We start from the raw sequence: 57,671 nt of genomic DNA, 5'->3' as shown, positions 1-57,671 counted from the left end.
AATACGATGAAAAAAATAACTTCTTTTTTTGTCTCACTTGTATGTGTTTCAATGCTGTTTTTATTAACGGGCTGCCCCAAACCTGCGGACCCCGATTATAAAGCAGCAATTAAAGCTAAATATCAACAATTGGGCTGGATGCCAGATGCTGATAATGGTGGCGAACCAGTTAAAACCGCAAGTGGTAACGGCTGGGTGCAATATTATGGCAACAAAGACCGGGCAATTTATTACATTGACGGAAAGGCATTTGGTTTCTTAAACTATGAAATGAAGAAATATGAAGCCCTCGGTCAAGATAAGTTTACCGCATTGGGTACGCCTACTTCGGATTGGCAGCAATTTTTGACGGGAATTACGGGTAATGAGTTCACTAAAGGAGTTATTGTTTCTACTCCAAAAGGTGTATTTGCCGTTTATGGCTCTATTTACGAAAAATACAAAGCTATCGGTCGTTGGAATAGTCCACTGGGATACCCTATTGGGGACGAAGGTACCATGACTACTCGAAAAGAGGGACGCTTTCAGCATTTTACTAAAACTGGCGCGCTTGGGCAAATTTATTGGAGCCAAACCACAGGTGCTCAGGCATTTTGGGGAAAAGTAGAAACTATGTATGGGAGAGCTGGTGTCGGATATGATGGCAGTTGGTTAGGCTTACCAAAGTCCAGTTGTGATCCAAATAAAGCAGATAATCAACAAACGGTTGATTTTGAGAAAGGAAAGATTATAACTGGACCTACTTGCGGAGCTTACTTAAACCAAGCGAATGAAACGGTGTATCAAAACGGCACCAAAACAGCTAATGTAAATTCTATTCCTTGCTATAATTATTAACCACCAATGAAAATACTGTTTTTTACCTCTTTATTTTTCTTAGTTAGGCTTTTGAGTATCGCCCAAGAAACTACGTGGCGAGACGTACCTGTCAACGAGCTCAATGGCGTAGCTATCAATGATTTACAGGGACGTATGCGCGAAAGCATGGCTTATGCCACCTGCTATGGGTTTGGGGCGGGAGTGCCTACCTTTGAAAATGGCACTCAAAACGGCCAAATCGTCTATGGAACAGTGCTTATCCCCAAAAAATATGTAGAGTTTAAAGATATTCCTCAATCAGAATTGGGAAATGTGGATTTAAACAACTTTCAAGAGCGTGTGCGTCAATCAATGACTTGGGCAGCCAACCACGGCTATTCTGCAGGAATTCCTACTTTTCATCATGCCGACCACGGTAGGGGAATCGTATGCGGAACGATACTCTTTAAACCCGATGCCGTTACATTCCGAGACGTTCAACAAGGTCGCATGGAGATGATTAGTCGCGATGAGGCGGGTACGGCAGGTTGGGTGAGGTCTGTGGTAAGGTATGCTTCTAAAATAGGTCAAGTAGGAGCTTTCCCTACCTTTCACCAAGCTACTTATGGCGATAAGGGGTTGGTTTACGGGGTCATTTTTTTTAAAAAATAAGAAAAATGAAGGCGAGCTCATTCTTTTGACTTCTACTTGTATGAAATATCTTTTAGTGTGTATTTTTTTTTCGATGAGTTATGGAGCAGTGGCTGTCACTCACCAAAACCTCAATACAATAGCTCAAAAAAGAAACGAACTCCACCCTACAGACGAGAGAAAACAACCACGCCCCATTGAGCCCTTAGCTATAGTTGCGTTTGGATGCCTGATTTTTGCGGGGGCTTCATGGTTTGGATTATTGGGAGCTGTGGGACTTTTGTTTGCGTTTGGCAGTTTAATGCTCAGTATTATTAGCCTTGTGCGAATCAAACGCGGAAAGAAGAAAAAGAGGGGAAAAGGGTTGGCCTTGTTGTCATTATTTTTTAGCTTAATTCTGACGGGTTTCGCTCTAATGATTGTGATTGCCTTCATGTCTATATAAATAGTATGAGCTATTATTAAAGAATGAAAAACCTGCCTGAGACGGAATGGGGTAGAGCATTGTATGGTATGTTTTAAAAATGGAATGACCCTAAAATTATTAATCCTAATGAAGAAAGGACTGCTATACCTATTGCCTTTGCTGCTGCTTTGGACGTTGGGCTTATACCCTGTATTAGCCCAAGACCTCAGTCAGTTTTCTACCAAAAATCCTGTGAAAGTATCGGGAAGTGTAAGCGCCCGAAGCTACTACAGCGCAGGGAGCCGAAGTCCGCTGTACCGCGCTAATCCGTTTGGGTATGGGTTGTCGGGAAGTGTCACGGTGACGTTGCTGAATGGTGTCAGTTTTCCGTTTTCGATTAGTTATTCCAATCGTCAAACGAGTTTTGCCCAACCTTTTAATCAATTTGGGATGAGCCCTACCTACAAGGGGTTTACCCTTCACGCTGGCTACCGAAACCTACGTTTTTCAGATTATACCCTCAACGGTTTTACGATGCTAGGTGGAGGCTTAGAAGTGCAAAAAGGACTATTGAGAGTGGGTTTTATGATGGGGCGGCTCAACAAAGCGATTACCTCGGCCGAAAACCGCCCCACTACGTTTCGGCGTATGGGCTATGCGGCAAGGCTGGGCATAGGAAAAGGCCAAAACTACCTTGACCTCATTATAATGCAGGGCTACGACAACGCCAACTCTTTGGTAGATTATGAAAAGTTTGGGTTGAGTCCTGCCAAAAATACTGTAGTCGGAGTGGTGATAAATAAGAGTTTTGGGGCGCGACTGATTTTTAATGCTGATGCAGCCTTCAGTATCTATACGGGTGATGTCAACGCCGCCAAAATAGACCCAACTTTGCTCGAAGCACAAGTATCACCTATTCTCTACAAAACGGTAGATGCCAATATCTCTTCGCGGGGGGTGATGGCCGTTAGTAGTAGCTTAGCGTATAGTGGAAAAGGTTATGGGATTCGGGCAGGTTATCAGCGTATTGATCCAGGTTTTACGACCATGGGAATGTATAATGTGAATAACGATTTGGAAATTATCTCAATCGCTCCGCGTTTTAATCTTTTGAAGAATAAAGTGGTTTTTAATGGCAATTTGCGTCTTCAACGCGACAATCTCTACAGCGATAAGCTACGAAGTACGCGGCGATTTTTGCCTTCTGCTACGCTATCAATCAATCCTTCGGCGATGTTTGGCTTTATGGTCAATGCCAATTACAGCACGCTCAATCAAGCACCGGGTATCAAGCAGACCGTTACACAAGCAGTACAGCTTATGAATCAGGCCAATTATACCCTGATGCTCATGCCAAGGATTACATTTGTAAATGAAGTGTTTAGCCACAATCTGATGCTATCTGTTGGGACTAACCAGCTCATTGATAATAGTACAGATACTACCTTTAAACATAACACCGAATACAGTGGCCTTAATGCTAATTTTAATTATGGCCTTTCGCTGGATAAGCAGTTTTTAAGTGCTGATTTTGGGGTGAGTTATTTTTCCCTTACAAACATTGGCGGTACTACCGATAACTTGGGTATGACAGCTGGGGTAAGCAAAGGTTTCCTGAAAAATAAACTCACTACCAATTTCAGTGCCAACTACAACCTATCTAAAGAGAGCAGTGCCATGAGTTTCTCAGCGTCGGCGCGTATGAAACCTGCAAAACATCATCGGGTAGGACTGACAGCTTACCAAGTGATGAGTCAAGATAAAACCGCTGCGAATCGCAATTTTAATGAATTCAGAGGCACACTCGACTACACTTATACTTTCTGAAAACTATGAAAAAAGTATTTATTTTTTTGATTATCAGTTTGTTAATGGCTGGTATTTGTGTAGCCCAGCAGCAAACGGTGACAGGTACACTCAACATTGTAGGCCCTTATACTAATCTATTTTCTGATTATCTTACGGTCAGTAAAACACAGCTGCGTTTGTCAGGCAAGGCCAATGTCCGCCTCACGGGAGTTTTAAAACACAATAATCAGCCATTACTAACTTTGCCTGTTAACCCTGAATATTATAAAAGCAAAGGTGGCATCTGGAATATAAGTCTTAATGGGGCTAATCAACTTATCACGGAAGCTGACTTAAAACAGTCCTTTTCGCCCGATGTAACCATCAATAACAATACCCAAGAGTTGAGAATAGATGCTCTTGGCCAATACATATTGCCTGAGGGAGACTATGAACTCTGTATTACCATTTATGGTGCCAATGAAGATGGTAGCGCTACCGACAACTCATACCGTTCACTTTCGGTACCTATCTGTTATAGCTTTACTATCTCTAATATTGAAGCACCATTTTTACAACAACCTCAAAACAAAGAACCCATACCCAACGCAAGCGCCAGTTATCAACCTTTACAATTTTCATGGACAAGCACGGCAGGTGTACTACCAAGTCGTATCAAATACAATCTGCAAATAGCCGAACTGATTCCTAACCAAAACGAATACGATGCTTTTCGGTCGGGGCCGTTGTTTGCGGACATTCAAATAGAAAATGGTAGCCCCACCTACTTATACAAGGCAAGTGATCCGAAGTTTGAAGTGGGTAAAAGCTACGCTTGGCGCGTGGTAGTGGCTGAAAAAGAGCCGATTTCTAAGTATTACTCTTTCCAAAATCAAGGACTTAGTGAGGTGTTTACGTTTAATTATGGAGGAGACGGCTCTTCCAGCCCCTTTACTATTTCGGCGGCTTATCCCAAAAACAACCGAGCGATGCCTTTTAGAGGAATGCCTTTGGTCATCCAATATGCTCCCTATAAAGAAAGCTATCAAGGTTTTGATTTTAAGTTAAAAGTATGGGATGAAAAGAATATTGAAATAGGCTCAAATGAAGCTTACAATAACTGGTCTAATTTTTCCTCGCCCGCCAAAGCGCAGGAGTATGCTTTAGGGGGGATACCCGTCGATGATATTCGCGCCACGTTTTTGCCACTGAGTCTGCCTGAGAGTACAGCGGGGGCTGACTTGTTGGCCAAATTTGAAAAACATCGTATCGTAAAATGGGGAGTCAATGCCATTATGACCGATAAGCCTGACAAAAAGTTGAGTGGCAGTTGCAATGCGCAATTTATCGCAGGCATGGACCAGCCAATTTTAAAAACTCCCGCTGCCGATGCTAAAATAAACTACGCAGGAGAATTGACTTTTGAGTTTGAAACGAGCAAACGACCTGCTGATGAAGATTTATTCCCGTTTGACATCACCCAGGCACAAAATGGAGCCATAGGAAAATACAAACTAAGTGTCAATGAAAAATACGTCTTGGAAGTGGCTACTTCAAGAGATTTTAAACCGTCTGATATCCAAGCTTTTGGCGTCGGACAGTTGATTGTCAATTCGGTGGATATCAAAAATGCTACTCAATTAGCAGACTTGACGTATGCTACACTTTCTCAAAAAATAACTATTTCTACTGAAGGTATTTACTATTGGCGTGTAAAATGGCTCACTGACCCTGCTGCCGACGAAAAAAGCGCTCATTACGCTGCCAGCGAAATTCGCACTTTTTGTGTTGGCAAATGCGGCTCACCACCCAATCCTGTGGTAACTATGGCAGAATGCGGCGGTTGTAAATTCCCTGATATTCAAGATAAAATAGAAGTAAAGGACAATCTGGCCGAAAACAAAGTCATTTTTGCGGGTGGTACTAAGGGGTATAAAGTGGCCATTAATAAAATAACCGACGCCAACAGCGGCAAAGGGGAAGGTATTGCCACAATTTTGGGCTTGCCTATGCAGGTGACTTTTGAAGGAGTGAAAGTAAATAAGGCCGGTGCAATGTTTGCGGGCAAAATCATGTCTAAGAAAAACAGCAGTGGCACGCCAAGCCTCATGCCCGATGCCACCCTGCCCAACAAACTGCCCGATTTTGATCAGCTTACTAGTACCAGTGGCTTTGCGCCTAACCTCACAGACCCTACCCAGTTGCAAGCACAAGCCCAACAACTGCAAACTGAAGTCAAAAACCGTTGGTCAAAAATAACCAACTACATCAGTACCAACACGGCTACCCTCAAAAATGCTCCTAATACCATAGGTTGGCAAACGCCCATGGGTTTTAGTCAAAACGTGAGTGGTGTGGACATTACTACTGCCTTTGAGAATTTCCTGATTACGCCCATCAATGCCCAATTTGATGTAATGACAGTAGTGGAAGTAAAAGAAGAAAATATCGTGATTCCGTTTGGTTTCAAAGGGGCGTGTATTGGTATTGAAGGTGCTTGTCAGGAGTATACCTTATATCTTTACAAAGATGTGCCTATCAGTAACTTAACCCTCAAAGGCGGGGCCGACTTGACCAAAGCTACGCACTTGGTTTACAGTACCAAAGACGGATTTAAACAGATTAATATCTATGCTGAATACGAATTTAAAAAAGACATTATTCGACGAAAAGACAATGGCGAAAAAGTAATAGCTACCCTCAAAGCCCAAACTCCCAATGGGTTTTCGGACTGGGTGGCGAAAGTAAGTATGCCAGCATTTAAAGTACATGGCTTAGAAGACTTAGATTTTGAACTTATAGGCGAAGCTACCTACGACCACAGCGATAAAGAAAACCCTGCGGGAATGGACAAAATGCTGTCAGCACTTGAACCCAAACTCCCCGACAACGACAAAGGTGATATCGCATTGTTGAAAGAAAGTATGTGGAAAGGTTTTTACTTCCCCCAACTCAAAGTCACACTTCCTGAGATATTTAAAGCTGACCAGAAAGACCGAGTAAATGTAACTGTTGAGAATTTTGTCATTGATAAACGGGGGGTGTCGGGTAGTTTAGCGGCCGAAAATGCTATTGGCATTGGCGACGGCAATCTGGCGGGTTGGTATTTTTCATTAGATAAATTCAACATTACTTTTTTCAACAATGTATTTATCGAAGCTGCTGCCAATGGAAAAGTGGTGTTGCCTATTTCGGGTGAAGACAAAAGCACCCCGCTCACTTATACCACTACCCTCACCAAAAATAAAGAAGACAGCAAGCTAAAGTATCAGTTTGTAATTAAGCCAGATAAGGACATAAACGCTTCTATCTGGAAAGCCCAAATGAGTTTATTGGCCACCTCCAACATTACTGTAACCACAGGCGATAAATCAGTGAATGAAGGCAAGTTTTTGGCAAAGGCCGACTTGAATGGCGGCCTTACTTTCAATACCCCCGAAGTAGGTGGATTTTTGCCTTCGTATGATTTGAAATTAATGAGCTTTGAGCATTTTAAAATCCAGTCTGTGGCTCCTTATATTGATTTTGGAAATATTCAGTCGGATGCCTATAAAAAAGGTTCTGATATTTACCAAAAGGCCTCCAATTTTATTGGCGCATTGGCGAGTCCGCAACACGAAGTTTCGGGTTTACCGGTGAGCATTGACGAGTTTGTACCTATCATAAAACAAAGGGGAGACGTCACAGTTGCGGGGTTTTATCTACATGGTAGCCTCAATTTATCCAAAGACCTGCCCCTTTCGCCCAGTGCGGGTTTGGGTGTTGCCATTTTGGCAAATGTAAAGTTGGACGGCTTACGCCCTAAATTTAGTTTTGAGGGAATTGAGTTAGAAGATGTTCAGGTAAAAGGACAACTAGGCCCGGTAAGCGTGGACGGTAGTTTGAAGTTTTTTAGAAGCGATAAAACTTTTGGCGACGGTTTCCGTGGTAGCGTATCGGCCACTTTTCCGATGAATATAGCTGTATCGGCCACGGCTCAGTTTGGTGGGGTCAAAAACATAAACTACTGGTACGTGTATGCCAGCGGCAAACTATCCGTTCCCATTCCCATTGGGCCGCCCTTGTTGAACATTACTGGTTTTGGCGGCGGGGCTTACCACAACATGGCTTCCACCTACAAGCCTGACCCTAATAAGTTGCCCGATGCCAACGCTCCTGCCTATACACCAAGTGCAAATAGTAATGGTTGTCTGGCCACAGTTTATCTGTCGTTGGCCGAGGAAAGCCTGTTGAAAGCCCAAACGACCTTTAAAGTTGAATGGGACGGCGACGGCATCAAATCGGTAGGCTTGGACGGTACAGTGGATGTATTTAACAAAGACAATAGTCCTGCTACTCAGGGCGTAGCCCACGGCGAACTGACAGTAAAGTATGACATCAGAGAATCTATTTTTGACTTGACGGGCGGCTTAGACGCTAAATTGGCGGGCGACTTGGTGGTGATAGAAGCTAAAAACTCTTTGCGTATTTACATTGATAAAAATACCCAATTTATGCAAGTGGGCAACCCTAAAGACTATAACCAACGCGTCAAAATGACCGTCTTGCAGTTTATTTCTGGCGGAGCCTATTTTTGGTTGGGCAACGGAGCCATGCCCGACATACCGCTGCCTGTGGGCATAGACCCCACCACGCTGCAACGCATGGGTTACAAAAGTTTCAAGGAATTGGGATTTACGGCGGCTAAAGGAGGGATGATGTTTGGAGCGTATGTTGGATTTCCTGCCCCTCCTCAAACCGAAGAAAAGCTACGATTTTTGATTTTCTACATGAAACTCCATGCGGGTATGGGCTTCGATGTTCAGTTGGCGAAATATACCGAGCCTTGTGGCACCAACGGAGTTCCTGGAATGGATGGCTGGTATGCACTGGGACAATTATATGCCTCGGCGGGATTCACATTTGGTGTTGCGGTAGATGTTTGGTTTTATGAAGGAGATATTGAAGTTGCCAGCGTATCTGCAACAGCTATCATGCAAGGAGGCTTGCCTAATCCGTTTTGGTTCAAAGGAATGCTGAACGGTAGGTATAGTGTACTCGATGGCCTTGTTGAAGGCGACATGAATTTTAAAGTGTCCGTAGGGAATGTTTGTATTCCAAACCCACCTCCAACACACCCATTCTCCATGCCTTTAATCTCAGAAATTTACCCTAAAGGCGGCAAAATAGATATTTTAGACAACCCTTCTGCGGTATTTAATTATCCTGTTGGTAAAGAGATTGTCATTACTTCCAGTATTTTAAAGCCTGGAGGGAATGGAGAAGAAAGAATTACTCGAACCGAGACTTTCAAAATTGATATGGGAATGACAATGTCCCTAATTGGAGGAGACAACGAGGGTGAATGTGCCAACAACCAAGATGATACGGGCGAACTTAGAATATCTAACGATGGACTAAGGGCTATTTATTATCGCAATGCGGCTTTTGTGCCTGATTCCAAATATCAACTTCAGGTCACCACAAAACCACTGACGTTAGAGAATGGCAGTTGGAAAATAATGAAAGACAAAAACGGAAAAGATAGAACCCAAACCGAAGTCGCAGATTTTAATACGGGTTCCTGTCCAACCAAATTACGTAGTGAGACCCTTGCACTTACGTATCCTTTTGAAGGGCAACGGTTTGTATTACAGAAAGAATTTGGGGGTGAGGGTGTCATTGCTTTTAATAAAAAAATGTGTTGCTTCGGAAATGATTGCGGTTCAGAAAAAGCCTACACCCTGGTTATGAAATTTGCTACTGAAGACAACCCTGCAAATGAACTAGAATCAGTGGTTACAAGTACCTATGGAAAAGCTGATCAAGCCCAAACACTCACCTTCAAATTGCCCAATTTACCCAATGAAAAGTTTGTAAGAATGCGGTTGGTAAAAAAACCAAATCAGGACTATTTCAAAGCGATGGATAAACCAAAATATGCTTCTTTATCGCAAAGTACCTCAAATTCATTTGGGAAAAACACAGTAAAAATGGAGGCCTCCATCAAAGAAACAAAACCTGAATATGCCGCCTTTGCTCAATACAACAATTACGTGGGCGCAGGTATGGAAAAAACGGTTCAAACAAATTCAGCTAATAGCGTGAGTATGGCTGTAACGCGTAATGAAAAACAAGAATTGGTAGTTGAGCAGAAAGAAGTCCAAGTCGCTGACGAAAGCTATTTTAGAACCAGTAAGTATAATACGATGAAGGAAAAACTGGCCATGATAGATTCTCAGGCAAAAGGGAAAGAGGGGTATTTTACTGCCTACTTTAAGGCCGCTGAAGGTTTTGATCTATTTGACGTAGGAGGTGAAATGATTTTTTTAAAAGGAGAAGAGAAATACCGACAGCCTTTGTTAACATTTGAATTTGCTTCCGAACGTAGTAGTTGGTATCAAAATGATGTAAATTACTTTTATAAAGCCAACGAAAGATTTCAGTTTTGGGGTGGAAAGGGTGTCGAATTGGATGATGCTAATAAAGCTGTACTTAACGAACGACTACCACAGCTTCAAGTCAGTAAAGTATTCCCATTCTCAAGAAAAGACATTCCCACGTCATTGTTATATTATGATTTAGGACGTCAAAATAATACATTGTTGAAAGCGAGTTCCAAAAAACAAAACATTAAATAAAATGAAAAAAATCGCACTGATTACCCTCTTTTATTTGAAAATAAATGGAGTTTTTTGTCAAATAAAGCAAGCAGAAAAGTTAAACTCTTATGTTAATTCTGGCGTAAATCAGCGATTAACAGAGGGGAAATCCCAACGCTTAGATGAGATAAGAATCATCTATACTTCTCACAGAGTTGTGCAGGAATGTGGCATAATCCAATCAAATATCAAGGATAATTTCCCATTTAATCAAGCAATTGTTAATATACAAAAATTCGTGGCCGAACATTATACCGAAGGTGGTGTATGGGATAATCGGATGAAACTGGCTATGAAAATTATGACCGATATTATGACCAATCAAAAGCCTATTGCAGGGACTCAAAGTGCCAATTACATGGCAAACGAGCCTTTTGCCAAAGATTTACTATTGTTCTCAGAAATATCAAGAGGAAATGACATTGAGGTGTTTAAGTATAATAACCAATACAAATTGTACATTGAGCAGAGTACCGACACCGAAATTCCGCTAAATATTATCTCTAATCATCCGCTCTTGTTGGTCAATAATAAAAGAGAGCCTCGAATCATTTCCACTTCTAAATCCATCTCAATCAAATGAAAAAGCTGTTATTATTATTCCTTATGGGTTATCAAGTAGCTTTTTCACAGACAATTATCACCCAAGAAAAAGCGAAAAAAATAAAAATACCAGAGGCCAAAAAGCCCTCCAAGTATCAATTTTTAGCAAAAGCAAAATACTATGGTGATTCGGTAGTACTTCGGTGGAGTGCAAATGATGCTGTTTTGTGGCAATTAGCTAAAGAAAAGGGGGTTAATATTGAACGTTTTGAAGTAGTGGATGGAGAACTCAAAAACCATATTCAGATTGCAAAACAACTGAAACCATGGTCGTTGGCCGAGTGGAAAAAAAACTGTAACCGCGAAGACACGACCGCCGCCGTAATAGCCCAACTGCTTTATGGGATTAACAAAGACCCTAATAATGCTTCAGGGACAGGTTCTATGGATGCTATTATCAACCAACGCTACGACATGGATAATCGCTTTTTTATGGTGAATATGATGGCTGCATGGAATCCATTCCATGCCAAGGGTTTAGCTTTAAGATTTGTTGACAAAACCATCAAAAAGAACCAAAGGTATGTTTATCAGATTTCGTCACCCATGGATCCCAAAATAATGATGGCAGATACTGGGTACCTGTTGGTGAAAACCTCCCAAATAGAACCACCAGAAAAAATGCTTCCCGTGGAAACGGAGATAGGCGATAAAATGGTGAAGTTTAAATGGAGTAAGTTGCTGAGTGATATAAACTTTACGGGGTATTTTTACGAACGCTCCGCAGACAATGGTAAAACGTTTAGAAGAATCAACAAAAAGCCTTATTTACAACTTTCAAACAAAGAAAAAGACGCTGACGATTACATAACACTCGTCGATTCATTACCCGAAAATTACAAAAAGTACATCTATCGTATAGTGGGCATCAATCACTTTGGCGACTTGAGTGAATATTCCACAGACATACTGGTCATGGGAGTGGATTTAACTCCGCCTTCTCAAGTTTCTATCCTTAAAGCAGAGAACATCTCGGGAACAAAAGTGAAAGTTTCGTGGCAAAAAAAGCGCAAAGAGGCTGATTTTATTGGTTATGTGGTTGGTCGGAGTCAAAGCATAAAGGGGCCTTTTGAACCTTTACAAAAACAGTTTTTACCCATTTCCGCCACCGAATTTACGGATGAAAAAGCAGAGCCTTATGGTACCAACTACTACTTAGTATCAGCCATAGACACCGCGGGTAATGCGGCTATTTCACTACCCGCTTACGTAGTAATGAAGGACGAATCGGCGCCTATTAAACCCAAGGGACTAAAAGGGAGTATAGACAGCATGGGGGTTGTTAAAATAGAATGGGACAAAAACACCGAACCTGATTTGTTGGGCTATATGGTTTACAAAGCCAATGCCGCCGACCATGTTTTTACACCAGTTACGCCCGATTTCCTCGCTGATGAGTTTTTTGCCGACAGCACCACGCTGCGTACACTTACCAAGAAAATTTACTACCGCGTTGTAGCTTTCGACAAATCGCGGAGAGCAAGTCCTTATTCTGAGATTTTAGAACTCAAAAAGCCCGACCGAGTGCCGCCTGTCAGCCCTGTATTTGACGACTTTTCAGTATCTGATAGCACGGCTATGCTCCATTGGGTGCCATCTTCGAGCGAAGACGTAAAAACGCAGATACTATACCGAAAAGAAGAAGGGGAAAATACCGAATGGAGAGAATTGACCCGATTGGATGCCTTCAAGAATACCTACATTGACAAAACCGTTTTACCGCATCATATATATAACTATACCTTAGTGGCAGTAGATGACAGCAAACTCATCTCCGAAAAATCATTTTCGATACAGGTGAAGCCGTACGATTCTGGCATACGACGAGGGGTACAAAACTTAAGAGCTACAAAAACCATGGACGGTAAGCAGATTTTATTGGCATGGAACGTAAATCCCAATACGGCCCATCGAGTGTTGATTTATCGAAAAATTAATCAGTCGGGTTTGGTTTTAGTAGAAGGCTTACCAAGCACAGCAAGTCAGTTTATTGACAAGTCGGCGCAAACGGGACAATTCCAATATGCCCTAAAAGTGCTTTATAAAGACGGAGGAGAGTCGGTACTTGGAGACTTAGTCTCAATCCAAAAGTAATTGTTATGCAAAATTCCAAACGCCTGAAATCGTTCCTCATTCTATTTTTATTTCTAAGTCAGATTGGTCTCGCCCAAACCGACTCTACTCAAAAAGATTCTCCGCCCACCTTCCACAAAGGTCGCTTTGCGGCCGTAGTGACTACCGAGGCAGCCCTGTATGCTGGCACAATGGCTTATTTGAATTTTATTTGGTACAAAGACACGAAACGAGTACCTTTTGAATTTTATAATGATGCCGCTGGCTATTTACAGGTGGATAAATTTGGTCATGCGTATGGGGCGTATCTGGAAAGCTATATTGGATATCGGGCGATGCGATGGTCGGGAGCTTCCAAAAAGAAGGCGTTATTGTATGGAGGGGCCTTGGGCTTTTTTCTACAATCTCCTATTGAAATTATAGACGGCTTGTATGAAGGGTGGGGCTTTTCTTGGACTGACATGGCCGCCAATGCTGTGGGTAGTTCAATAGTGATTGGTCAAGAGTTGCTTTTCGACGAACAAATCATGAAGTACAAATTCAGCTTTCGACGCTCTCCTTATTCTAAACAGGCCAACGGATATTTGGGAACAACCTTTGCGGGACAAATTTTGCAGGATTACAATGCCCATACCTATTGGTTCAGTATCGGATTGAATCGCATTATTCGGTCAGAACGGATTCCTCCTTGGCTCAACATAGCCGTGGGCTACGGCGCCAATGGGATGTTTGGAGAGTTTGAAAATATTAAGAAGTGGGGAAATACAGTTATTCCGCCTACACAGCGCTATCGTCAGTTTTTGTTTTCGCTGGATATTGACTGGACAAAAATTAAGACAAAAAAACGTTTTCTAAATCAGGTTTTTCAATGTATGTTTATGATAAAGCTACCTTTCCCTGCCCTTGAAATCAATACCAAGAATGGGTTCCGAGTTTACGGTATCTATTACTAGGCCACTCTCCACGAAACACCCTATTTTAATCTATTAATTGCCATTTTTTGCCGATAGAATCGGAATTGTATTCTACTAATGTGTCTGAAGGACGGGTAATGGCTGAAAAAAGCCTCTAATCGGCCAAAAATCGCTACTTATCGGCATTTGACTACCCTCAGTCTATTGCATTTTTTTGTGAACTGCTTACCTATTTGTTTTGTGTCATCAAAACGAACAAAGCAGATGAAAAATATTCTCACTCTCGTCATAGTAGCATTGGGCATGACAGCCGCCCACGCTCAATTTCCAGGTGGTCCAGGTGGTATGCAAAGCGGTGATGGCAATGGGCGTAACCGTAACACACAAACACAACAGCCTAGCCTTAATTTAGAAAGTACTGCCCCTAAAGGCAATTCACGCATTATAGGTTTTGTGATTGATTCTGCTGCCACGCAAGCGGTGGAGTTTGCAAATATCGCGCTCTTCAACAAAGCCACAGGCAAGCCCGTAGATGGTACCATGGCCGACGAAAAAGGGAAGTTTACCTTAAAAAGCATTGCCGCTGGTGACTATAAGTTGATGATTTCGTTCATTGGCTTTAAAGACAAAACCATCGACAATATCAAATTGGCAAAAGGGCAAGAACTAGACCTAGGGGTGATTAAACTTAGCCCTGATGTGCGCACCCTTGCTGAAGTGGTTGTGACGGGTGAGAAATCAATGATTGAGGAAAAAGTGGACCGCATGGTGTATAACGCCGAAAAAGACCTGACGGCTCGTGGGGGCGATGCGGCAGACATTCTTAAAAAAGTACCGATGTTGAGTGTTGATTTGGACGGAAACGTTTCGCTTCGCGGAAGTTCTAACATTCGAGTATTGATTAACAACAAACCCTCAACAATCGTAGCGAGTAGCATTGCGGATGCCTTGAAAATGATTCCTGCCGATTTGATTAAATCAGTGGAAGTAATCACTTCGCCCTCAGCTAAATATGATGCCGAAGGTTCTGCTGGGATTATCAATATCATCACTAAAAAATCAACCCTCCAAGGGCTTACCCTAAATCTTGATGCTGGGGTAGGAGTGCGTGGCTCAAATCTCAGCCTAAACGGAAATTACCGCCAAGGAAAATTGGGAATCACGCTCGGTGGATTTGGACGGATGTTTTACAACAAAGCCGCTACTACCTTGGACCAAACGACGATTCAAAACGGAGTATCATTGTTGACTAAACAATCGACCGACGCGTATGACAACGGTTTGTTTGGACGTTACAACCTCGGATTTGATTATGATTTGGGAAAAAATCAGTCGTTGACGGCGGGGGTGAGTTTTGGAACGCGTAACATGATTCGTAGCCAAGACATGACAAGTAACTTGTTTACCAACAACGCATTAACTTCTACCACGCTCCGTGATGTAACCACTCGCGACCTTTCAAATAACGTGGATATGAACCTCGACTACATTCGTACGTTCAAAACCCCAGGAAAAGAATGGTCGATTTCGACACAATACAGCCGAAGTAATCTTACGAACAATTTTAATGCAGATTTGTTGAGTGAAAGTAGTACGCTGTTGAGCCGTCAGAAAAACTTGAACTCGAACGTCAACCAAGAAGCAACGATTCAGACTGATTATCAAACGCCAATCAAAGCCAATCAGATGTTTGAAATCGGTGCCAAAACCATCATGCGCCAAGTAAATAGCGATTTTAGCTACCAAGTGGCAGGAGCAACGGGTGAGTTTGCCGCCGATGCACGTAATCCAAAAGGGTTGCTAAACTACAACCAAAACATCGTGGCAGGGTACATGTCTTACACTTACTCTACTGCCAACAAATATACCTTCAAAGTAGGGTCGCGCTATGAATACACAACGATTGATGCCCAAGACCAAATTGGTAAAATCAACATTCCTAGCTACGGTAGCTTAGTGCCAAGTATCAATATTTCAAAGAATATCAAAGGAAAAACAACGGTAAAAGCAGCCTATAACCGCCGTATTCAGCGCCCAGGTTTGCAGCAGTTGAACCCCAACTTTAACGCCGCTAACCCATACAATATCAGCATCGGAAATCCGAATTTGAAACCAGAATTGACGGATAACTTTGAGCTGGCTTTGAGTACAAGCATCAAGAAAACCTACCTCAATGCCTCGGTGTTTAGCCGCTCAACCAACAACAGCATCACGCGGTTGAGTTCGCCTTCAGACACCCTGGCAGGAGCAATTATTACGACCTTTGAAAACATTGGAAAACAACAAGTAGTGGGTGCCAATATCTTCGCCAACGTATATCTGACACCAAAATGGACTTTGAATGGCGGCGTGGATGTGTATTACAACTACTTGGAAGGCAAAGTGCAGGGCTTGGATGGAACTTCAATCAATACCAGCAACTCAGGAGTTGTAATCGGCGGACGGATTATGTCAAGTCTCTCGCTTAACAAAGGCTGGGCCGTGCAAGCAAACGGAGGGATGAGAGGAAACCAAGTGACGCTTCAAGGTGTGCAAGGGAGTTTCTACATGTACTCATTGGGGGTTCGGAAAGAGTTTAACAATAAGAAAGGAAGTCTTGGCTTGGCAACAGACAATTTCTTGGGTGGCATGAGAATGAAGTCAACTTCGGTAACTCCGATTTTGAATCAAACGATGGTCAACAATATTTATAACCAAAACATCAAGCTGACATTCAGCTACAAGATTGGTAAAATGAGCTTCATGGCTCCTAAGAAAACCAAAGGTGTGAAAAACGATGACGTAAAAGAAGGTGGTGATAACAACTAAGCCACTTTACTACAAAAAGAAAAGTAGATAGATAGAATGAATAAGACAAACGGCGGGCAGTTGCTCGCCGTTTGTCTTTGTATCAATTTGGTACAAAAGTGATAATCAGCTATTTTGAAATTTTCTAAATTAGAAATTCTTTTCAAAGAAGAGCAACACTTAACAGAAAGCGTACGTAATGTTGGGTAAATGACCAACCAATAGTTCAACACATGGAACGCTATTCGCGCTATCAATTTTTAAAGTCAATGGGTTTTAAAGGTGCTGCTCTGATGGCATTAATGACCTCTTGTATTCGAGAAGAGGATACTTATGTAGAAGCCCTGTCGGTTAACCCAAATTCGAGTACTGGCACAAGCACAGGTACAGGTACAGGTACTGGAAGCACGACGGGGGCAACCACCGACCTTAGTACTATTACCAATCGCCTTTTGACGATTGACCTCACTGCCACGGCCAATGCTGCCCTGAAAACAGTAGGTGGGTATCTTGTCAAAAGTGGAATCGTGGTGGCGCAGTCGAGCGCAGGAGTGTATGTTGCTGCTACTCAAACTTGTACACATGAACCCAAAAAGAAAATCATTTTTAACAAAACAGAGTACTATTGCACCGACCACGGTGCACGTTTTGACCTCAAGGGTAAGGGTTTAAACAGTTTTGGTAGCAAGGGTCTTACCGTTTACAAAACCGCTACCGATGGTACAACCCTTGTTGTTTATAGTTAATCAAACTTTCTTCCTCCATTAACCATGAAATTGATCACATCACTCCTCATCAGCACATTGTGGCTGGCCGCTCCGCAATGGGGCAACGATTTTTCTAAGGCACAAAACGAAGCCAATCAAAGTCATAGGTATATTTTGCTGAATTTCTGTGGGTCAGATTGGTGCGGGCCTTGCATTAAGTTGAAAAAAGATATTTTTGAATCCGCTGATTTTGAGCAATATGCGTCTCAGCATTTGGTGTTGGTAAGGGCAGATTTTCCCCGTTTGAAAAAAAATCAGTTAGAAGCAAAACTGACCTCCCACAATGAATCGTTGGCCGACAAATACAACCCACAAGGAAAGTTTCCGCTCACTGTTTTGGTGGATTCCCACGGCAAAGTTGTGAAAGAATGGGAAGGATACCCAGCATCAATGAGTACCCAATCGCTCATCAATGATATTGATACCGTCATCAACAGTAAACCATAAACGCCGCCTTTTTTGAAAACCTTGCACAAGCGTGTGTGTCGATTGATGGGCAATCGCTTCGAAATAAGCGCTGTATCAGAAGATGAAACTTGGGCGCAAGCGCGAATTGATGAGGCAATAGCTGAAATTCAACGGATTGAAGCGCTTTTTACTACCTTCAACGACAATAGCCAAACCAATCGAATCAACGCCAATGCAGGAATTTCGCCCGTAAAGGTAGATCGAGAGGTGTTTGAATTAGTAAAGCGGTCGCTGCGAATCTCGGAGGTTACTCAAGGAGCATTTGACATTACGTACGGGTCGATAGACAAGAGTTTGTGGAATTTTGATACCCAAATGACGGCCTTACCCGACCCCAAAACCGCCCGCCAAATGGTGCGACTTATCAATTACCGTAATGTCATTTTGAACGAAACCGAATGTAGCGTTTTCTTAAAGGAAGAAGGGATGCGTATAGGTTTTGGCGGTATAGGTAAAGGCTATGCCGCCGAAATGGCCAAAAGGCTGATGATACAACGAGGCGTAGAAAACGGAATCGTGAATGCGTCGGGGGACTTGACCACTTGGGGGACGCAGCCCAACGGCGAACCTTGGACGATTGGAATCGCTCATCCCGATGCCAAAGAACAACCTTTTTCGTACTTCAACATCAGCAACGTTTCGGTCGCCACTTCGGGGAATTACGAAAAATATGTGATGATAGGGGGCAAGAAATATTCACATACGATTGACCCCAAAACGGGCTTGCCCGTATCGGGAATTAAAAGTGTGACGATTATTTGCCCCAATGCCGAAATTGCAGATGCCATGGCCACGCCCGTAACTGTGATGGGCGTCCGAGTTGGGTTAGATTTAATCAACCAGATGCAAGGAATGGCCTGCGTCATTATTGATGATACAAATCGTGTGTTTACCTCAAAAAATATCAAAATCAGCTAGGCAATTTTTCAATTTGCCAATTCGGTAATTGGAAAATGAAGTCCAACCAGATTAATCCAAATCCTATGAAAAAGCAGTTGAAATATGGGTTCATCTTCGCCCTGGTTGTGGGAAGTATGACCTCTTGCGTAACGGTGAAAGAATACCAAAAGAGCCGTATCAATGACTCCGAAATGGAGTTATCAGCCCGCAAGTCTGAAAAGTTTGAGCAAAGTTTTTACCTCTATCGGGAGGGAGCTTCAGGAGCCAATGGTGGCAAAAGCGGCGGTGGCTGCGGTTGTAACTAGTGTATTTTCTACCTATGAATCTTTCATCGTAAATTTTTAATGAAAAAAATCATCATCAGTGTAGGGCTGCTTGCTGGGCTGCTTCGAGGAGGGTACGCCCAATCCGAAAAAGGGACCTACGAAAAGCGTAAACTCAAAATTGAGGAAGTAAACTTGGTCAGTAGCTATTACGGACAAGATGGGAATAACTCAGCCGTGACGGGTGGAATAGGTACCGAAAAATTAGGTGATTTGGCCAATTCGATTGATTTGAAATTGTCGTTTATCGACCGAAAAAGCCGCCAACACAGTATCGTGGCCGATTTCAACATCGACCATTATACTTCCGCTTCCTCCGATAATATCGACCCATTGACGGTTTCGTCGGCCTCGCGCAGCGATACGCACGTTTATCCCTCGCTTTCGTGGAGCGTGAAAGACGATGCCACGCATACCACACGTGGTATAAGTTATTCTTATTCGACCGAATACGACTATCAATCGCACGGGATAAACCTTAGTTTTTCTAAGTCGTCGAAAGACAATAATCGTGAGTTTAGCCTAAAAGCAGGGGCATTTTTTGATACTTGGACGGCGATTCTTCCCTCCGAGCTACGCCCATCGGGCTATGGCTCTGCGGCCGAAGGAGACCGTGATCCTGTGGCTTACAAACCACGAAATTCGTACAATTTAGCGCTGTCGCTTTCGCAGGTTATCAATAAACGTTTGCAAGTACTCTTTACGGTAGAGCCTTCTTTTCAGCAGGGGCTGCTCAGTACGCCATATCACCGAGTATATTTTACGAATGGTTCACATACGGTGGAGAAACTACCTGGAAGCCGTTTCAAACTACCCGTGGGAGCGCGTATCAGCTACTTTGCAGGTGACCGCCTTATTTTGCGTGGGTTCTATCGGTTTTATAACGATGATTGGGGAATGACCGCGCACACAGTTAATGTCGAAGCCTCGTACAAAGTGACGCCGTTTTTCTCAGTTAGTCCGTTTTATCGGTTTAGCAACCAAACCGCCGTGCGTTACTTCAAACCGTACGCCCAGCACCAAGTTACCGATATGTATTATACCAGCGACTATGATATTTCGGGTTTTACTAGCCATTTTGTAGGCATGGGGCTTCGGTTTGCGCCTCCAGGTGGTATGTTTGGAATAAAACACTGGAATACCATTGAGGTGCGTTATGGGCATTATATGCGTAGTACAGGAATGGTCGGCAACAGCATTACGCTGGCAATGAAGTTGAAGTAAAATTAGGTTTCCGTTTTTATAACTTAGTAGCCCCGATGCTTTACCGTCGGGGTTTTTTGTTTTTTGCCCACAGCTAGAAGCAGGTTAATAAACAAAAAAGCCTCTCAATTGCTTGAGAGGCTTCGGTTGGCGGACAAGGACTCGAACCCTGAATAAAAGAACCAAAATCTTCTGTGTTACCATTACACCATCCACCAATTCCGTTTTGGTGGTGCAAAAGTAGGGCTTTCTTGGTTACGTGTCAAGCGTTTTTTGGAAAAAAAATGAGAATAAATTTTCCAAAAAATGCCTTTTGCTTGATATTCAGTGGCTTTGTGCGAATATTTTTTTGACTAAACCGCCGCTGTTGCCGCTTCAGGAGCGATTTTTTTAACCAATCCTTGAAGAACTTTACCTGGGCCACATTCCACAAATTCGGTTGCGCCATCTACCACCATGTTTTTTACCGACTGCGTCCAGCGTACTGGAGCCGTGAGCTGTGAAATGAGGTTGGCTTTGATTGTTGCGACGTCGGTAGCGGCTTGGGCGTTTACGTTTTGGTAAATAGGGCAACGTGGTTCGGTGAATTGCGTGTTTTCAATTGCCGCTGCCAATTCTTCGCGGGCAGGCTCCATCAGCGGTGAGTGGAATGCTCCACCTACAGGAAGTGGCAACACGCGTTTTGCCCCCGCTTCTTTGAGCTTTTCACCAGCCAAACGAACCCCTTCGTGTGAGCCTGAGATAACTACTTGGCCTGGGCAGTTGAAGTTGGCAGCTACGACTACTTCACCTTCTACTGAAGCACAGATTTGCTCGATTTTTTCGTCGTCAAGCCCGAGGACGGCCGCCATGGTCGATGGCGTTAGCTCGCAGGCGCGTTGCATGGCAGCTGCACGCTGAGCGACCAACCGAAGGGCGTCTTCGAACGACAATGCGCCTGCTGCTACCAAAGCAGAAAATTCCCCAAGCGAGTGGCCTGCTACCATCTCGGGTGCAAAATCGGCGACAGTCGAAGCTAAAATAACAGAGTGCAGAAAAATCGCAGGTTGAGTAACATTGGTTTGCTTGAGTTCTTCGTCGGTTCCTTCAAACATGACCTTGGTTATTTCAAATCCTAAAATTTCGTTGGCTTTATCGAAGAGCGCGCGTGCTTGAGCATTGTTTTCGTAGAGGTCTTTGCCCATGCCGCTAAACTGCGAACCTTGGCCAGGAAATACGTATGCTTTCATTGATTTTTAGAAGCCCTCCGCCCCCAAGAGGGAGTTTAGTTTGATCGTTGAATGGGGCAATGTGAGTGCAAACATACAAGGCTTGCCCCAAACTATCAAACAATAAACAAGGAGCGTTCTTCGGGAGTAGGAATGCGGCAACTTTCTGATTTTCCAAAAAATCGGTAGCGGTTGCGGGCAACAAGCCCATAGACAGCGTCTCGAATAAAACGGGGAAGAAGAATAAAGCCATACAACCATGACCAGCCTTTGAGATAACGGGCAATTTCTAAGGCTGCTGTTGACTTATGGTAGATTTTTCCGCTGCGGAGTAGAAGGATAGTGTTTAGCTCAACGGTTGAATACCCATTTTCTTGAAGCGTTTTCTGCCCTAATTCGGATTGAAGCGACGCGAAACGATAACGACGTGTCGAATCATGGTCAATGATAAAATTGACACTTGCATTGCAAAAATTGCATACGCCGTCAAAGAAAATAATATCCATTGGAAAAGAGTGTCGAATGGGTGAATGACGAGTGTCGAATTTGCTCCTTTTAACTATTGATTGAAACCTATGAAACTGTGGAGAACTTCAGCTTCATAGGTTTCGGTATCATCTTATTTAATCAACTGAATCCATCCTTTTAAAGTGAGGGGTTCGTTGGTTTTTTGTAAAGTTTTGAAGGTAACTGTTACTTGGTAGTAATAGGTTCCTGAAGGCAAGTCTTGGCCATCCGACGTTTTGCCATCCCAATTGATGTTTGGATTGTTACTTTCAAATACTTTCGTTCCCCAACGATTATATACAACAAACGTTATGGTCTCGATAAAGGCAGTACAAGAAAGTGGAGTAAACAGGTCGTTTTTGCCGTCGCCATTAGGCGTAAACACGTTTGGAAGTCTTAGCGATGTACAGTTGTCGTTACAAACGGTATTGCTCTTAGCACTTTCTGTCCCAAAACGACTGATTGCCGTCACGTAATAACAGCCCGCGTAGGAGTCTAGCCCTGTATGTCGGAAGGTGGTTGTTGGGGCAGTAGTTTGTCCTATTTTTGTAAAAGGGTCTTCTGGATAACGGGTAAAATAAACATTGTAGCTAACCGCAGCCGCACATTCTTGGTTGTTGGTGTCTCTGACGGGGTAAGTCCAATTGAGGGTATTGTTAACAACCGAAGAGGCACATTCAAGCCCTGTCGGGTTATCACAATTGAGGGCATCAATGGTCAAAACAGGTGGACAAGGTTTGGTGCTATCGGCGGGAGCGGCACACACAATTTGCGAGAAATTATACAGTTGCCCCACTCTAATCCGAGGGCTATCGTAAGTACCTACCGTCTCGACGCGATAACAATAGGTAGAGTCGGTCGAGAGTTTGATGGTGTGTGTGCCATCTGCCGTAAAACGGTCGGTACCATCGTCGGTGTAAGTAAAGGTGCTTGCACTCTGCACTGACACTTCCGCGATGAGGTTGAACGTACCTGGGCGATTTCTAACTTCGCGATACACGCGGTGACGTTGGTTTTCGTTGCGCCAAGGCACTACTGCTTGCCAGTTGAGGCGTAAGCCTTGGTTGGCAGGAGCAACGGATAAACGAACGCTGCTGGCAGCCTCCGTAACGCCGAGACTCGTGAGCGTACCGTTGAGGGTATGGAAAAACTCCAAACGGTAGCGGTATCCATTTTGAACTGTATTAAGGTTACGATCGACATAAATGGTGTCAACCGTAGCGTCTAAGTTGGTATTGATGGTCGCAATAAGTGTAAAGTCGGTGCCATTCAAGCCTGTTGCTCTCGACAAGCGATATTGATAAGGCCCAGGAACATCACTTGCTTTAAACGGCGGACGCGTCCATTTTACCGTAATAACACCTCGGTTTGTGCTGGTTGTATCCACGGTTACGTTGGTGAGTACAGGTGTTTGCGCGGGTAGGTCTAAGCAAGTTTCGTCCGAAAGGGGGCTGAAGCCGCCCTGTGGAAGTGCGTATGCCACACGGATACGATAGCTGTACTGAACACCCCCTCTTCTCAAACCAAGCCCATTGTTATTATCGGTAAAAGTAGTGGCATTGACAGGAACGCGTCCTACCTCGGTATAGCCTAACGCAAGTGGGTCGCCAGGGTTGGTACATCCGCTGAAAGTTCCACCCGAACATCCTTCTTTTCGATAAATGACCATTTGAGCTCCAGGGAGCTGACAACGATAGGAAGTCCAAGTAAGCGTAAAGCCTGCGGCTGTGCCCGTGGATGGGGTGGCTGTAAGGCCAGAAGGTTTGGGTGCAACAACTCGAATAGCAAACGATTCGAGCGAAGCCAATTGAGTCTGATTACGACCGGGTAAATCTTCGACCTTGATAACTACATCGTAAGGCGTCTCGCGAACGTGGTTGCAGTTGGTCAGCCAACGAAACGTTCCAACGGCAGGAGAGGCTTGGGATTGGCTCACCGATGGGGTAAATGTGGCATAATCGGTTGAAATCAAAGGAGGGCTAATAGGTCTTCCTTGGGGGTCTAAGTTGAAGACTCCACCGTATGCCGAAAATATCAGACGATTATTGTCGGGGTCGGTGGCACGGGCCGTTTGCGAGGCGATTTGCCCTGCTTCTACACACACATTCGCAATGGGGTCAAGCAGTGGCCTTCGGTTGGGGCCATCGGCTACCACAATTTGCATATCTCGGACTACCTCGCCGATTTTGACGCCATCGCGCCATTCTTCAATAATAAAAGCGACGTTGTAAACACCAGCACTTGCTGGAGCATCCCAGCACAAATCTCCCGTAATGGGGTCGATGGTGAACGTAGCAGGGGCATTTTGTAATTCGTTTTTTGCATCAGGATCTACCCCCAAAGCAGGGTCACGATACCCATTGACGTTGCGGTTGATACAGGTTCCAGGAGTCCCTTGTTTAGGAATAGAGAGGCGATAAGAAAGGCTATCGCCGTCAGCATCAAAAGCCGCAGGGTTATGGCAGAATTTTTGGCCAGTACGTGCTGAATCCAAAGGAGGGTTGAGCATGACAGGCGTGCGATTGAGCCCGAGAGAGGCATTAATGACTAGGACAGTCTCTACATAAAAAGGGGTATTGACTGAATTTGACATGTTACGTACGCCATCGTTGCGGTTTTCGATACCCACCGAAATGACATATACCCCAGGCGACGAAAACGTAAACGGCTCACTAAAAGTGTTTATCGTAGTTGCTATGTTGATGGGCGCTCGTCCAGTCCGTTTAACCAGTAATGTGGTTCCTGCCCCTCCGCTGAACGGACGAATACAAAACGTCACATCGTTTTGGCCTTCGCTGGCCATGCGCCCCCCAATTTCATCATGGTAGGTCGTGAGGGTTAGCATATAAGTAAGATCTCGGTCGGAGATGCGACTTGCTGTAATCTCGCCCGCGCGAACGTGCGTGGCATAAGAATAGTATGCACTACAAATGCACAACCAAACAAGTAGAATACGTAGTGTCAAATTCCTCATGGGTAACTATGGGGTATGATTGGGTACAGTGTCGATTGCAGCTAGTGGTCTGCAAATAGTATTTTTAAAACGAATATTTCAGGAAAATGGTGTAAATTTTATTGCTTTTTCCACCGCTTTCTTTTTTATAGACGTATTTTTTGTGCTTAATGCTAAAACAAAAAAATGACACACTCAGTTACAAATTTGTGCTTTAAATGACTATTGCTAATTAGCAAAAAAAGTTTAATTTTAGATTGTTTCTAAATTAATTGAGACCTACTTTTGACCGCTGAAAATAGTAATAATCATCGTTTTAATTTAAAAAACTTAGATATGTCTTGGGTTACTCAAACACTATCAAGCTCAATTGGAAAAAAGTTGGTAATGGCCCTTTCTGGCTTGTTTTTATGCTCTTTTTTGATTGTTCACATGAGTGGAAATTTACAGTTGTTCAAACATGACGACGGCTTGGCCTTCAATGTCTATGCCGTTTTTATGACAACCAACCCCCTCATCAAAACGGTTTCGTACGGCCTGTACGCGCTTATTTTATTACACGCTTTTGAAGGTTTGTATTTGGCAAAACAAAACCGTCAAGCGCGTGGAAATCAGCGCTATGTGGTTTACAACGGAAAGGCAAATAGCTCGTGGTTTTCGCGCAGTATGGCGCTGCTTGGTACTATTTTGCTTGTGTTTATCGTCGTTCACATGTCAAACTTCTGGTTTGAATACAAGTTTGGATACGTGCCTTACACACAGTATGAGCAGAACCTCGTCACTGGTGAAGTCGTAGCTACTCCTTTTGAAGGTGAAATCAAAGGCAAAATGGAGGAATTTGTACGTGAAGAAAACCAAACGCGCGTGGTAATCGTGAAAGATTTGTACCGTAGCGTCATGGAAGGGTTCAAAAACCCAATTTTAGTACTTTTCTACGTGCTTTCTATGTTTGCTGTATCGTTTCACTTGGTGCATGGCTTTAAGAGTGCTTTCCAAACGTTGGGAATCAATCACTCTAAGTACAATCCTTTGCTCAATTTCTTGGGCGTTGGGGTATTTGGTATCCTCATTCCAATTGGTTTCGCTTTGATGCCTTTGTACTTCTTCTTCAAGAGTTTGTAATTATCAGTTAACTGTTATCCGTTATCAGAAAAAGCAATGGCTAACCTGATACTCATTAACAGTTAATTAATATACTAATAACAGATAACGTTTTAAAGGACAACAGTAAATATGGCAACATCACCAAAATTGGACGCCAAAATCCCTGACGGGCCGCTTGAAAGTAAGTGGACAAAGTACCGCTCTACGGTAGCGCTCGTCAACCCCGCCAATAAGCGGAAACTCGAAATTATAGTTGTAGGAACTGGTTTGGCAGGAGCGTCAGCTGCTGCGACGTTGGCCGAACTAGGATATTCTGTGAAAGCTTTTTGTTTTCAAGATTCTGCCCGCCGCGCGCACTCAATCGCTGCCCAAGGGGGAATCAATGCTGCTAAAAACTACCAAAACGATGGTGACTCTACCTATCGTTTGTTTTATGATACCATCAAAGGAGGGGACTACCGCGCTCGCGAAGGAAACGTTTATCGCTTGGCACAAGTGTCGGCTTCAATTATCGACCAATGCGTAGCGCAAGGTGTACCTTTTGCCCGTGAGTACGGTGGTTTGTTGTCGAACCGTTCGTTTGGGGGAACACAAGTACAGCGTACGTTCTATGCGGCTGGTCAAACAGGCCAACAGCTTCTTTTGGGGGCTTATTCGGGCCTTCAGCGCCAAGTAGGATTGGGTACGGTAAAAATGTACTCGCGTCACGAAATGCTCGACGTCGTAGTGATTGATGGTAAATGTCGTGGAATCATTGCTCGTAACCTCGTAACGGGCGAAGTAGAACGTCATTTCGGCCATGCAGTGTTGTTGTGTACAGGTGGCTACGGAAACGTATTTTACCTTTCAACCAACGCGATGGGTTCTAACGTAACCGCCGCTTGGAAAGCACACAAAAAAGGGGCGTTCTTCGGAAACCCTTGCTTTACGCAAATTCACCCAACTTGTATTCCTGTTTCGGGCGATCACCAGTCGAAACTGACATTGATGTCAGAGTCATTGCGTAACGATGGTCGTATTTGGGTTCCTAAAAAACAAAATGATACCCGTCCAGCGAATCAAATTCCAGAAGACGAGCGCGACTACTACTTGGAGCGTCGTTATCCTGCGTTTGGTAACCTCGTACCTCGTGACATTGCCTCGCGTGCCGCCAAAGAGCGTTGCGATGCTGGCTATGGCGTAGGAACGTCGAAAATGGCGGTTTATCTTGACTATTCGGCGGCGATTCAACGCTACGGAAAAGGAGAAGTAAATAAATTGAACCTCCACGATGCTTCTGCTGAAAAAATCACTGAATTAGGAAAGGCAGTGGTAAAAGAGAAATACGGAAACTTGTTTGATATGTACAAACAAATCACAGGCGAGGATCCGTATGAAGTGCCAATGCGTATTTATCCTGCGGTTCACTATACCATGGGTGGGCTTTGGGTTGACTATAACTTGATGACAACGGTGCCAGGTTTGTACGCGTTGGGAGAAGCTAACTTCTCTGATCACGGCGCCAACCGCCTCGGTGCAAGTGCCTTGATGCAAGGTTTGGCCGATGGATACTTCGTGATTCCTTATACAATCGGGGCTTATTTGGCCAACGAAATCCGTACCAACGCGATTTCTACTGACCACCCTGCGTTTGTGGAAGCTGAAAAACAAGTAAAAGACCGTATTACGAAACTTGTTTCGATTAAAGGTAAAACTTCGCCAGAAGCATTCCACAAGCGTTTGGGTAAAATCATGTGGGATAAGTGCGGTATGGCCCGTAACGAAGCTGGTTTGAAAGAGGCGATCTCAGAGATTCAGGCATTGAAAAAAGAGTTTTGGTCTGATGTTCGCGTAATGGGTGATGCCGACGAATTTAACCCTGAACTTGACAAAGCTGGCCGCGTGGCTGACTTTATCGAGCTGGGTGAGTTGATGTGTCGTGATGCCCTCAACCGCAACGAGTCATGTGGTGGTCACTTCCGCGAAGAATACCAAACCGAAGAAGGTGAGGCACTTCGCGACGACGAAAACTACATGTACGTAGCGGCGTGGGAACATGCAGGTGAAAGCCAATGGGAACTCCACAAAGAGGATTTGGTGTACGAAAACATCAAAATTGCGCAACGTTCTTACAAGTAAGAGGGTTATCCGTTAATTGTTATCAGTTATCTGGAAATGGATGAAATTCGCTCTTTTCGTGACTTAAAATGCTGGAAAGAAGGAGTAGCTCTTCGAAAGATGGCAAGACCAATTTTGAATCGATTCCCAACAGATGAAAAATATAGATTAACGGATCAACTTATTCGTGCGTTGCGATCTGTTACTAATAACATTGCTGAAGGTTTTGGAAGATATAGCTATCAGGAAAACATTCAATTTTGTAGAATTAGTCGCGGTTCGCTTACAGAGATTCAAGACCATTTCATTATTGCGCTTGAAGAGAATTATGTAACTATGGAAGAGCTGCAAATGGTTGATAACCAAACTGAAAAGTGTATGGCGCTCATAAATGGTTATATTAATTATTTAAAAAAGCGCAAAGACGCAGGCAACGGATAACGGATAACTAATAACAGATAACACAATGTCAGCAGGAGATATGAACCTCACCTTGAAGGTGTGGAGACAAAAAAATAAAAAAACAGAAGGGAAAATCGAAACTTACCAGGTTGCTGGTATTTCGCCCGATATGTCATTCTTAGAGATGTTCGACGTGTTGAACGAACAACTCATCGGTGAAGGTAAAGAACCTATCGCTTTCGACCACGACTGTCGCGAAGGTATCTGCGGAATGTGCAGCATGTACATCAACGGCCGTCCGCACGGTCCGAAAGGTGGAATTACCACTTGTCAGTTGCACATGCGTAGCTTCAACGACGGCGACACCATCGTGGTAGAGCCTTGGCGTGCCAAAGCTTTCCCAGTGATCAAAGACTTGGTAGTCGATCGTTCGGCGTTTGACCGCATTCAGGCAGCGGGCGGATTTGTGTCGGTCAACACGGGTAATGCCCAAGACGCTAACAGTATTCCTATTGCCAAAGAAGACGCCGACGAAGCATTTGCCGCAGCGGCGTGTATCGGCTGTGGCGCTTGCGTAGCGGCTTGCCAAAATGCTTCCGCGATGCTATTCGTATCGGCCAAAGTATCCCAATTTGCGTTGTTGCCACAAGGCCAGCCAGAGCGTAAAATGCGCGTAGAGCGTATGGTAGCTCAAATGGACGAAGAAGGCTTTGGCTCATGTACCAACACAGGTGCGTGCTCGGCAGAGTGCCCTAAAGAAATCTCATTGGAGCACATCGCCCGCCTCAACCGCGAATACTTAGGCGCTAAATTGACTTCACAGGGAGTGTAAATTTTGATTGTATCTTCATAAAAAGAGGCTGTCTCAAAAGTAACAGGTTACAAAATATTCTTTGGTTTCAACCTCATCCCAACCCTTCTCCTTCCAGGAGAAGGGCTTTTAAAGTCCCCATCTCCAGAAAGGAGAGGGGGATTTAGGGGGTGAGGTTAAACACAGATCGAAGATAATTTGGTGATACTAGACTTTTGAGACAGCCCCTTTTTTCTGTATCTTATGACTTCGTTGCTTTCACAACCCTACCCGCACAACGCGCTATTTTCTCGTTACTGGCTCTTGGTTTCGGCAGGAGCAGGTCTTTTTATTGCGCTGTTTTTGATTGTTTTTCAACCATTCGGAGCTTCTTATTGGCAGCACCCCGATAAAAATCTAATTTTGGCGGGTTATGGGCTTGTGACTTTTTTATGCCTGTCGGGCATTAGTTTTACGATGCCCCTTTTATTTAAACGATGGTATGCAGAAGCAAACTGGACTGTTGGGAAAGAAATTATTGGTGTGCTTTTGATGCTAGTCATTATTTCTGTGGGAAATTGGCTTTATAGTCAATGGTTTTTTGTGAGTTCGTTTCGGATAAAAGAACTGTTTGGTTGGATAGGCATTACAGTGGCAGTTGGCATCATTCCAACGACCATCATTACGTTGCTTGATTATACCCGTTTGCAGCGCAAATACGCAACCGACAAACTGTTGGTGAAAACAAACACGGAGGAACAACCCGTACCTGTGTCGTTGGAAACCATTACGCTAATCGCCGAAAATCTCAAAGACACCTTTAGCCTTTCCCCCGACGAACTGCTGTTTATTGAGTCGGCGAGTAACTATTCGGAGGTGGTATTTTTCAAAGAAGATAACGTTCAAAAAATGCTGATTCGGAGTAGCCTTAGTCGGCTAGAAGAACAGATTCAACACAGCGACATCGTGCGGTGTCATCGCTCATTTATTGTAAATTTAAAACAAGTATCTAAAATCACGGGCAATGCCCAAGGCTACAAATTACAACTCAAAAACGTGGGATATCCGCTGCCCGTTGCCCGTCGTTACACCGATTTGATGGCTGATTATTTTAAAAAATAGCTTGTCATTCGTCCCAAAATAAGGAATAAAAGCCCCCAAAAGGGTCATTTGTCCCAAAACCTAGGCAAACGTCCCTTTTTTTTGGACAACCATTTTTAGGCTTCTACGTTTGTGTCAGTCAAAAACACAAACCCGTTTTTTTATGGAAGCTTTATTGAACCTAACAGCCATTTACAAAAGAACCATTTTTACTATTGCCGCTTGTTCGGTACTTCATTCCTTCTCGGTTCAAGCGCAAACCGCCGAAAAAGACACAACAGTAGAACGCTTAAAAGTTCGGACGTCATTTGCCAAATCCTACTTTGGCATAGACGCTTTTACGACCACAGGCGGAACAACACAATACCTCACTCCGAGTGGTCTGTCATCGGTTGATTTTGGGGGAACTACCTCACCGCGTATTTTATTGGGGGGAACGCACTTTTGGGGACACGCTGATTTCTACGTCTCCATCCCTGTAGCCCAATTTGGCAAGAAAATCCCTGCCGAATTAGCCAATGTTTCGTACAGCGAAGGTGTCGAAACAGGTGCACGTTTTTTTCCGTGGGCTATTGCCGAAGGTAAACTACGGCCTTTTGTAGGAATTGCTTTCAAAGGACTCAGTTTTGCTCAAATTTCTAATGAGCCTAATAAAAACTACACCACAGTGCCGTCGGTGGCCAAAACCACCTTTCCCTTTCAAGCAGGTGCTGTGTATGCCACCAAAAAAGTGTTGTTTCAAGCGGGTGTCAACTATCAACGTCACACGGCCTTTCAGTACCCACTTTCTCGTACCCAGTACGGTGCTTTGGAAGTCTCGCCTTGGTCGTTTAACGTGGGCTTGAGTTATTGGATTAATTCCAACGGAGGTTTGGCTTCTAAATACGGCGAAAAATACATGAAAATGGGCGTAAAAAAACTACAATCCCGCAACCGCTTAAACTGCTGGTACGTGGGAATTGGTCCATCAAGCTCGTTTGAAATCTCAAAATCAGAATACATCAAAGATAAGCACCCATTTTTAAAGCAAGAAAGTCCAGGAAGTTTGATTCCTGACATTGCGGCGGGGCGTTACTTTCACAAAGCGGATGCCAATGTGGGCGTTTCGTATCGTAAATTAGGCTACGGCATGAGCGGCTATGGCGTACACCTCAATTACGAACGCCGTTCATATACCTTTGAAACTTACAAATTTTTGGGCGATTACCACGGTTTTGTGCCTTACATCGGCCCTACTTTGGCCTATGAAGACTTGCGCTTTACGGATACAGACAACGGCGTCTCCAAATCATACGAAGCTAAAAAAGTAGCATTAGGCGTCATTTTTGGCTGGGATATTCGCATTAGTCGTTCGGAAACGTGGTTGTTGCGTACCAACCTTCGCTACACGCCTAATCTCCACCTCAAAGCCGAAGGAAAAAAAGTAATGTTTGACCAAATGGAATTTAACTTTATTCAATTTGTGTGGATGGTCGGACGAAGACAAGCGTGGAAATAGCGAAAGAACATCTCGAAAGTTGGAAACTTTCAAGATGTTTGGTTTGTAAGAAGGAACGATTCTATGCTTTTTTTACTTATACGCTTTTGGAATAAAAAATAGCAAAACACAGATGAAAGCAGTAGGATTCAAGACATCGTTGCCCATCTCGGAAGAGGAGAGTTTTATTGAATTTGAAACCGCCAAACCCCAGCCCAGCGGGCACGAATTATTGGTAAAAATAAGCGCCATTTCGGTTAATCCCGTTGATTTTAAAATACGACAAAATTTTGCCAAAGGTACCGTATTAGATACGCCCAAAATCATTGGTTGGGATGCGGCAGGAGTGGTAGAAGCTGTTGGTGAAAATGTAAGTTTGTTTAACGTCGGGGATAAAGTTTATTACGCAGGGGACATTACCAAGCCTGGGAGTAACTCAGAATACCAATTGATTGACGAGCGAATTGTGGGAAAACAACCGTCCACGTTGTCCGATGAAGCGGCGGCGGCCATGCCATTGACGGTACTGACGGCTTGGGAAATTTTTTTCGACCGTATGCGGCTTTCGGCCGAGCGCGACCAAAATAAGACCTTGCTCATTATTGGAGGAGCAGGTGGCGTAGGGTCGATTGCGATTCAAATCGCCAAAAAAATACTTGGCTTAAACGTGATTGCCACGGCGTCGCGGCCTGAAACCATCGAGTGGTGCCAAAAAATGGGGGCTGATGTGGTCGTTAACCACCGAAATTTGGTAGAAGAAGTCCGAGGTGCTGGATTTCAGTTTGTCGATTTTATCGTTGATTTTGTGGATACAAACGGCTATTGGGATGCAATGGCGGAGCTTATCAAACCACAAGGTCACATTGCGTCTATCACAGGTAGCGCGGTGCCTGTGGCGCTTAATAAGCTCAAAAGTAAGAGTGTGAGTTTTTCGTGGGAGTTGATGTACACTCGTTCGACCTACCAAACCGATGATATGATTGAACAGCATCATATCCTTAACCGTGTGGCACAGTTGTTCGACGAAGGGGTGCTGTTTACCACTCATACTCACACGCTTTATGGGTTATCGGCCGAAGCCCTCAAGCAAGCCCACTCGCAGCTGGAGTCGGGCACAACTATTGGTAAATGGGTAATTAAATATTAATAAAAACGCCTCAGGTGTATTTCTTGAGGCGTTTTTATTTGAAGACACGTTAGTTAGATACGACTCTGTTGAGTACTTTTCCCGACATTTTTCCCAAAGTTAATCCTTGGAAAATAATGGAGAAGACTACTACGAAGTAGGTCATTTGTAACAATAAATCTTTGTAGGGATTATCGCCTATGGCAATCACCAAGGCGATAGAAACCCCGCCGCGTAATCCTCCCCAGACAAGCATAGTGAGTGAGCCTTTGTTGAGTTTGAAAGGAACTATGAGCGAAGGCAGCCAGATAGATAAAAAACGAGCAAAAAGAACGACAACAATGGCCATAGCTGATACGACGGAGTAGGTGTTCAGTTTTATGTCTGGAATGAGTAACAACTCAAAACCCATAAATAAGAACAAAATCGCATTCAGAATTTCGTCGTTTAGCTCCCAAAATTTTGTCAGATAGTCTTTGGTTTCGTCGCTCATGGCGGCTTTTTTACCGTAATTTCCAATAATAAGCCCTGCCGCAACCATCGTAAGCGGTCCCGACGTGTGGGTAGCTTGCGCAATGAGGTATCCACCCATGACAACCGACAACGTAATAAGTACCGAAACAATGTAGTCGTCGATGCCTTTGATGGCTTTAGAAGCCGTAAACCCGAGCAAAGTTCCTAATAGTATTCCGCCTAATGCTTCTTTGGCCAACAACCACGAGATAGAAGTGAGCGAAATAGCGGTAGCTGGAAATTGGGCTAATTGTAAAATGACCGCAAAAAGTACAACTGCTACTCCGTCATTAAAAAGAGATTCCCCCGCGATTTTGGTTTCAAGTGATTTGGGAACATTGGCTTTTTTGAGAATACCCAAAACGGCAATGGGGTCGGTGGGTGAAATCAGCGAGCCAAACAGCAAGCAATACAAAAACGGCAATTCAAGGCCGAATAAAGGAAGACCGTAGAATAAAATTCCCCCAATTATAAAGGTGGAAATGATAACGCTGATGGTCGAAAAAGTAAGAATAGGAAGGCGATGCTCCTTTAAATCAGCAAAATTGACGTGAATAGCTCCTGCAAAAAGCAGAAAATTAAGCATGGCTCCCATCAAAACCTCCGTAAAATCAAATTCGGTGAGGAGTTTGAGAAGTTTCTGGGTAGTAATTGGAAAAAGCCAATGCCCCGCAAACCGTAAAATAATGGATACCAGAATGGCCATGACCATGATACCAATGGTAGGAGGGAGTTTTAGAAAACGGAGATTGATGTAAGCAAAAACAGAGGCTAACACAATGAGAACCGAGAACGAATAATACAATTCCATAGCTGTGCTTTGGGGTGGATGGTTTAAAAAAATGTAAAAGTGTACCTGTCAACCTAGGTTGAAAATCGAAAATTGTGTAATGGTTGACTTAGAATAGTGATAGAAATAGCAAGTTTGTATAAGCCCACATAATCGAGACCAACTCGGTAAACGCTTTTTGTTTTGAGGGCTGTTAGTTGGCTGAAAAACAGCTTAAAAAAGGAACAAGTGCTTTATGGCTTATACAGTTGTATTTTACTTGAAACAAACAATATACGAGTTTTACCTAAAAAATCAAAATATTTAGAACAAAATTTGAGATTTTTTAGGTAAAACTGTACTGAAATAGCCAAGTTGTGAAAAAATAGATTCTCCGTAAATACCAAGATTACTACCAAGGGAGGGCTTGAGCCAACAATAATACTTCCTACGCTGGGCACATAAAGAAACGTCATTTTTTGGGATTGTTTGATGACTTGTTCTATACAAAAAGTACAATAAGATATTGTCCAAATTAAGTTAGTGCTTTATGAAACCCATTTGTTTTACAAAAAAAGTATAAAAAAATTTGCAACCATTTGATTGCGTATTATATTTGCAATCAAATGGTTTCTTTTTATTTGAAAACTATTAGCAATCATGAATAAAATAGACCAATGGCTCAACCAAATAAGGAAGATTTGGGAAGGCCGATTTGCTCAATTAGACGAAGTATTATCAACCTTAAAAAAACAAAAACACCCATGAACACCCGTTTTCTCTTTGATTTTTCGGTAAACAAGGCAAACAATACCGTCCACGTAAAGCGAGAATTTGCCGCAAATGTAGATTTGGTTTGGGAAGCGTGGACAAATCCCGAACTTCTAGACCTTTGGTGGGCGCCGAAGCCGTACCGTACCCAAACCAAAAGTATGAACTTTTCAGAAGGAGGATATTGGCACTATTGTATGATTTCACCCGAAAACGAAGTGCATTGGTGCAGGGCCGATTATCAAAAAGTGGAGCCTAAAAAAAGCTTTTCAGGGCTCGATGCCTTTTGTGACGAAAATGGGGCTGTCGTGCAAGATTTCCCGCGTTCTTTATGGAATAATTCCTTTGCAGCTACAACCAATAACATGACACTGGTTGAAATTACGATCGAATACGACTCGCTAAGTGACCTCGAAAAAGTGGTTGAAATGGGTTTTAAAGAAGGGTTTTCGATGGCACTCGAAAATTTGGATCAGTATTTAGAAGCGCAGTTTCAACGCCGTTCTTGATGTCAATAAATTACGAAACCAAATAAAAATAACAGTACCATGAAAACAATGAAAATTACTTTTTGGGTAACCGCAAGCCTACTAGCTATTACCCAGGGGATTATGCCACTTTTTACCGTAAATTCGGAAGCCAGCAAACAAGTAATGCAGCACTTGGGTTATCCGCCTTATTTCGCCCTGATGCTGAATTTATTCAAGTTTTTGGGAGGTTTAGCCATTCTTTTACCCTTTGTACCGAGGCGTATTAAGGAATGGGCTTTTGCGGGCTTTGCGATTGATTTTATTTGCGCCGCAGTCAGTTTTATCGCCGTCGATGGGTTTACAGGCGTTGTGGCCGTGCCCCTTGTGGCTTTGTTGATATTGATGGTGTGTTATGTTGCGTACGATAAACTAGCACGGTTCACCTTGCAGAATCTTACAATTCAATAACAATGGCGGCGTGGGCTACTTCCCATTGAAATCGGGATAGGGTAGATGAGTGACGCTGTGCAGGAGTAGTTTTCGCAAAGAGTGATTTTAGCCATTGCAACAGCCGAAAAATGCGAATACCAAGCTGGGTGAGCTGATTAAGCAACCAAAACCTTCGAGTCCAGCCTTTAGGGCCTACGATGGAAGCGTTGACGTACTGGGTAGTTCCAATGGTAGTGTATCCGTGTGCTTCGTGAATGTGTCCAAAAACGTGCAGACGTGGCTGTACCCGCTGTTGAAGGATGTCGCGCAAATCGCTACAACCCTCATGGCTACCTCGGTTGGAAGTATCAAGAATACCAAAAGGAGGACAATGAGTGATTAAAAGGTCGGTATGCGGTGGAATAAGTTTCCAGTGACGACGAATTTCGCTCCCGCGTTTTCGGTTAAACGCCCAATCGTGGTAGTGCGGAGAAATAGGAGAGCCCCAAATAAACAAACCTTCGATTTCGACACCACTATCTTGAAGGTAGTGGGCGTTTGTCAGTAATTCCCTCGTTTTTTTTGATGAATTTTCAAAACAAAAGTCGTGGTTGCCAGCTACCACGACTTTGTGTTTATGGGGTAGAGTGCCCAACCAATCGTTGAAATCGGCGACTTCACGTGCGTCCCCTGCTACTGTAATATCGCCAGCGTGAATCAGAATATCCCCGTCGGGAACAGTCATGGTTCGGTGGAGATTGTGCGTGTCAGAAATGCAGACAATTTTCATGCGAATGTCCTTATTTCACTCCTTTTAACTTCATTTGGGCAAAATAAGGGTGTTCTGGATTGATAATTAGCTCTTGGCGCAAAGGATTGATGAGTACGTCCATGTCTTCAAGTGGAATGGCGCCAATGAGTACTTCACTATCGCCAGGAAGAATCATGGCGTTGCAAATGGTACGTCTATTTTTAAAGCGCAGTTCAACTTGGCTAACAACATCACATTCTATACGGTCGCCGTTCGCCATTTGACCAATTCGTTTTTCCATGACAGGAAATTGCATTTGGGCCTGAATTGACTCATTGATACAAAGCATATAGCTGCCAGTATCCACAAGACCTGTAACATACATGCGCTTTATTTCATCTTCGCCAATATAAAACTTGCGAGCCAAAGCTAAATCTTCCGCGTTGATAAGTTCTACTTCTGCATATACTAATCCCATACAAGAACAATGATTTTAGATACTAAAACACTAAATGGATGGTTAAATATAAATAAACGCCCTTAGAATAGCTAGCGGTTACAGTTCAAAGCTCTCCTCTTCTTCCTCAAAAAACAAGTAATTCAAGAAGTCACAATAAGGTTTGATAAGGCGGCAACCGTTGACGATTTCCTGCGCAAAGTTGGGAGAAGTTACTTCGGCATCGGTGTATTTGTGCATGAAAAAAAGCTGTTTTCGCTTCAATAGTGCGATGTCAGGATGATTTTCAGGGTAGCCTTTGGGCATCCGCTGTAGGCTTTCGCCCCACGCTTCGGGGAAGTACGTTCGAAACTCAGGGGCTTCAATGATACTTTTTAAAGCTTCTGGATTAAAATCAATTTCTTGCCGAAACTTCGCCAGTTGTTTTGGGGTAGGATTCCACATTCCAGCCCCTAAAAACGATTCACCAGGCTGGATGTGTACATAAAAATCAATGCGCCCAGAATGCCGTCCACCTGGGCCAACCGCCGCCGAAAGCCATTGTTTATAAGGAGCTTTGTCTTTGGAAAAACGAATGTCGCGGTTGATACGAAACAGGCAGTCTTTGGGTTCGGTATTGGGAAGGTTTTCAAATTCTCCAATGCCTTTGATAAGGTCTTTTACCAATGCCTCCATTTCTTTTTTGGCGGCATCGTAGCGCTTGCGGTGCTCAGTAAACCACTCACGGTTATTGTTTTCGGCTAGTTCTTGAAGAAACTCAAGGGTAGATAGTGTCAACATCAGATTTCGTATTTTGGCCTAAAAATAGCAATTTTGTTGCGCCCAAACGTAGCTCTGTCCAAAAGGCAGTGGAAAAGGGAAAACGTCACTAGTACAAACAATACACAATGGCTCGAATATTAACAGGTATCCAGAGTAGCGGTAAACCACACTTAGGTAACATTTTGGGCGCTATCTTGCCCGCGATTCAGTTGTCGGAAAAGTCTGATAATGAGTCGTTTTTGTTTATTGCAGATTTGCACTCGCTTACGACCATCAAAGATGCGAAAGTGCTCCAAGACAACACCCGTGCCGTAGCGGCAGCGTGGCTTGCGTGTGGTCTTGATACCGATAAAGTGGTGTTTTATCGTCAGTCGCGGGTATCGGCTTATCATACTGAGCTAACGTGGTATTTGTCTTGTTTGACGCCTTATCCGATGTTGGCCAATGCCCATTCGTTCAAGGACAAAGCAGACCGTTTGGCCGATGTCAACGCGGGCTTGTTTGTCTATCCAGTGTTGATGGCTTCTGATATTTTGCTCTACGACGCCAATTACGTACCTGTAGGTAAAGATCAAAAGCAGCACCTCGAAATGACCCGCGACATGGCCGAGGCGTTTAACCGTACGTATGGCGATACTTTTGTGATTCCTGAGGGGAAAATCGACGAACGTTTGATGACCATTCCAGGCATCGACGGACAAAAAATGAGTAAGTCGTACGGAAATTATATTGACCTTTTTCAACCAGAAAAAGAGCTACAGAAAGTAACGAAGAAAATTCTGTCGGATTCGACAGCGCTTGAAGAACCGAAAAACCCAGAAACCGATCTTACCTTTAAATTGTATTCACTCATAGCCAGTGACAGCGATATTGCAACCATGCGCGAAAACTACCTCAAAGGTGGGTATGGCTATGGTCATGCTAAGCAAGCATTTTTTGAAGCCCTAAAAACACGTTTTGCCAAAGAGCGTGAAATGTTTACGTATTATTACGAAGAAAACCCCGCCGCACTCGAACAAAAACTCCAAGAAGGCGAAGAAAAAGCCCGCGCCATTGCTTCTAAAAAGCTAGCCGAAGTGCGGGAGAAAATAGGACTTTCTTAATTTGCTACGGTTTTCAGTTTAGGGTTTTTAGGTTTACAGTTTTTGCTATACCGACGAAGTTTTGTCATACCGACGAAGTTTTGTCATACCGACGAAGGAGGTATCTAAAACCCTATCAAAAACCTAAAAACCTCAAGCTGTAAACGGCAAAAGGTCGAATTATGGGTGTCCATTCATACAAACCCACAAAACAGTAAACTTAAAAAATGCTCCACAAAATCCAACAGTTTGATACACAGCTTTTTTTGTCACTCAATGGTGCTCATGCACCTTGGGCTGATACGCTGATGTATTGGGTGACGGAGCGAAATACGTGGATTCCGCTGTATGCCTTACTGATTATCTGGTTGGTATGGCAGTATAAGCAGCAAGCGGCGGGAATGATTGGCGCGTTGATTTTAACGATTATCATTGCCGATCAAACTGCTTCTGGGCTGCTAAAACCGTGGGTGGAACGTCTGCGACCCTGCCACGTCACTTATTTACAAGACAAAATTCACTTAGTGGTAGAAGGTTGCGGAGGAACCTACGGGTTTGCGTCGTCACACGCAGCCAATAGTTTTGGGCTTGCTGCTGCTTTGTGGCTGCTCTGCGGTACGGTTGTCCCGACCGCCGCCCGCCCCAATAAGTATCTCCTTTGGTTTTTTCCGTGGGCGGCGTTAGTGTCTTATAGCCGCGTTTACGTGGGTGTCCATTATCCATTAGACATCATTGCAGGGGCGATTATTGGGGTCGGCGCAGCTTTTGCAGCGGTTAAAATTGTGAGCTTTCTTTTAGCTCGTTTTGCCAAAAAATAACTACTTTCAGGCAAATCTTCTCCTCCTATGTTTGACGCTTTGCATCAATTGGTCGCTCAATTTGTCACTTTCACCGACCGCGAAAAAGCAATCTTGGAGAGTGCGTTTGTGTTTAGACAAGTGCCTCGGAAATTCTCCCTTGTGCGGCAAGGACAAGTGGCCAACGAGCTGTATTTTATCAATAAAGGAATGCTCCGCCTTTTCTACGAAAACGAAGGCGATGAGATTACGGCCTTTATTTTTCGAGAAAACCTATTTGCCAGTAGTTATGATAGTTTTTTGCGACAAGCGCCCAGTATTCAGTCATTGGAAGCACTCGAAGAGGCTGATTTGTTGGTCATTACTCAGCCTAAAATGAACGAGCTCTACGAAGCGTTGCCCAAATTCAATGTGCTTACCCGCAAAATTGCCGAGCAACGTTTTATTAATGCACAACAAATTTTGTCTTCTTTTTTGCTTGACAGTCCTGAGGAACGTTATGCAAAGTTTGTCGAACAACACGGTGATTTATTGCTCCGAGTGCCTCATCACCTTATTGCTTCGTACTTGGGCATGACCCCCGTGTCGATGAGTCGCATCCGAAACCGACTTGCGCAACAAAAACGCTAACTGAACGCATTTCTTTACAATTGTTAATGGAGGGGGAGGCGTTGGCAAGCTACTTTTGCAACATCATTAAATGTTGCTGTCATGAAACACAAAATTAGAACCGAAATCATCATCAACGCTCCCAAAGAAAAAGTTTGGAGCATCCTCGCCGACCTCAATGCCTACGCCGTTTGGAACCCATTTATTGTAAAAAGCGAAGGTAGCTTGGAAGTGGGTGCAAAACTCAAAAATACGCTTCAAAATGGAGATAAAACCATTGTATTTAAACCTAAAGTAGTAGAGGTAGCGCCCAATCGAAGCTTTGGTTGGCTAGGTTCGTTTTGGGTAAAAGGGCTTTTTGATGGCCATCATTACTTTGAAATTGAAGAAATTTCTGAAAACCAAGTCAATCTTATTCACGGAGAAAACTTTTCGGGCATTCTTAGTTCGCTGATTTTAAAACAAATTGGAAACGATACCCGAAACAACTTCGTCAAAATGAATCAGGCACTAAAAAGTCGGGCTGAACAGCTTGGCGTGAAAAAATAGTCAGACCTTCCAAGTGTAGATGCTAACGAGGTGGAAACTTGGAAGGTCTTGAAAAAATAGTCAGGCCTTCTGAGTGTAGATGCTAATGAGGTGAAAACTTGGAAGGTCTTTTCTGTTTGTTGGTTTAAAAAAATAGTTACTTTTGCCAAAAGTCATTTTACTACGTTATTTCAACCATTTCAGACAGACATGAAAAGAACGATTATCACTTTTGTAGCGCTTGCCGCTATAGTATCCTCTTGTACCGTAAGCCGTAATTCAATGCGAGAAGCCAATTATCAGCTATGGCTTCATCACGAAGATTTAGAGCTGTCGGAGCAAGTGGTGGGAGAGGCCAATCAAACCAAAGTATTGATGGTTGATTGGAAACGCCTTTTTGGCGGGAATTGGGAGTTTGGTCAGGCAGGGAATTTGCCCAGTGATCCTTTTGGCCCACAACTCAACGGAAGCGTCACAGGCGTGGCTGCGAGCCAAGTAGAGGCGGTAAATTTTGTCATCAATGGTATTATTGGATTAAATAATGTTTCGCGGGTGGAGCAAATGGCGATGTTTGACCTTATGCGCAAAAACCCAGGGTACGACATGATTATTTTTCCGCAATTCGCAGCACGTCGCAAGTGGTTTGTAGTAGGTTCTAAAACCAACGTGACGGTGAAAGCAAGACTCGCCCGTATGAAACCGACTAAGTAATCGCCATACTTTCCAAGTTTGTTATCTGACGTTGTTGAAACAGACAGGTTAAACTTATTAAAAAAATAGCCTCAGCGAGGCTAAATCTTAGTAGAAAAAGGGGGTAAAGGTCATCCAAAAGCTCCATCGGGGTGACATCTTTCACCGATGGAGCAGTCAATAGCCACCCTATATTTTAATGCGTTCAACTTGAACTTGGAAGGTCTATTGGCTTTTCTAAAAAATCTCCCTACCTTTGCGGAAATTTTCTACAGGGCATGGCCTCTTTCAATCCAATCAAAATATTTTCTGGCTTACAATCAACGTACCTAGCCGAAAAAATCGCTCGCCACTACGGGCGCGACTTAGGTGGTTACAATTTACGCCGTTTTAGTGATGGTGAATTGTCCCCAAGTTTTGAAGAATCATTGCGCGGATGCGATGTGTATTTGGTACAGTCTATGTTTGGCTCGGCAGATAACTTCTTGGAGTTGTTGTTGATGATTGACGCCGCCAAGCGTGCCTCAGCTCACGAAGTAACGGCCGTGATTCCGTACTTTGGTTATGCACGCCAAGACCGTAAAGACAAACCTCGCGTACCTATTGCGGCAAAGTTGGTTGCTAACCTTCTGACAGCAGCTGGTGCAGAGCAAATCATGACGCTCGACCTTCACGCAGGAGCAATTCAAGGTTTTTTTGATATACCAATGGTACATTTGGAAGGAAGCAGCGTGTTTGTTCCTTACATCAAGAGCCTAGAGTTAGAAAACCTTGTCATCGCGTCGCCCGACGTAGGTGGTGCAGCCCGTGCGCGAAATTTCGCGAAGTTTTTTAACGCCGACATTATCCTTTGTGACAAGTACCGTAAACGTGCCAATGAAGTGGCGTCGATGCAGGTAATTGGTGACGTCAAAGACGCCAACGTTGTCTTTATTGACGACTTAATTGATACGGGCGGAACCATGTGCAAAGCTGCTGAACTCGTTATGAGTAAAGGCGCTAAGTCGGTTCGGGCTATCTGTACCCACCCTGTGATGTCAGGGGACGCGCATGCACGTATTCGTACATCGGTATTGGAAGAACTCATCGTTACGGATACCATTCCGTTGCGCGAAGAAAACGAAAAAATCAAGGTGTTGTCGGTGTCAGAGCTTTTTGCAAAAGCCATCGGCCGTATCCGTGACCACGAATCTATTAGCTCATTATTTATAAATCCAGCGTAGGCACAAGTTTACGCTATTTAACACGTACCTTTTTAATCCCAAGGTACGATTCACTAAAACACTCCCCTTAGGGATTAGGGGCCAATTAATTATGAAAAGTACAGAGATTGTAGGGTTTAAAAGAGCGAATCTCGGCAAACAAGAAGCTCGCACGTTGCGTTTAGAAGCAATGGTTCCATGCGTATTGTACGGAGGTGCAGAGCAAGTTCACTTCTCAGCCCCAATGTATTTGTTCCGCGATCTACTTTTTACACCAGATGTGTATAATGTAACGTTGAACATCGAAGGAACTACATACCAAGCGATTTTGCAGGATGTACAATATCACCCAGTAAGTGATATTATTCTTCACGCTGACTTCTTGTTGATTCAAGAAGGAAAAGAAATCAAAGTAGAAGTACCTGTTCGTTTCATCGGAACGGCAGTAGGTGTGTCTAAAGGGGGTAAATTGGTACAAAAACTCCACAAAATCAAAGTTCAAGGTATGGCAGATAGCATCCCTGATTATGTGGATGTGCCAGTAGCTGACCTTGACTTGGGTAAATCAGTGAAAGTAGGTCATTTGAAAGTAGAAGGGTTCAAAATTTTGAACAATACTTCGTTGCCAATCGCAGGTGTGGAAATCCCACGTGCGCTTCGTGGTCAAATGAAGGGCTAATTCTTCTTTTAATTGCTAATAGACAAACGAAAAGCCCCGCATTTGCGGGGCTTTCTTAGTTTATAAAGTGACTAAGCGGTTGCTTATGCCAATTGTTCTGCTTCAGGAAAGAAAGAGTTCAATTTAGCTTTCAACGTTGCTTCTGGCACCGCACCTACTACGCGGTCAACCATCTTGCCATCTTGGAAGAACAACAACGTAGGAATACTACGAATTCCAAATTTAACAGCTGTTTCAGGGTTTGAATCAACGTCAACCTTACCAATCGTCGCTTTACCGTCGAAGTCACCTGCAAGTTTTTCTACCACAGGGCCTACCAAACGGCAAGGTCCACACCATTCTGCCCAAAAGTCAACCAATGTAATGGTCTTATCAGAATTTTCTACTATTTCGCTAAAGTTAGCATCCGTGATTTCGAGTGCCTTTCCCATTTTCGTAAGTATTGACCGGGTCGCCGGTACGATAAATATGTGTTTTAATATTTAATCAGTAAACCATTTGACCCCTTGTAAAAGTTCCAAAGTAAACATAGCAATCTTTCGCGTCGTTCTGATTGATGGTTTTTGAAGGAAAAGGCTTCGGTTTTGAGAAACCTTCACCACGAGTAAAATGAACCGAGGCGAATGGTGGGTTTTGAGAAACCCTTTGTTACGGTTTTGAGAAACCGTAAACACCTTTTGAGAAACCGTAAGCAATCAGGAAACAGAACGGCGTATTTCTTTGATAAGTTGGGGGAGTGGGGAAAGGGCATCTAACCAGTGAATCATAAGTCCGTCGCGCTCCATTTTACGGAAAAAGGTCATTTGGCGTTTGGCAAACTGATGAATAGCAACGTTTAGCCGCTCGACCATGGTGTCGTAAGTCAGGACGCCAGTGAGGTATTCTGTAATGAATTTATACTCCAAGCCATAATAAATGAGCTGTTCGGATGTAAGTCCTTGGTTGAGTAGGGCTTGTACTTCGTCAATCATTCCGCTTTGAAGGCGCTCATGCAAGCGGCGGGTAATCCGAGTTCGTCGTTCTTCGACGGGTAAATTAAGGCCAAAAATTTGGTAGTGAAGTGGGATTGCTGGTGCTGTTTCAAACGAATGCGTTTGTAGGTACGTAGCAATCTCTATGGCACGCACGAGCCGTTTTCGGGTGGATGTATCAGCCAAAGCAGAATAGGCCGAGGGCATGGCACGAAAACGCGTTAAAAGGGCTTCATCGGACAGCGTTTCAAGTTGGCTACGCAACGCTTCATCGACTGGTATGCCCGTAAATTGGTATTGCTTTAAGACGGATTCGATGTACAGCCCCGTTCCGCCGCATAAAATAGGCGTGCGGTGGCGGCTCTGAATGTCACTAAACGCAGCTTGAAAATCGACTTGGAAACGATGTACGTGATACGCTTCGCCCGCGTCGCAGATGTCGATGAGATGATAGGGGATATTTTTTCCATCAACTATGTATTCGTTCAAATCTTTTCCTGTACCGATGTTCATGCCTCGATACACCTGTCGCGAGTCGGCGCTGATGATTTCACCTTCGACTTGGGCCGCAAGCTGCGTAGCCAAGCGGGTTTTTCCGCAGGCGGTAGGGCCAAGAATGACAATGAGCGGAGCGTTTGTCATGTCAACTAACAAAAAGGTGCTGAAAGACGCGTCTCTCAGCACCAATAAAAAATGGTTTTATCAACAATTGTTATACCGTTTCTGCGGCTGGTTCAGTAGGCATTTCTACGACTACAGCTTTTTTTGTCGAACGTTTTTGTTTGGCATTGTTCAAAGACGCTTTTACAAAATGAACAAACAATGGGTGCGGCGCCATGACCGTACTTTTGAGCTCAGGGTGATACTGTACCCCAATAAAATACGGGTGGTTGGCAAGTTCAATAACCTCTACAAGGTCGTTTTCAGGGTTGATACCCGACATGGTCATACCTGCTTTTTCGAAATCGGCGCGGTAAAGGTTGTTAAATTCGTAGCGGTGGCGGTGGCGTTCGCTGATTTTGGTTTTGCCATAAATCTTATGTGCCAACGTACCCGACTGCAATTTGCAAGCATAAGCCCCCAAACGCATTGTTCCGCCTTTGTTGGTAATGTTCTTCTGGTCTTCCATCATGCCAATCACCGCGTGGTCGGTCTCGCTGTCCATCTCAGTTGAGTGAGCATCGGCCCAGCCCAACACGTTGCGAGCGTATTCAATGACGGCCATTTGCATACCTAAACAAATACCAAAGAATGGAATGTTGTGTTCGCGAACGTACTGTACGGCGGCAATTTTACCCTCAATACCACGCTCACCAAAGCCAGGAGCTACAAGTACGCCATCCAATGAGGCCATTTTCTCGGCTGCATTTTCGGGGGTTAGGTGCTCGGAGTGAATCCATTCGATTTCGACTTTACACTCATTGACCGCCCCAGCGTGGATAAACGACTCAGTGATAGACTTGTAAGCATCGTGTAGTTCTACGTATTTACCCACCAAGCCGATGCGGATATGATGTTTGGGGTTTTTGAGACGATCTACAAAAATCTGCCATGCTTCCAAGTCCACGTCTTTGTCGTCGTAAATGTCTAGCATATACAACACGCGCTGGTCGAGGCGCTCTTTTTTCATCAAAAGCGGCACGTCATAAATGGTTGACGCATCCATGGCTTCAATCACAGAAGCGGGTTGGACGTTGCAGAACAACGCAATTTTGCGGCGCATTTCTTGCGGAAGTGGGTGCTCCGTACGACAAACCAAAATATCGGGCTGAATCCCCGACTCTTGGAGCATACGAACGGAGTGTTGCGTAGGCTTGGTTTTCAACTCACCTGCCGAACTCAAATAAGGAATCAGCGTCAGGTGAATCACCAACGCATCGTTTTCGCCCAATTCAAATTTCAACTGACGGACAGCCTCTAAAAAGGGGAGCGATTCAATGTCCCCTACACAGCCACCGATTTCGGTAATAACGATGTCATATTTACCCGTTTCACCGAGAAGAAGCATTCGTTTTTTAATTTCATCAGTAATGTGAGGAACTACCTGCACGGTTTTTCCCAAGAAGTCACCACGGCGTTCGCGCATGATGACATCGTAATAAATACGGCCCGTAGTGACGTTATTAGCCTGCGAGGTACGCTCATTCAAAAAACGCTCGTAGTGACCCAAATCGAGGTCAGTTTCGGCGCCGTCGTCTGTTACATAGCATTCACCGTGTTCGTAGGGGTTGAGTGTTCCTGGGTCAACGTTGATGTAGGGGTCAAATTTTTGAATCGTGACCGACAATCCGCGTGATTGGAGGAGTTTTGCGAGTGAAGAGGCAATAATCCCCTTTCCCAATGAAGATGTTACACCGCCAGTAACGAAGATATATTTTGCGGTTTTTTGCCCGTGAGCAGCCATGACTTTGGAGTTTGTTTGGACTGGTTACGGGATACAAAGGTACAGAATTTTACGTCTGTGTCGCTATCTAAATTGAACTTGATTTTTAAGAAAAAGGTTAAGTCGTTGATAGACAGCAGTGAAAATTGTATTAAAAAAAGTTGCTGATTATCTGTTTTCTCTGCTTAGAAAGAGATTAGTGTATCTTTTGTACATTTACTCAGAGAAGCGATTCGTGCGTTAGGTTGCCTTGTAGAGGGCATGTATTATTTTCAAATTTTCTCATTTTCAAATTAAGTACTTTCTTGTATGTCCACGATTTTTCGTTTGTTGTTGCGCATTGTGTTTGCGGTTGTTCTGGTGAGTGGGGTAATTGCCATTTGGGAAGCTTTTAAAACGGGAAATTGGTTTTCATTTGGCGCCGAAAACGAGACCCAAACAACTCACGCTGTGGTACTTGAAGAAGTACAAGCACTGGGTAAAATGGAGTTAGTAAAGTACAATTTCAAAGACATTGTGGAGCACGAACAGGTAGTGCAGTGGTTACCTAACCCCAAGGCGGTATTGATTGTGCAGGGAGAGGCGATTGGGTGCATTGATTTGACCAAAATTACGACGTCCGACGTCACCGAGGCGTCGGATACGGTCATTGTACACTTGCCCGAACCCGAACTTTGTAGCTATAAAATCGACCACTCAAAGTCTAAAGTCTATAACACCGAGTACGCCTTTATGGAAGAGGCCAAACTGGTGCAAGCGGCTTACCAACACGCCGAGCAACAAATTCAAAAAGCTGCCTTAGAAATGGGGATTTTGGAACAAACCAAACAAAATGCTAATCAGATTTTGAAGCCTGTGTTAGAAAAAATATCGGGCAAAAAAGTAGTGCTCCGCTATCGAATGAAGGCTACGCTGGCGAAGCCACGATGAGAGAGAATAAATTTAACCTATGATAATACAAATGAAAAAACCACTTTTACTTGCGCTACTGTTGGGAGGGCTAGGAAGCGCTCACGCCCAAACCACCACCGTGGCTTCGCCCGACAAAAACGTGGTGCTCAAGACCCAACTTGCCGCCAATGGCACGGTTTCGTACAGCGTTTCCTACAAAAAAACGGCCTTTGTAGAGCCGTCCACCTTGGGTTTTTCGTTAAGCCGTCCCAAAACGATGCTGACCCAATTTTCGCTGGTGAGCATAGACTCTTCTACCGTGGACGAAACGTGGAAGCCCGTTTGGGGGGAAGTAAATCAAATTCGTAACCACTACAAAGCCCTGACGATGACCCTCAAAGACAAAGCAGGGATTGTGGTGAAAGTAGCCTTTCGGGTGTTCAACGAAGGGGTTGGGTTTCGGTACGAATTTCTTAAACAAGAATCCCTCAATCACTTTGTGGTGGCCGATGAACTAACGCAGTTTAATCTGGCGGGCGACTACAAAGCTTTCTGGATACCAGGTGATTATGATACCAACGAGTATTTGTACAACACCACTCCACTGAGCCAAGTGGACGCGGTGGCGGCGGCAGCCAAAGAGACGGACATTGCGCTCAAATCGGTCATTGGGCCAAACGTGATTCAGGTGCCGTTGATGCTCAAAACCCCAACGGGTATGTACATCAACCTGCACGAGGCGGCCTTGGTCAATTATCCCGTGATGCACCTTGCACTCGACAAAAAAACGTTTACCCTTACTTCTCACCTCGTGCCCGATGCAGTAGGTAACAAAGCCTATTTGCAAACGCCGTTTAATACTCCGTGGCGTACCATCAATGTGAGCGACAAAGCAACGGATATTTTGGCGTCGAGAATGATATTGAACCTCAACGAGCCCTCAAAAATTACGGATGTATCGTGGATTAAGCCCCAAAAGTTTATCGGGATGTGGTGGGAAATGCACGTGGGGAAAGCGACTTGGGAAAAAGCTTCGGGTAAGCACGGGGCTAACACCGCCAACGTCAAAACCTACATTGATTTTGCCGCCCAACACGGTTTTGATGGGGTATTGGTGGAAGGATGGAACGAGGGTTGGGAAGACTGGTTTGGCAATTGGAAAGAAAATGTGTTCGATTTTATCACGCCTTATCCTGATTACAACACCAAAGAACTGACTGAGTATGCCCGTCAAAAAGGCGTTCGGATTATCATGCACCATGAGACGTCGGGGGCGGTGACCAACTACGAGCGTTGGATGGATAAAGCCTTTCGGTACATGCAAGACAATCACATGAATACCGTCAAGACGGGCTACGTAGGCCGTATCATTCCACGGGGCGAACACCACGACGGGCAATGGATGGTGAATCACTACGAGCGAGTGGCGCAAAAAGCCGCCGAGTACAAAATCATGGTCGAAGCCCACGAGCCTGCACACCCTACGGGCTTGCATCGCACGTATCCCAACTGGCTCGCCAACGAAGCCGCCCGTGGAAATGAGTTTAACAATGCTCCTAAACTGGGACTTGTCCCTGAACATGAAACTATCCTGCCTTTTACGCGTTTGATGGGCGGCCCGATGGATTATACCCCTGGCTTTTTTCATTTTCAGCTTAATCAGTACGACGCCTCGCGTACCACACGGGTGCGTACTACGTTGGCCAAACAACTGGCACTATACGTAACTATGTACAGCCCGTTGCAAATGGCGGGCGATTTCCCCGAAAACTTCAATAAGCACTTAGACGCGTTTCAGTTCATCAAAGACGTTCCTGTTGACTGGGACGATACCAAGGTATTGGCGGCTGAACCTGGGGATTTTATTACCATCGCTCGTAAGGCAAAAGGAAAGTCGAATTGGTTTTTGGGGGCGATTTCGGACGAAAATGCGCGTACTTCCATCCTCAATTTTGATTTTTTGGAAGAAGGCGCCACGTACCAAGCTACCATTTACCGCGATGGGGAAGGGGCCGACTGGCAAACTAATCCTGAAGCGTACGAAATTGAAAAAATGACCGTTACCAACAAGACTACCCTCAGCATTCGCTTGTCCAAAGGCGGCGGGTGCGCGATTAGCATCATCAAACAATAATTTCTATCCATTACAAAACATGAAACAGTCAAAACTGGCCATTTTAGTAGGAGTTCTTTTTCTTTATTCTAGTCTATTGTGGGCGCAGTCCAACAACGCGCTTCGCCAACAGTTACAGCGGGTAGCGGCTACTACCAATGGGGTGTTGGGCGTTGGCGTGATTGATTTGAGCAACGGCGATACCGTGAGTGTCAATGGACAAGGGCATTTTCCGATGCAGAGCGTGTATAAGTTTCATTTGGCGCTGGCCGTGATGAGCGAGATTGATAAAGGGAAATGGACGCTCGACCAGAAAATTAAAGTGGCCAAAAAAGACTTATTGCCCAACACGTGGAGCCCCTTGCGAGAGAAGTACCCCAATGGCGATGTGGAGCTTCCGCTGCGTGAAATTTTGGAATACACCGTAGCGCAAAGCGATAATAATGGCTGTGACATTTTGTTTCGTCTTATGGGAGGAACAAAAGTGGTTGATAAATATATCAAGAGTATAGGAATTAACGACGTAAACATCGTGGGCACAGAAGAAGAAATGCACGCCGATGACCGCGTACAGTTTGCCAACTGGAGCACCCCACGTTCCGCCGCGAAGTTGTTGGCGGTTTTTTTTGAAAAAAAGATACTCTCAAAGCATAGCTGGGATTTTGTGTGGAATACCATGGTAAGCACGACAACTGGCCCGCGCAAAATCAAGGGGGTGCTGCCTGCTAATGTGACGGTAGCGCACAAAACGGGGTATTCGGGCGTTAATAAACAGGGAATCATCGCCGCGACCAATGACATCGGCATTATGCAACTTCCCAACGGAAAGTACGTGGCCATTGCGGTTTTTTTGTCTAATACCCCTATGCCTGAAGCGCAGTGCGACCGAGCTATTGCAGAAGCGGCAAAAGTAACATGGGATTATTTTTTGACGAAATAAAAAAGAGAAAGGATAAAATAGGTCAAGAACGCAATGGGTAAAAAGCGTAAAATTAAATTGATGCTGGCATCTTCAGTGTATCAAAACAGAGACGTTTTGCTGCAAATATGTGCAATGCTTAAAGGCTACGGATACGATGTAATTAATTCAGAATATGGAACCTTACATCCGCCATTGGGAATGAGCAACACAGAAGCTTGTTTAGCTGCTGTGGAAGATTGTGATATTTTTTTTGGTATTATTTATCCGTTTTATAGTACAGGAATAACCCACTTGGAGTTTAAGAAAGCCATTGAATTAAATAAGCCACGGAGGTTTCTTGCCCATAGTTTTGTTACTTTTTCACGCAAACTCTTGTTGCAGTACATGTTCACTGATAAGCTGAGAAATAGTTTTGAAATTCAAAAAACCTCAGTGATGGATAGTGTTAAAGTAATTGATATGTACAATGATGCCGTACAAAATGATTTACCCTATGAGCATCGAAAATACCATTGGGTACAAGAGTTTTTTAGACCAGATGAGGCGTTCAGACATGTCGAAACCCTTTTCAAAGATATAAAAAGAGTAGAACGTGAACTGGCAAACTTAAAGGATTTAACAAAATGAAATCAGAACAACTCATCAAAGATTTACTAAGTCAGCAGGAGAGTGAGCGACTTGAGTTTAAGGAGTCTGTTCGTAAAGAAAGTATCGGTAAAACGATCTGTAGTTTTTTAAATCATCGAGGTGGACAACTTTTGATAGGGGTCAGTGACAACAAAACCATCGTTGGAGTTAATGATGTTGAGAATGCTAAAGAGGAGCTAGAAACCTATCTTTTTGAAGAGATAGTGCCCGAAGCTCCAGTAATGGTATCGGTTGAAATGTATGATGAAAAACCATTACTTCTATTAAAAGTGTGGGAAGGCTCAAAACAACCTTATATTTTTGAAGGCATTATTTACGCTCGAACGGGAGAGCGTACACATAAAGCTACCTCAAAAGAAATATCTGGACTGATACAGAAACGCCAAGAAAATGACATTCACTGGGAACGTCAAATTGCGTTGGGCGTAGAGGTTGACGATTTAGATATGCTGGAGGTTAAAAAGGTGATGGCCAAAGAGGCGATTGCTAGTTTGAAAGATACCTTCGTAGAACCGATAGATTTTTTGTCGCATTATGGTCTTTACCAAAATGGGAGTTTTACGAATGCGGCAGTCATCTTATTTGCTAAAAACCCCGCACGTTTTATTCCTCAAGCGAGGGTAAGGATAGCTTATTTGAAAGGAGAAAAAACAGAAGATGTCTTTACGGACGATAAAGTGCTGGAAGGTAATATCTTTCAAAATATAGAAGCTATCCAAAAGTTTCTTGAAAATAACTTAGCCTTTGTACGTAAATTTGACGAAACTCAATGGGTAAGAAGCGATGATTATGTTTATCCGATGGTAGCACTTCGAGAGGGGGTATTGAATGCGTTGATACATCGGGAGTATGGAAAACCTTCGAGTAATCTATCTATTATTATTTATCCCGATAGGCTCGAAATAACCAATACTGGAAAGTCGCCTTACAAACCGAGTGAGTTGAAGAAAAACCATTTGTCTATGCCTTATAACCCCGATATAGCCCAAATTGTATTTATGAAAGGTTATATCGAAAAAATAGGGCGGGGGACACTGAAAATTATTGAGGCTTGTAAAAAAGCAGGTCTTAAAACACCAGTTTGGGAAATAGGAGAATATACGATTAAACTCACTTTTTTTAATGAAGAAAATGGGGCTAATCATAGAAAGGAAGGCATCGTCGATAAACCTATGGTTGGCGGAGCAACTGACGGAGCAACTGACGGAGCTTTTGGGAAAATAGTTGGCGAAGCTTTTTTTACGAATACCACCAGTAAGGTGAGAGAAAATTTAGTAAAACTCCTTCAAACAATAGGAAAGACAGAAGGGTATAGAGCACCAGACTACATTCGTGCTGTAAATGTCTCGGAAAGAACGATGGAGCGTTATATTCAGCAACTTAAGGAAGCTGGATTGGTGGAGTTTAGAGGCGAAGCAGCACAAACAGGGGGGTATTTTTTGACTGAAAAGTCTAAAAAACAATTAGAACAATAGAGAGCTTTGAGATAAAAATAAAAATTACTTATCCAATTAAAATTAATTACAACGTGCGTATCGGAATCTTTTTTGGCGGCCCAGCGCGTGAGCGCGAAATCTCTTATGCGGGTGGTAAAACTGCCTACGAAAACATCGACAAAACTTTGTTCACGCCCGTGTTGGTGTTTGTGGACAGTCTCGGTAATTTTATCCTGACCGACGAGGAAAAGTTGTATCATTCAGGCATTCGGGAGTTTTATCCAGGCCCAGCGTTTCGTGACGGTGGTTTTGAAGTGTATATTGAGTCTTTGCAAAAACAGCTTGCTCCCCAAGAAATTGAGGCGTTGATGCATGCTATTGGTACGCCGATTCAGCCCAAAGATTTTAAAACGTATTTCGACTTTGCCTTTATCATCCTCCACGGCCCTGATTGTGAAGACGGAGCCATTCAAGGTTTGTTGGAGTGGCACAAAATCCCCTACATGGGGCCTGGCCTGCTGGGGTCGGCGGTGAGTATCGATAAAATTTTGCAAAACGAGCAAATTGCCCGCGCCAACGGTCAGCAGAAAAAAATGCAGGTGGTTCGTTGGGAACAATGGCTCGGAACGGATGTGGCCGAGGTATTTGAAGCTGCCAAGGCTGAATTGGGTCTTCCCATTGTCGTAAAAGCCCCTCACCAAGGTTCGTCGATTGGCGTTTCGATTGTCAAAGAAGATAGCCTCGATGCCTTTGTGAAAGCCATGAACCAGTGCTTTTTTGCCTTGGAAGTAACCACCGACGAATGGAAGGGCTACTCAAACGAAGAAAAACACGCTTTTGCGCAACGCATTGCCAATCTCGACGAAAGCATCGGTTACCCCGTTGTACTCGAACAAACGGGCGAATTTATCTATCACCCCGCTGAATTGCTTGAGAAATTGGGGAATTGGGCAACGGCAAACAGTCAACCCGCAACTTCCAAACTGACTCTCTTGTCGGCCAATGCCGAAGACCAAGTCTTGTTGGAAGAGTTTGTTAAGGGGCAAGAGTTTTCGTGCGGGGTCATTCAAGATAACGACGGCACGGTGATTGCGTTGCCGCCGACTGAGATTGCCAAACTCGAAGAAAATCAGACCTTTGACTTTAAGACAAAATACAAATTAAACGTTACTCGGAAGTTTATTCCCGTACGTACGTCGCTCGAAAACAACCAACAAATTCAGTACAACATTGCGTTGGTATTTGAAAAAATGGGCATGAATTCGGTGGCGCGGATTGACGGATTTTTGACTCCCGACGGGCGTGTTTTGCTCCACGACCCTAATACCCTTCCTGGGATGTCGCCGACGTCGTTGATTTTCAAACAAATGGCCGAGATTGGCTTGGACGTTACCCACGCCATTACGTATTTGATTCGGCAGTCGTTGCGGGAGCGCATTCGTACGGGAAAAGATACGGTGCATCTGCGTCAGTTATTGACGGCATTGGACGAAAAAATTGCGGCTCAGCTTGCCGAGATTACCACCGAAGAAGTGGTGTTTGAAGCCACCCAAGAGGGTTATTTGGACGGCCGCCGTCGCTTTAGTCAATTATCGTCTTCGGGCAAAGTGAAACCAATCGCCGTGCTGCAAACCAGCGAGACGGAGAAGGTCGTGATGCCTGTCAATCTCTTATTCAAAGATACCATCGACGACGTGCTAGAAACCCTAGCACAGCCCGTTCATCCATTGATTGAAGAAACCCGCGCCAAGGCGATAAATATTACGAAGCGTTTTGTGGGTTAAGGCACAAAGACAACGTTTTTTGCGAGTGTTCTTTGCCGTTTGAAAACAAAGAAGCCTTAGCGAGGCCCAACCTTTGTAGCGAAAGGGAACAAAGAACCCAAAAAATGGTAAAAACCTCGAAAAACGCTGAGGCAAGCAAATCTCATTTTTGAGAACAATTTGCTTACCTCAGCGTTTTTCTTTTGAATTACGGGAAAGCAGGGAGTAAATTTTCGGGTTTCCCAGTATTTATAGCAACAGACCTTTTCGATTAAGCCAAGTAGTATGTACAAAGTTGTTTTTCGACTATTCGTTGTTTTGTTTGCCTTTCGTTCGTTTGGGCAGTCCGACACCACCATCACGCTGCAAGCCATTACGGGCCTACAATTTGATTTGGCGCGTTTTTCGGTCAAACCCAATCAAAAAGTAAAGATTTTGTTTAAAAACGAAGACGATATGGCGCATAATTTGGTGATTACGCAGCCCGATAAGCGCCTGCCTGTGGTAGAAACTGTCATCAAAATGGGAGACAAAGCCCAAGCCGTCAATTATGTCCCTCCTATGCCAGAGGTATTGGTAGCAAGTAAAATCTTAGTCCCAAACACCACCGAGACCATTACGTTTACCGCACCTGCGACGGAAGGGGTGTACCCGTATGTGTGTACGTACCCAGGGCACGGCTATGTGATGTACGGTGCGATGTACGTCACCACCAAACCGCTACCATTGCTTGCCACTGACCCCAATATTCCCCCTTCGCGCCAAACTTTGGAGCGCATCCCGAGTTCGCCGCACCCTTTTCCACTCGAATACCCGCTGCTGTATCGCACGTTTATGCCCGACTGTAGCCCTGCGGCCATTGCAGTCGCTCTGACGGCTTCTCATGCCTATTGTTTTGACGCGGGTAAGTGTTATTTGCGGTATGCGTGGCGTGGTGGTTTTGTCGATAACACCGACCACTGGAAAGGAAATGGCAATGCCTTGGGGAAAATTCAAGGAACGATTTATTTTAAAGATAATGTCACGTCTCCGTTGCGGGTAGGAAAAGCAGATAAATTACCCGAAGTAGATTTTAGGGGATACACCTTGACCAATCGCCTGCCGACGTTCCGATATGCCATCGACGGCGTAGAGGTTCGTGAAACGCTGAAAGCTCAACCCAACGACGAAGGCTTGGTACGAACTTTTGTGTTTAGCAAACCAACCACGCAATTGGTCTATTTGGTAACCCAATCGGCGGATGGTATCACCTACAAGTCGTCGGTAGGAAAGTGGCAAAACGGTACGCTGACTATTCCCAAAGGAACAACCAAGTGCGTCGTGACGATGCAGTCTCCTAACACAGTACACGGAGCGCATCACGGGCATTAATACCGTGGTTTCGGTTGCTCCCAACCGAAAGCTTGCGTCGAGGTTTAGTTCGCAGCGGGTCGCGGTTATGAGTAACCGCAAGCACTGGAGTGTGGTTTCGGTTGCTCCCAACCGAAAAGTTGTCGAAGAAAAAATTACGTAAAAAGAATCCATTTAAGAATAGTGTTAACGATGAATTCTCCCAAAAGTAACGGCCTACCCAAAAGCTTTTTGATTGCCTATTTTTTGGTTCAACTATTGATAAGCCCGCTGTACGCGCAGCGCGATACAATCACCAATTATTACGAAACCGAACAAATCAAGCTGCCCAAAGGACTACGTGCCGAGACGGGAGGGATGGATTTTATGCCCGATGGCCGCTTGGTGGCGTGTTTTCACTTAGGAGAAGTGATGACGTATAACCCCAAAACCAAAGTTTGGAAGAAATTTGCGGAAGGGTTGCACGACCCACTGGGCGTGGCAGCCATCAGCAATACAGAGATTTTGGTGATGCAACGCCCTGAGTTGACGCGCATCAAAGATACCAACAACGACGGAGTGGCGGATGTCTATGAAACTGTTACCGACGATTTTGGGATGTCGGGAAACTACCACGAGTTTGCTTTTGGCCCCTTGAAAGATAAAGATGGAAATTATTTTATTGCGCTCAATGTGGCCTCCAACGGCGCGGGGATTCGTCCCGAAATACGCGGCACATACGATTCGCTCAGTCGCGATGGGCGGATGTATTCGTGTGTGCCGTACCGTGGCTGGGTGATGAAATATAACGTAAAAACGCAAAAATTGGAGCCGTATGCCTCAGGCTTTCGTTCGCCCAATGGACTTGGGTTTGATGCCAAAGGTCGTTTGTACGTATCAGATAATCAGGGAGATTGGCGCGGGACAAGCCCTTTGTATCACGTTGAAAAAGACAAGTTTTACGGACACGTCGCGAGCTTAATTTGGAAGAAAGACTTTCCTCGTGTCAAGCCACTTTCGTTGCCCGTCGAACAGCTCGACAGTATGCGTACCCGCGAAGCGATTGCCTTTCCCCATACTGAAATCGCTCATTCGGTGACGCAGCCTTTGCTCGACAACACGGGCGGGAAATTTGGGCCTTTTACGGGGCAACTATTTATCGGTGAAATGGATTACCCACGCTTGGTGCGTTTGCTGATGGAAGAAGTCGGTGGACAAATGCAAGGCGCTTGCGTAGCTTTTGGCGATGGTACGGGTCTTTTGAAAGGTAATAACCGATTGGTGTTTGACAAAAACGGCGATTTGTGGATTGGCCACAACGATCACGGTTGGGTTGGCGACGAAGGGCTTTCTCGGATTCACTGGAAAGGCAAAGTGCCGCTCGAAATCATGGCGATGAACCTGACCAAAGAAGGCTTTGAACTTACGTTTTCGCTGCCCGTAGATGCCAAAATAGCGGCTAATCCGAGTCTATATAAATTTCAACGCTATTACTACAAATACCACCGCACTTACGGTTCCCCCAAAACCGACGTGGCCGATGTAGCCGTGAAAGAAGTGACGGTTTCGCCCGATGGCAAGAAAGTCTCCTTCAAATTGGCAGAGTTGAAAGCGGGCTA

General features: G+C 44.2%; 49 protein-coding genes and 1 tRNA gene (1 of these 50 only partly in view). 39 read left to right on the top strand and 11 right to left on the bottom strand.

From position 1 onward, the window contains the following. The first annotated feature begins 6 nt into the window (after positions 1-6). The 14 genes from AC23P2_RS10920 (at position 7) to AC23P2_RS10855 (ending at position 20,343) form a co-directional block, all read left to right on the top strand. Positions 7-837, top strand: a complete 831-nt coding sequence (locus AC23P2_RS10920; RefSeq protein WP_487773220.1) for an LGFP repeat-containing protein — start codon at positions 7-9, stop codon at positions 835-837. A gap of 6 nt (positions 838-843) precedes the next feature. Beyond that, positions 844-1,470: a hypothetical protein gene (locus tag AC23P2_RS10915; protein ID WP_487773219.1), complete on the top strand. Its 627-nt coding sequence runs from the start codon at positions 844-846 to the stop codon at positions 1,468-1,470. Between the two features lie 40 nt (positions 1,471-1,510). After that, positions 1,511-1,894 carry a hypothetical protein gene (locus tag AC23P2_RS10910; RefSeq protein ID WP_487773218.1) on the top strand — a complete coding sequence of 128 codons (384 nt, stop codon included), beginning with the start codon at positions 1,511-1,513 and terminating at the stop codon, positions 1,892-1,894. A gap of 108 nt (positions 1,895-2,002) precedes the next feature. After that, on the top strand, positions 2,003-3,682 hold the full coding sequence (locus AC23P2_RS10905; protein WP_487773217.1) for a hypothetical protein: 1,680 nt from the start codon (positions 2,003-2,005) through the stop codon (positions 3,680-3,682). A 5-nt stretch (positions 3,683-3,687) separates the two neighbouring features. After that, positions 3,688-10,263 carry a hypothetical protein gene (locus tag AC23P2_RS10900; RefSeq protein WP_487773216.1) on the top strand — a complete coding sequence of 2,192 codons (6,576 nt, stop codon included), beginning with the start codon at positions 3,688-3,690 and terminating at the stop codon, positions 10,261-10,263. 1 nt (position 10,264) lies between these two features. Then, positions 10,265-10,867: a hypothetical protein gene (locus tag AC23P2_RS10895; protein ID WP_487773215.1), complete on the top strand. Its 603-nt coding sequence runs from the start codon at positions 10,265-10,267 to the stop codon at positions 10,865-10,867. Continuing rightward, the gene (locus tag AC23P2_RS10890; protein WP_487773214.1) at positions 10,864-12,981 is read left to right on the top strand and encodes a fibronectin type III domain-containing protein; all 2,118 of its coding nucleotides are present in this window, start codon (positions 10,864-10,866) and stop codon (positions 12,979-12,981) included. Before AC23P2_RS10895 ends, AC23P2_RS10890 begins: the two co-directional genes overlap by 4 nt. A 5-nt stretch (positions 12,982-12,986) precedes the next feature. Next, positions 12,987-13,913 carry a DUF2279 domain-containing protein gene (locus AC23P2_RS10885; protein WP_487773213.1) on the top strand — a complete coding sequence of 309 codons (927 nt, stop codon included), beginning with the start codon at positions 12,987-12,989 and terminating at the stop codon, positions 13,911-13,913. A gap of 225 nt (positions 13,914-14,138) precedes the next feature. Next, the gene (locus AC23P2_RS10880) at positions 14,139-16,682 is read left to right on the top strand and encodes a TonB-dependent receptor (RefSeq protein WP_487773212.1); all 2,544 of its coding nucleotides are present in this window, start codon (positions 14,139-14,141) and stop codon (positions 16,680-16,682) included. 212 nt (positions 16,683-16,894) lie between these two features. Continuing rightward, complete coding sequence (locus AC23P2_RS10875; RefSeq protein ID WP_487773211.1) at positions 16,895-17,407, top strand: (2Fe-2S)-binding protein; 513 nt, start codon at positions 16,895-16,897, stop codon at positions 17,405-17,407. Between the two features lie 24 nt (positions 17,408-17,431). Next, a complete protein-coding gene (locus AC23P2_RS10870; RefSeq protein WP_487773210.1) occupies positions 17,432-17,875 on the top strand; it encodes a thioredoxin family protein in 444 nt (147 codons plus the stop codon). A 12-nt stretch (positions 17,876-17,887) separates the two neighbouring features. After that, positions 17,888-18,814 carry an FAD:protein FMN transferase gene (locus tag AC23P2_RS10865; RefSeq protein ID WP_487773209.1) on the top strand — a complete coding sequence of 309 codons (927 nt, stop codon included), beginning with the start codon at positions 17,888-17,890 and terminating at the stop codon, positions 18,812-18,814. Positions 18,815-18,879: 65 nt separating this feature from the next. Beyond that, complete coding sequence (locus AC23P2_RS10860; RefSeq protein ID WP_037298928.1) at positions 18,880-19,101, top strand: DUF4266 domain-containing protein; 222 nt, start codon at positions 18,880-18,882, stop codon at positions 19,099-19,101. 39 nt (positions 19,102-19,140) lie between these two features. Beyond that, positions 19,141-20,343 carry a DUF3570 domain-containing protein gene (locus tag AC23P2_RS10855; protein WP_487773208.1) on the top strand — a complete coding sequence of 401 codons (1,203 nt, stop codon included), beginning with the start codon at positions 19,141-19,143 and terminating at the stop codon, positions 20,341-20,343. A 126-nt stretch (positions 20,344-20,469) separates the two neighbouring features. Here AC23P2_RS10855 and AC23P2_RS10850 read toward each other — a convergent pair. From AC23P2_RS10850 to AC23P2_RS10835, 4 genes are all read right to left on the bottom strand, one after another. Next, positions 20,470-20,540 (bottom strand) — tRNA-Gln (locus tag AC23P2_RS10850). A 135-nt stretch (positions 20,541-20,675) separates the two neighbouring features. Next, positions 20,676-21,551 carry an ACP S-malonyltransferase gene (gene fabD, locus AC23P2_RS10845; RefSeq protein ID WP_487773207.1) on the bottom strand — a complete coding sequence of 292 codons (876 nt, stop codon included), beginning with the start codon at positions 21,549-21,551 and terminating at the stop codon, positions 20,676-20,678. 95 nt (positions 21,552-21,646) lie between these two features. Continuing rightward, positions 21,647-22,036 (bottom strand): thiol-disulfide oxidoreductase DCC family protein, encoded by a 390-nt coding sequence (locus AC23P2_RS10840; protein WP_487773206.1) that lies wholly within the window; start codon positions 22,034-22,036, stop codon positions 21,647-21,649. 113 nt (positions 22,037-22,149) lie between these two features. Further along, complete coding sequence (locus AC23P2_RS10835; protein ID WP_487773205.1) at positions 22,150-25,011, bottom strand: T9SS type B sorting domain-containing protein; 2,862 nt, start codon at positions 25,009-25,011, stop codon at positions 22,150-22,152. Positions 25,012-25,326: 315 nt separating this feature from the next. Between AC23P2_RS10835 and AC23P2_RS10830 the strand changes: the two genes are divergently transcribed. From AC23P2_RS10830 to AC23P2_RS10800, 7 genes are all read left to right on the top strand, one after another. Further along, on the top strand, positions 25,327-26,112 hold the full coding sequence (locus tag AC23P2_RS10830) for a succinate dehydrogenase cytochrome b subunit (RefSeq protein WP_487773204.1): 786 nt from the start codon (positions 25,327-25,329) through the stop codon (positions 26,110-26,112). 111 nt (positions 26,113-26,223) lie between these two features. Next, positions 26,224-28,212, top strand: coding sequence for a fumarate reductase/succinate dehydrogenase flavoprotein subunit (locus tag AC23P2_RS10825; protein WP_487773203.1), 1,989 nt, complete (start codon positions 26,224-26,226; stop codon positions 28,210-28,212). A 36-nt stretch (positions 28,213-28,248) separates the two neighbouring features. Beyond that, positions 28,249-28,632: a four helix bundle protein gene (locus tag AC23P2_RS10820; RefSeq protein ID WP_472488728.1), complete on the top strand. Its 384-nt coding sequence runs from the start codon at positions 28,249-28,251 to the stop codon at positions 28,630-28,632. Between the two features lie 40 nt (positions 28,633-28,672). Next, positions 28,673-29,425, top strand: coding sequence for a succinate dehydrogenase/fumarate reductase iron-sulfur subunit (locus AC23P2_RS10815; protein ID WP_487773462.1), 753 nt, complete (start codon positions 28,673-28,675; stop codon positions 29,423-29,425). Between the two features lie 222 nt (positions 29,426-29,647). Beyond that, positions 29,648-30,505 carry a LytR/AlgR family response regulator transcription factor gene (locus AC23P2_RS10810; RefSeq protein ID WP_487773202.1) on the top strand — a complete coding sequence of 286 codons (858 nt, stop codon included), beginning with the start codon at positions 29,648-29,650 and terminating at the stop codon, positions 30,503-30,505. 142 nt (positions 30,506-30,647) lie between these two features. Next, positions 30,648-31,982 (top strand): hypothetical protein, encoded by a 1,335-nt coding sequence (locus tag AC23P2_RS10805; protein ID WP_487773201.1) that lies wholly within the window; start codon positions 30,648-30,650, stop codon positions 31,980-31,982. 112 nt (positions 31,983-32,094) lie between these two features. Continuing rightward, positions 32,095-33,108 carry a zinc-binding alcohol dehydrogenase family protein gene (locus AC23P2_RS10800; RefSeq protein ID WP_487773200.1) on the top strand — a complete coding sequence of 338 codons (1,014 nt, stop codon included), beginning with the start codon at positions 32,095-32,097 and terminating at the stop codon, positions 33,106-33,108. A gap of 49 nt (positions 33,109-33,157) precedes the next feature. Here the strand turns inward: AC23P2_RS10800 and AC23P2_RS10795 are convergent, their stop codons facing one another. Next, positions 33,158-34,411: a cation:proton antiporter gene (locus AC23P2_RS10795; RefSeq protein ID WP_487773199.1), complete on the bottom strand. Its 1,254-nt coding sequence runs from the start codon at positions 34,409-34,411 to the stop codon at positions 33,158-33,160. 722 nt (positions 34,412-35,133) lie between these two features. Here AC23P2_RS10795 and AC23P2_RS10790 point away from each other — a divergent pair. Together AC23P2_RS10790 and AC23P2_RS10785 are read left to right on the top strand one after the other, a co-directional pair. Further along, the gene (locus AC23P2_RS10790; RefSeq protein WP_487773198.1) at positions 35,134-35,649 is read left to right on the top strand and encodes an SRPBCC family protein; all 516 of its coding nucleotides are present in this window, start codon (positions 35,134-35,136) and stop codon (positions 35,647-35,649) included. A 39-nt stretch (positions 35,650-35,688) separates the two neighbouring features. Further along, positions 35,689-36,078, top strand: coding sequence for a DoxX family protein (locus AC23P2_RS10785; protein ID WP_472488740.1), 390 nt, complete (start codon positions 35,689-35,691; stop codon positions 36,076-36,078). Here the strand turns inward: AC23P2_RS10785 and AC23P2_RS10780 are convergent. The 3 genes from AC23P2_RS10780 to AC23P2_RS10770 form a co-directional block, all read right to left on the bottom strand. Further along, complete coding sequence (locus AC23P2_RS10780) at positions 36,065-36,829, bottom strand: metallophosphatase domain-containing protein (protein ID WP_487773197.1); 765 nt, start codon at positions 36,827-36,829, stop codon at positions 36,065-36,067. The two genes, AC23P2_RS10785 and AC23P2_RS10780, sit on opposite strands and share 14 nt — an antisense overlap. 10 nt (positions 36,830-36,839) lie before the next feature. Beyond that, positions 36,840-37,268 carry a retropepsin-like aspartic protease gene (locus AC23P2_RS10775; protein ID WP_487773196.1) on the bottom strand — a complete coding sequence of 143 codons (429 nt, stop codon included), beginning with the start codon at positions 37,266-37,268 and terminating at the stop codon, positions 36,840-36,842. Positions 37,269-37,346: 78 nt separating this feature from the next. After that, a complete protein-coding gene (locus AC23P2_RS10770) occupies positions 37,347-38,027 on the bottom strand; it encodes a DUF2461 domain-containing protein (protein ID WP_487773195.1) in 681 nt (226 codons plus the stop codon). A 107-nt stretch (positions 38,028-38,134) separates the two neighbouring features. Here AC23P2_RS10770 and trpS point away from each other — a divergent pair, with 107 nt between their 5' ends. From trpS to AC23P2_RS10735, 7 genes are all read left to right on the top strand, one after another. Beyond that, positions 38,135-39,112, top strand: coding sequence for a tryptophan--tRNA ligase (gene trpS, locus AC23P2_RS10765; protein WP_487773194.1), 978 nt, complete (start codon positions 38,135-38,137; stop codon positions 39,110-39,112). A gap of 206 nt (positions 39,113-39,318) precedes the next feature. Continuing rightward, a complete protein-coding gene (locus tag AC23P2_RS10760) occupies positions 39,319-39,909 on the top strand; it encodes a phosphatase PAP2 family protein (protein ID WP_487773193.1) in 591 nt (196 codons plus the stop codon). A gap of 27 nt (positions 39,910-39,936) precedes the next feature. Continuing rightward, complete coding sequence (locus tag AC23P2_RS10755; protein WP_487773192.1) at positions 39,937-40,518, top strand: Crp/Fnr family transcriptional regulator; 582 nt, start codon at positions 39,937-39,939, stop codon at positions 40,516-40,518. Between the two features lie 81 nt (positions 40,519-40,599). Further along, positions 40,600-41,046: an SRPBCC family protein gene (locus AC23P2_RS10750; protein WP_487773191.1), complete on the top strand. Its 447-nt coding sequence runs from the start codon at positions 40,600-40,602 to the stop codon at positions 41,044-41,046. A gap of 189 nt (positions 41,047-41,235) precedes the next feature. Then, positions 41,236-41,736, top strand: a complete 501-nt coding sequence (locus tag AC23P2_RS10745; protein ID WP_487773190.1) for a hypothetical protein — start codon at positions 41,236-41,238, stop codon at positions 41,734-41,736. 257 nt (positions 41,737-41,993) lie between these two features. Further along, on the top strand, positions 41,994-42,938 hold the full coding sequence (locus AC23P2_RS10740; protein WP_487773189.1) for a ribose-phosphate pyrophosphokinase: 945 nt from the start codon (positions 41,994-41,996) through the stop codon (positions 42,936-42,938). Positions 42,939-43,029: 91 nt separating this feature from the next. Next, complete coding sequence (locus tag AC23P2_RS10735; protein ID WP_487773188.1) at positions 43,030-43,596, top strand: 50S ribosomal protein L25/general stress protein Ctc; 567 nt, start codon at positions 43,030-43,032, stop codon at positions 43,594-43,596. Between the two features lie 83 nt (positions 43,597-43,679). Here the strand turns inward: AC23P2_RS10735 and trxA are convergent, their stop codons facing one another. The 3 genes from trxA to pyrG all read right to left on the bottom strand — a co-directional run bounded on the left by trxA (position 43,680) and on the right by pyrG (position 46,971). Next, positions 43,680-44,027, bottom strand: a complete 348-nt coding sequence (trxA, locus tag AC23P2_RS10730) for a thioredoxin (RefSeq protein WP_487773187.1) — start codon at positions 44,025-44,027, stop codon at positions 43,680-43,682. A gap of 264 nt (positions 44,028-44,291) precedes the next feature. Then, positions 44,292-45,209, bottom strand: a complete 918-nt coding sequence (miaA, locus tag AC23P2_RS10725; protein WP_487773186.1) for a tRNA (adenosine(37)-N6)-dimethylallyltransferase MiaA — start codon at positions 45,207-45,209, stop codon at positions 44,292-44,294. A gap of 70 nt (positions 45,210-45,279) precedes the next feature. Beyond that, positions 45,280-46,971: a CTP synthase gene (gene pyrG / locus AC23P2_RS10720; RefSeq protein ID WP_487773185.1), complete on the bottom strand. Its 1,692-nt coding sequence runs from the start codon at positions 46,969-46,971 to the stop codon at positions 45,280-45,282. 288 nt (positions 46,972-47,259) lie between these two features. Between pyrG and AC23P2_RS10715 the strand changes: the two genes are divergently transcribed. The 9 genes from AC23P2_RS10715 to AC23P2_RS10675 all read left to right on the top strand — a co-directional run. Further along, positions 47,260-47,880, top strand: a complete 621-nt coding sequence (locus AC23P2_RS10715; protein WP_487773184.1) for a DUF4230 domain-containing protein — start codon at positions 47,260-47,262, stop codon at positions 47,878-47,880. A gap of 31 nt (positions 47,881-47,911) precedes the next feature. After that, positions 47,912-49,975: a glycoside hydrolase family 97 protein gene (locus tag AC23P2_RS10710; protein ID WP_487773183.1), complete on the top strand. Its 2,064-nt coding sequence runs from the start codon at positions 47,912-47,914 to the stop codon at positions 49,973-49,975. Positions 49,976-49,994: 19 nt separating this feature from the next. After that, positions 49,995-50,894, top strand: a complete 900-nt coding sequence (gene bla / locus AC23P2_RS10705; RefSeq protein WP_487773182.1) for a class A beta-lactamase, subclass A2 — start codon at positions 49,995-49,997, stop codon at positions 50,892-50,894. Positions 50,895-50,927: 33 nt separating this feature from the next. Continuing rightward, the gene (locus AC23P2_RS10700) at positions 50,928-51,503 is read left to right on the top strand and encodes a DUF4062 domain-containing protein (protein ID WP_487773181.1); all 576 of its coding nucleotides are present in this window, start codon (positions 50,928-50,930) and stop codon (positions 51,501-51,503) included. Next, positions 51,500-52,999 (top strand): RNA/DNA-binding domain-containing protein, encoded by a 1,500-nt coding sequence (locus tag AC23P2_RS10695; protein ID WP_487773180.1) that lies wholly within the window; start codon positions 51,500-51,502, stop codon positions 52,997-52,999. Before AC23P2_RS10700 ends, AC23P2_RS10695 begins: the two co-directional genes overlap by 4 nt. Positions 53,000-53,052: 53 nt before the next feature. Beyond that, the gene (locus tag AC23P2_RS10690) at positions 53,053-54,744 is read left to right on the top strand and encodes a D-alanine--D-alanine ligase family protein (protein WP_487773179.1); all 1,692 of its coding nucleotides are present in this window, start codon (positions 53,053-53,055) and stop codon (positions 54,742-54,744) included. Between the two features lie 264 nt (positions 54,745-55,008). Continuing rightward, on the top strand, positions 55,009-56,094 hold the full coding sequence (locus tag AC23P2_RS10685) for a plastocyanin/azurin family copper-binding protein (RefSeq protein WP_487773178.1): 1,086 nt from the start codon (positions 55,009-55,011) through the stop codon (positions 56,092-56,094). A 4-nt stretch (positions 56,095-56,098) separates the two neighbouring features. Continuing rightward, entirely contained in the window at positions 56,099-56,236 is a 138-nt protein-coding gene (locus AC23P2_RS10680) for a hypothetical protein (RefSeq protein WP_487773177.1), read from the top strand. Between the two features lie 29 nt (positions 56,237-56,265). Further along, on the top strand, positions 56,266-57,671 hold the 5' portion of the coding sequence (locus tag AC23P2_RS10675) for a DUF7133 domain-containing protein (protein ID WP_487773176.1). The gene runs 94 nt beyond the window's last position; only the first 1,406 of its 1,500 coding nucleotides appear in the window; its start codon is at positions 56,266-56,268; the stop codon falls past the right edge of the window.

It is taken from the genome of Runella sp. R0.1_18 (assembly GCF_057652155.1).
This window is presented reverse-complemented; position numbering and strand designations above follow the sequence as displayed.

Coding starts and splice junctions, on each gene's coding strand:
- AC23P2_RS10920 (WP_487773220.1), top strand. CDS start 7: ATGAAAAAAATAACTTCTTTTTTTGTCTCACTTGTATGTGTTTCAATG.
- AC23P2_RS10915 (WP_487773219.1), top strand. CDS start 844: ATGAAAATACTGTTTTTTACCTCTTTATTTTTCTTAGTTAGGCTTTTG.
- AC23P2_RS10910 (WP_487773218.1), top strand. CDS start 1,511: ATGAAATATCTTTTAGTGTGTATTTTTTTTTCGATGAGTTATGGAGCA.
- AC23P2_RS10905 (WP_487773217.1), top strand. CDS start 2,003: ATGAAGAAAGGACTGCTATACCTATTGCCTTTGCTGCTGCTTTGGACG.
- AC23P2_RS10900 (WP_487773216.1), top strand. CDS start 3,688: ATGAAAAAAGTATTTATTTTTTTGATTATCAGTTTGTTAATGGCTGGT.
- AC23P2_RS10895 (WP_487773215.1), top strand. CDS start 10,265: ATGAAAAAAATCGCACTGATTACCCTCTTTTATTTGAAAATAAATGGA.
- AC23P2_RS10890 (WP_487773214.1), top strand. CDS start 10,864: ATGAAAAAGCTGTTATTATTATTCCTTATGGGTTATCAAGTAGCTTTT.
- AC23P2_RS10885 (WP_487773213.1), top strand. CDS start 12,987: ATGCAAAATTCCAAACGCCTGAAATCGTTCCTCATTCTATTTTTATTT.
- AC23P2_RS10880 (WP_487773212.1), top strand. CDS start 14,139: ATGAAAAATATTCTCACTCTCGTCATAGTAGCATTGGGCATGACAGCC.
- AC23P2_RS10875 (WP_487773211.1), top strand. CDS start 16,895: ATGGAACGCTATTCGCGCTATCAATTTTTAAAGTCAATGGGTTTTAAA.
- AC23P2_RS10870 (WP_487773210.1), top strand. CDS start 17,432: ATGAAATTGATCACATCACTCCTCATCAGCACATTGTGGCTGGCCGCT.
- AC23P2_RS10860 (WP_037298928.1), top strand. CDS start 18,880: ATGAAAAAGCAGTTGAAATATGGGTTCATCTTCGCCCTGGTTGTGGGA.
- AC23P2_RS10855 (WP_487773208.1), top strand. CDS start 19,141: ATGAAAAAAATCATCATCAGTGTAGGGCTGCTTGCTGGGCTGCTTCGA.
- fabD (WP_487773207.1), bottom strand. CDS start 21,551: ATGAAAGCATACGTATTTCCTGGCCAAGGTTCGCAGTTTAGCGGCATG.
- AC23P2_RS10840 (WP_487773206.1), bottom strand. CDS start 22,036: ATGGATATTATTTTCTTTGACGGCGTATGCAATTTTTGCAATGCAAGT.
- AC23P2_RS10835 (WP_487773205.1), bottom strand. CDS start 25,011: ATGAGGAATTTGACACTACGTATTCTACTTGTTTGGTTGTGCATTTGT.
- AC23P2_RS10830 (WP_487773204.1), top strand. CDS start 25,327: ATGTCTTGGGTTACTCAAACACTATCAAGCTCAATTGGAAAAAAGTTG.
- AC23P2_RS10825 (WP_487773203.1), top strand. CDS start 26,224: ATGGCAACATCACCAAAATTGGACGCCAAAATCCCTGACGGGCCGCTT.
- AC23P2_RS10820 (WP_472488728.1), top strand. CDS start 28,249: ATGGATGAAATTCGCTCTTTTCGTGACTTAAAATGCTGGAAAGAAGGA.
- AC23P2_RS10815 (WP_487773462.1), top strand. CDS start 28,673: ATGAACCTCACCTTGAAGGTGTGGAGACAAAAAAATAAAAAAACAGAA.
- AC23P2_RS10810 (WP_487773202.1), top strand. CDS start 29,648: ATGACTTCGTTGCTTTCACAACCCTACCCGCACAACGCGCTATTTTCT.
- AC23P2_RS10805 (WP_487773201.1), top strand. CDS start 30,648: ATGGAAGCTTTATTGAACCTAACAGCCATTTACAAAAGAACCATTTTT.
- AC23P2_RS10800 (WP_487773200.1), top strand. CDS start 32,095: ATGAAAGCAGTAGGATTCAAGACATCGTTGCCCATCTCGGAAGAGGAG.
- AC23P2_RS10795 (WP_487773199.1), bottom strand. CDS start 34,411: ATGGAATTGTATTATTCGTTCTCGGTTCTCATTGTGTTAGCCTCTGTT.
- AC23P2_RS10790 (WP_487773198.1), top strand. CDS start 35,134: ATGAACACCCGTTTTCTCTTTGATTTTTCGGTAAACAAGGCAAACAAT.
- AC23P2_RS10785 (WP_472488740.1), top strand. CDS start 35,689: ATGAAAACAATGAAAATTACTTTTTGGGTAACCGCAAGCCTACTAGCT.
- AC23P2_RS10780 (WP_487773197.1), bottom strand. CDS start 36,829: ATGAAAATTGTCTGCATTTCTGACACGCACAATCTCCACCGAACCATG.
- AC23P2_RS10775 (WP_487773196.1), bottom strand. CDS start 37,268: ATGGGATTAGTATATGCAGAAGTAGAACTTATCAACGCGGAAGATTTA.
- AC23P2_RS10770 (WP_487773195.1), bottom strand. CDS start 38,027: ATGTTGACACTATCTACCCTTGAGTTTCTTCAAGAACTAGCCGAAAAC.
- trpS (WP_487773194.1), top strand. CDS start 38,135: ATGGCTCGAATATTAACAGGTATCCAGAGTAGCGGTAAACCACACTTA.
- AC23P2_RS10760 (WP_487773193.1), top strand. CDS start 39,319: ATGCTCCACAAAATCCAACAGTTTGATACACAGCTTTTTTTGTCACTC.
- AC23P2_RS10755 (WP_487773192.1), top strand. CDS start 39,937: ATGTTTGACGCTTTGCATCAATTGGTCGCTCAATTTGTCACTTTCACC.
- AC23P2_RS10750 (WP_487773191.1), top strand. CDS start 40,600: ATGAAACACAAAATTAGAACCGAAATCATCATCAACGCTCCCAAAGAA.
- AC23P2_RS10745 (WP_487773190.1), top strand. CDS start 41,236: ATGAAAAGAACGATTATCACTTTTGTAGCGCTTGCCGCTATAGTATCC.
- AC23P2_RS10740 (WP_487773189.1), top strand. CDS start 41,994: ATGGCCTCTTTCAATCCAATCAAAATATTTTCTGGCTTACAATCAACG.
- AC23P2_RS10735 (WP_487773188.1), top strand. CDS start 43,030: ATGAAAAGTACAGAGATTGTAGGGTTTAAAAGAGCGAATCTCGGCAAA.
- trxA (WP_487773187.1), bottom strand. CDS start 44,027: ATGGGAAAGGCACTCGAAATCACGGATGCTAACTTTAGCGAAATAGTA.
- miaA (WP_487773186.1), bottom strand. CDS start 45,209: ATGACAAACGCTCCGCTCATTGTCATTCTTGGCCCTACCGCCTGCGGA.
- pyrG (WP_487773185.1), bottom strand. CDS start 46,971: ATGGCTGCTCACGGGCAAAAAACCGCAAAATATATCTTCGTTACTGGC.
- AC23P2_RS10715 (WP_487773184.1), top strand. CDS start 47,260: ATGTCCACGATTTTTCGTTTGTTGTTGCGCATTGTGTTTGCGGTTGTT.
- AC23P2_RS10710 (WP_487773183.1), top strand. CDS start 47,912: ATGAAAAAACCACTTTTACTTGCGCTACTGTTGGGAGGGCTAGGAAGC.
- bla (WP_487773182.1), top strand. CDS start 49,995: ATGAAACAGTCAAAACTGGCCATTTTAGTAGGAGTTCTTTTTCTTTAT.
- AC23P2_RS10700 (WP_487773181.1), top strand. CDS start 50,928: ATGGGTAAAAAGCGTAAAATTAAATTGATGCTGGCATCTTCAGTGTAT.
- AC23P2_RS10695 (WP_487773180.1), top strand. CDS start 51,500: ATGAAATCAGAACAACTCATCAAAGATTTACTAAGTCAGCAGGAGAGT.
- AC23P2_RS10685 (WP_487773178.1), top strand. CDS start 55,009: ATGTACAAAGTTGTTTTTCGACTATTCGTTGTTTTGTTTGCCTTTCGT.